Below are 47279 nucleotides of genomic sequence, written 5' to 3' on the forward strand. Positions count from 1 at the left end.
TTAGAGGTAAATCTCGCCAAGGGATACCTGTTCTAAGGCGGTAAAGAATACCTTCGAATGTTTGTCTATGTTCAGGTTTGTCATAAACACGGCCTGTGCTTTTCATTAAATGAAATAGCTTTTCCCAGCGTGCATCGGTTAGCATAAGTCTTGGCATGGCTTGAGGTTATGGTTACTTTTGGCGAAGCAAATTATAACGTCTTGCCATGCTGTCTAAAAATTACTCTCGAAAGATCAACAGACCCTAGTAATATAATCAAATGGGCTCATACTTTTTCGCTGCCGATCGCCATATTTTACTCCGCCAAGCTCAAAAAGCTCCGACCAAATCTGGTTAAACTCTTTCACTTGACCATGTTTGTTGTCAGCTCTTGACAATCTAAATGCTAACATATTCTTTATTGATGCTTCGTCCCACTCCAAGTCAATTTTATAGTCGAGCCACTTTGTTTTATCCGGATCTTGCATTACGTCATATATATCGTCACGAATAAAAACAACTGGATAGAACTTATGTTTTGGAAATTTCGCTCTAACATCTTGAGCAGCTTTAAACAAGCTAGTTAATAACTCTGTATATTGCTTGTGCTTCTCTAGCGACATTATATCCTTGTAATCCTCATCTAACTCATCAAACATGACCAGATATTTATCAGCCCCAATTTGCTGTGAAAGAAATTTTTCTAAAATATCTACACGTTGTGTCCAGTCAGGATTAACATATTCAATAGTTTCTTTGTTATTTCCGTAACCTATGCCACTACCAAGAATTTTTATATCAAATTTAACGCCTGTCCACCTTTCTATTGCACTAGGTAATGCATGCTCAATATCATCGTTAAATATTTTCTGAAGTTTTTGGCGTGTTTCTAAGTCAATGGACTGATTGTTCGCCATGAGCTTACACACAGTTGAATAAATCACATATTTCCACAGTGTGATGTATTGGTTTGGCTTGGTGAAACCTGTATCCTGAAGCTCATACAATTTGTTAAACGGGAAGTTTTTAAAAGTTAACTTTACTGATAGAAAATTAGGTTCTGAAAGGGTAACTAAATGCTCGCTTATTGCTGTTTTCCCTGTTCCTTTTCTGCCTACAATGTATAGTTTTTGCCCCTTTAATATGCGAGAAACCACTCTAGTGTGGTAAAAATATCTCTCACTATCTTCCAGCTTAGCTTCCAACTTCCATTCTTCGATTGCTTCCAATAATTCAATGCTCATAACTTTCCCAGTAATAGAAATTCAGAATAATGTGATTTTCCAAATACAACTAACGTCTTAGTATTTATGCGCTGCGCTGTTTGCAGGGCATAAATCGCGTGTTGGACTTGGCCGCTGCCACATCCGTGTAAATGGGTATGAATGATGCTATAGGAATTTGCTTTTTTGCGGTAGCGGTTTTTTATAAAGTTTGATGGGTAATCACTTGATATCGTTTTAGCTTTATCATTCTGTTTAGCTCACTTGTTGGAATCGCTTTTAGCTAAACGAACAGTGCAATGGGGAGTTAAGATTGGCATTGTTGCAACTGTGACCTTCTAAAATAAGGATATTTTAATCGAGCCCTCAGTGATGCTTCTTATTTAATAAAGGGGCGGCTTTTTACTGGGGTAGATAAATAGACTGCAAATAAATAAGCCGCTTAAAGTAATGGGCTAGACGTAAACTCGTTTAGTACATCTTCTGAGGTTGACTCATATTCAACCACCAGTTTATGGGGTGTAAGCCGATACACTCTCACCTCAATATTCCCTCGCACAGCATAAATTAAAGCGCCGCCATAGGTTGTTTCAGGCCCAAGATCTCCTGCTGGAACTTGCTCGGCGGCGCCAATATACAGGCACCCTGACAATACTGTTAAGTTTGCAGAGAGATAATTCGAATTGAGCCCAGCCTCACCTAGCTTACGGAAAATTTCAACCTCATAACAGCCATCGGCGCCAAGTCCTACGAATAGCACATGACCTTGATTGATTTCCAAAATTTCGTCACTCGGCACAGACCACCAATCAGCCGTATCTTCACAGCGATGAGTTAATGCCGCGGGATCAAATATCGCCATTGTGGCGGTATCTGTGTCAAACCGAGTTGTTGTATAGGGTTTACTCATCATCCTTGCCCACTAACAGAAATGATTCTGACTACCTGTTTTATCCTTGATAACTCCAAATCTAAAATAGAAAAATCGCCATAATTTTAGGCCGTTACTACCACTTACTTACAACAATCCTTTACATAAACGCTTTGGTGAATGCTTCTTTCGACTGACGAATGTAATTACGGGCGCTTTTGGCGTGCTGCTCCCACACGGCGCGATCGCTAGGATCGGTAAAGGGGTTTTGCTCGGCGGCAATTGAGCGCTCAAATTTGTCGTAGAAGGTCAGCATGGCCGAAGTGATCTGATTAAAACGTTCCTTGAACTCTTGAAATTCATCAATCTTCTCAGTGGTTTTAATCATGTACTGCACTAACTCTGCATTGCTGTTCGAAGCCAATAGCGCCTCAGCTTTAGCACTGATATTGGCACTCGCCTCAGCAATCACCAGCGCGCGTGCCTGCTCGTCTTTACTCATCACTCGGCTGTAATTTTCAGGTGTACGGGCAATACTGGCATGCTGTAAGTAACTGCGCAGATGCTTGTCGAGATCCTTACGGAAATTATCTAAGTTCTTCTGCATACTGACTAAATCATTGTCGAGTGCAGTGACTTGTTGCAGTTCTTTTTCGATTTCAGACATAAACCGTTCGGCCTGCTGATAAATTTTCAGGCCATTTTCTTCAGCAAACTTTTTATCACTACGGCTTAAGTCACTGTTGTCATAATTAGAGCGATCAAAAGTCGCAGCTAAGAATGACTTAAAGGGTTCGGCAAAGGCGGAATACGCACCGGCACTAACCACGTTTAAGGTGGCAGTAGCTAAGTCACCAAAGGGTTTCACCATAGAGCCTAAACGCGCCTGTTGGAGAGGCGATGCCACACGTTTAGCGTCAGTTAAAACCGACCTAAAGGTGTTATATCCCATAGGGTTAGACATTTTATTGCGCTCAGACGTCGCCAACACAAAGGTGATACTTGAATAAATAGCATTCGAGTACTCGAGGTATTGTCTTTGGCTCTCGAGCTGGGCGGCATAATTTTTACCTAAAGTACGAAATGACTCAGACTGCACTTCGTAATTCTTATCAGCTTTCAGCTTATCTAAAATCCCGCCGATAATTTTCTGCTCATTTTTTTGCAGGGCCATATCAAGGCGAATTTTACCTAAGCTCAAATCGTCCAAACTGATAGGGCCATTAATGGCCTCAATATCAAGACGGATATATTGGCGACTCGGATCATCAATAGACACTCGGTGTGCTAAATATTCGTTAGCCCCAGGGGTGATATCGATTAAAGCAACATGCTGCCACTGGGCATCGAGCTTTAATACCGGAGAGGTCAATACATTGATTCGATATTGGGTTTGAGTATTCTGGGTTTTGACCCAAAACTCTAATAGACCCGCTTCAGAAATAGGGTACTTACTGACGATACTGCTATTGCCTTCGACGCAAAGCAGCGCACTTTCACCTGTGTGAGGTTCAGCGCCTTCAAATTGACAACCCATGATCCACGACCAAGGTTGAGATAAACGATTGCCTTCGAAGTCGCTGGCAAACACTAACTCATTCTCTTTGGCACTGGCATTAACTGTCGTTAACACGCCAAGCAACAGCATAGAAATGACTGCAGTGGTGCGCATAAGGGCCTCATAAAACATAAATTACTAAAATCAACGAGCGAGTCATTCGGCTCAATACCCAGTCATATCAACAATCAATCGACCCAAAAGCCTAAGCGAACTCAGTCTGTTAATTGAGGGCTATAGCCTCGGCTCAACAGCACGCTTGGATAAGTCATTTTTGATTGCAGATTAAACCAGCGAAATGTACCAGAGGCCATCATCCCACGCTAGCCCTAAGTCATGTTTAACGACGAAAGATATGTGGGCAATTACAATCGGGGCCATTAATCGCCCCAATTGTAAAATTTACGTAAAACTAAACACTTATGCCACAGCTACAGGTTACTTGCCTCGCCCCTTGTCTTGTCAATATATCAGGCGAAACCAATACAGCCCAAAGCAAGGATTAATGCAAACGTGCCTCGACTCGCTTCATGGCGTAAAACATCCATATCGTCAAGATAGTGCTACAGGTCGCGAGCGACACCCACACACCAATCACGCCGAACGCCCATGCAAAGCAGTAGATGATCGCAGCGATAAGAATAAGCTTAGCGCCCGTCAGCATAGAAGCTTGTTTCGAACAGTTAATCGCTTGGAAGAAACTCGCACCGACTAAGATTAAGCCTTCCATAGGCAAGCCCCAAAAATACCAGCGCATACCTTCAATCGCCACTGGTGTTAAATTCGGATTATCACCGGCAAACAAATACACTAACCATTCAGGGCGAGAATAAATCAGCGCTAAACCTAAAGCTGCGGTGAGTAACGTCATACCAAAGGCAATATTGCGCGCTTGTTTAACCCTGTCAAAACGCCCAGCTCCCGCGTTGAAGCTATAAATAGGTTGAGTACCAAGCGCAATGCCCTCAAAAATCAGATAGAAAAACGCTTCTGTGTAACTCACCACACCATAGGCAGCCACATGTAATGGACCGCCAACCCACAAAAAAGCCGTATTATGCAGGGTTAACACTATCGACAAATACAGATTCATCAAAAAGCTGGGGAAACCAACGCGGGCTATATTAAGGCAATTATCGAGCTTGAGCTTCATCTGCTCAAAAGTGATTTTAAGCTGAGTGCGCGGACTGAAAAAATGCTGTAAACACAAAAGCCCCGTTATCGCCTGCGACAACATAGTCGCAATCGCTGCACCTGCTAAACCAAAGGGGAAAACCACAATAAACAGCCAGTCTAAGAAAGTGTTTAATACACCACCCAAAATCAGCACCCAAGTCACCATGGATGGCCTGCCATCATTACGCAGCAGTGTGGTGAAGGTCATTGAAATTATGGGGAAATGACACAGTGCAAAATACCAGAATAAGTATTCGTTAGCATTTTCGAGCATCTCCCCTTGCGCCCCAAGGGCAACCAAAATATCTCGCGAGAATATCCCACCAACAAGGGCAAAAAAGCATCCCGTTAATAAACATAACGTAAAGGCATTACCCAGTAGTTTACGGGCCTTGACTACATTACCTTGGCCAAGATTGATTGACACTAATGCCGCGCTACCCATACCTATCATGGCGCCAATAGCGTATAAAATCGCACCTACAGGGTAAGCTAGCATCATCCCCGCCAGCCCTGTTTCACCTAAATAGTGGCCAACAAAGATGCCATCAATTGTCACATATACGCCCGTCACCAACATAGAGGCTATGGTGGGTATGGTATAGCGCCAAAAAAGCTTCGCAATCGGCTCCTCGAGCAAGCTCATATCCGCAGGAGCATGATTAGATGTTGTTGCTGTCATTAGCGTTTCTCACAAAAAGGGGGGGCTAGAGTCGTATCTATCTAGAAAAATGATCGGGTGAACAAAAATGCGACAATGGATTGTACCTAAAAATAGCGAGAACTCAAAGCATGTTCATTGTGAATAATTAACAATAAAGATTAATTATCACAATGACTTAAGCAGAAACAGTCCAATTTCAGCCAAATGACAAACTCAGTACAGTTCAATAACAGATGTGGGTTAATTCATCATTTTCTGCTACTTTTTTGGTGTTTAAGGCCGAATTAGGTAAAGTATCCGTTCAAGCAAGCCCATTAACGTATTTAAGCAAGATGAAATCATTAACTTTATAAATTTAAGCTTTTGATAATTAATGGGTTAAACAGAAATAAATTCAATAACAATAATAAGGGAAGGACATGAGTCAGAATAGTCCAAATGCAGGCAACGATCTGCGAGAAGTCAAACAGCTCGGCATGTGGGCCTCCATTACTAGCTTAGGTTATGTGTTTTGGTTAGTTGGCGGTATGGAGTTAGTCGAGCGTATCGCCTACTACGGTGTTAAAGCCAGTGCTGGGCTGTACGCTAAAGCGCCAGAGTCTGCGGGCGGCCTTGGGATCAGCCTGAGTGACTACGGCATTATTATTTCCCTCTGGGCGATCATGCAAACCTTTGTGCCCGTGTTCACCGGTGGCATGTCTGACCGAGTGGGCTACAAAGAAACCATCTTCGGCTCCACCATCATTAAAATCTTTGGCTATCTCGTCATGGCATTCTTCCCCAGCTTTTGGGGCTTCCTTGTCGGTGCATTACTCCTTGCCATAGGCACAGGGATATTTAAACCGGGCATTCAAGGCACCTTAGTGCTGTCCACTAATCGCAACAACACTTCAATGGCTTGGGGCATTTTTTACCAAGTTGTAAACATTGGCGGTTTCCTCGGGCCCTTGGTTGCTGTGCATATGCGCCAATTGTCTTGGGACAATGTATTTTTCGCCTGCGCCGCAATTATCTCACTCAACTTCTTATTCTTACTCACCTATACCGAGCCTGGTAAAGCCGAGCGACTGGAACGCAATAAGCAAATAAAATCGGGTGAAGTCGAACAAGAATCCCTGTGGCGTGATGCTTGGCGCGAGCTGAAAAAGCCGATTGTGATCTACTATATGCTCGTTTTTTCAGGATTTTGGTTCTTGTTCAATGCCCTATTCGATGTGCTGCCTATCCATATTTCCGAATGGGTCGATACCAGCGTAATCGTCACCTCTCTCTTTGGCAGCGAAGGCACCAGTAACGGCATTCTACAATTTTGGCTTGGCCTCAATAACGAAGGCACTAAGGTGATGCCCGAGGGCATGCTAAACCTCAATGCGGGCCTGATCATGACCTGCTGCTTTATCGTTGCGGCGCTGACGGCTAAATACCGTATTACTACCGCTATGTTTATTGGTTGTTTGCTGAGTATTTTAGCTTTTGTGTTTATCGGTGCTTTCCATGCGGCATGGTTTATCGTATTCGCGATTGCCATGTTCTCCATTGGCGAAATGATGATTAGCCCGAAGAAAAACGAGTTTATGGGTAATATTGCTCCCGAAGGCAAAAAAGCCATGTACTTAGGATTTGTGATGCTGCCCCAAGGGATCGGCTGGGGATTAGAAGGCTACTTTGGCCCTAAACTCTACGAGATTTATGCATCAAAGGAATTGTTTTCACGGGATTTATTGCTAGAGCGCGGCATGAATAGCACTGAGGTCAGCGCCATTCCCCAAGGTGAAGCCTTTACCACTTTGGTGAGTTACACAGGTGAAAACGCACACGATCTCACCCAACTGCTATACCACAGCCATAACATTGGCATGGCGTGGTACATCATCGCCGCCATAGGGACTATCTCAGCGGTAGGGATTTACATCTATGGTAAGTGGTTACTCACACTACAAAGAGCCCAGCAAGCCGCCTAAGTGAAACTCGCTGACCTCATTCTGGGCAAGGACGACAAAGACAAGATAAGGGCTAGATGATGGCAAGGTGAGGAGCGATCCTCATCTTACCTCATCAGTATCAGAAAGATCTTGTCAGCAACTCAGGCGTAAATTGTTCGGGCGACAGCAATAAGCCTAGGCTTTCGATTTGTGCATTCAAACGATTGAGATCTTGAGTCAGCGCCGGCAAGGTTAGCGTATTGTCATCGAGCTCATACACTTGCCTTAAACTAGTGTAATAAAACAGCAATATAATCAAAGCATTCACATCATTTTGCGCCGCAGCGGCTTTAATCTTTATCAACTTGCGATAGATACGATTATGGAGTTGCTTTAATTGCCACACATAATAAATTTCGCTGAAGAAGGATTTATCCTTCAAGTTGTAAATCACTGCGCTACACAGACCCAGACTGAAAATCACCCCTAAGAGATTCAAATGGAAATTACCTGTAGGCTCACCTGGCACAGGCGTCGCCCCAAACAGCGCAATGAGTCCAGTACCAAAAATCAGCGATAACACGACTAAGCTAACAACTAGAATCACAATGAATAAATTCATATTTTTACGATACAAGGTTTTATCTATTTCCTGCAGCTTCATAACATCCCGCTCAAATAAACCGCCCAGCATTGGCGTATAAATCAATCAATGGCAGAGCATACCGCAATCCCCTTTATTCGGCCTTAACTGATTTAAACGCATAACTAAAATACATTTCTCATTCTCACTTACAAACGATACAAATTGAAACTTTTAGGCGTAACTAAGCAGGCTGAGGGATAGGATGATGTATCGATTGAAGATCAACGGCTTAATGCCCTTACGATTAATCTTCCATTTATTTCAAAACATTAAAATGTTAACGTGCAATCAAATCTGAGTAAAATTTGCTAACCTTAACCCTAGTGAATTGCATAACGATATCGCCGCTTTTACGAGAGACAGTGTTCTAACCTTCCGCATTCAAACCACACAAGGAATGCCATGATACTCAGCAAAGGCTTTGCACAAGTCGTCCTTTTGGTGCTCAGCAGCCTTTGCTTGACTGCACAGGCCAAAGATCTGCTCGCAGTGGGTTCGAGTTTCAGTCAAATTTTTGAACTACAAGCCAATGGCGAATATACCGGCTTAGGTGTCGATATTTTGAATCGCTTCGCCCAGCAGCAAAGTGTGAACATTCACTATCAAATTACCCCATGGCGCCGCGCTATCTCTATGGTTGAACGTGGCCAAGCGGATATTCTTATTGGTCCCTACGATACCCCAGAACGTAATGCCAACTTGGTTTTTGCGGCGAAGGCATTTTACCGCGATGATATGGTGTTTTATGCTCGGGCAGACAATGAAATAGTGTGGAATGGCGACTATGCCAGTATTAAAACGCAACGGATTGGAAAAATGCAGGGTTGGAGTTATGGCACACGGTTTACTGAACAAACTAAATCATTAAATATCAATGAATTTGTCGATATTAAAAGTGGCATAGAACGGCTTTCGCGGGGTGATTTAGATTTACTCGCCACCAATAGTCGCAATACCAATGCAGTGCTCGCCCAAATCAAAATCCCTAAAGCAATTACGCCAATCATGCCGATAATCGATGTGCGAGACGGCTTTATGGCTTTTCCGAAACAAGCTAAATTTGATCCGCTAAGAATTCGTTTTGACAGCTTCTTCGAGGAGATGATCCAAAATGGCACACTCACGACACTCGGCCAAAAATACCGCGTGACCTTGCCTTACTGAGCCGGCCTTACTATTCCCACCAAATCTGACCCCTCTTACCTATGCTCACACCTGTAATAAAGAGTGATGGGGAACTCTGTTAGCTAAGACAAGCAATCAACTGCAGCTCAATCTCGTTCCAATTGACGTCGTCCATGGTAATCATTTCTAGTCTGGAATCTAAGGTGTCATCGAGTTCAACCACAGTAAACTCATGGTCAATCCAGTTAAATCCCGCAATTCCATCAGTAGTGATCATCACGGCCTTTAATCTAAGCAACACTTGCCCAACGTTGGATGACTGAGCTTGCCGCTGAATAAAATCCATTAATTTATCAAAATCAAATTCTTGACTCGGTTCAAACACCCAGCCGCAGCTAAAACAACCTTCACCTTGATTCTGCTTTCGCACTATACCGCGATCATCAAAATCAAGTGCGGCTTCGATTGCACCTTCGGCAAAGAGGCTCAACTCACTCAAGCGAGAACCACCAGCACGAAACAAGCTTGGGGCCGTCGTCGGTAGGCTGCCCAGCTTTAGGCCAGCGCTAGCATGCCCATTTATATTGAGTGACACGCGCCTTAGTTGGTTAAGATAGTCCAGCAAAGCGCTAGGTAAAGGCTGTTGATTAGAGTGGCTCACTACAGGAATATCAGTACGTTCAATATGGCTTAAATAAGTCTGCAATTCATAGAGTAACTTAGTATTTTCAGCATCATACAAGTCAGACTTAGTTGCGATGATCACATCGGCCACTTGCAACTGTTGAATAAAATTTGCATGTTCGCGATAGCGAGGATCGTGGATCTTACGCGCGTCCACCAAACATAGGGTGCTACGCAGTGAAATCACATTCTGATAATGGGGCGCACTCAGTACTTTAATGATTTCATTAGGATGCCCAAGCCCAGTCGGTTCAATCAATAAGCGGTCAGGTTTCGCTTTCGCAATCAACTGATTGATGGCCACTTGTGTCGGTACGCCCGCGGCGCAGCACATACAGCCACCCGCAACCTCACGAATTTGTATGCCGTTATCGGAGGAATTAAGTAACCCCGCATCAATGCCGACCTCACCGAATTCATTGACCAGCACTGCCCAAATTTCATCCGCGGGTTTAGTCGCCAGCAATTGCTTAATCAGAGAGGTTTTACCTACACCTAAAAAACCTGTAATGATATTGGTGGGAATCGCTTTGATAATCATAAGGAAACTCGCTCGAATAGAAAGCTTAGCGCTCGAGTGTAGAAGTATTGGCTTTGAAGCTCAACAAAAAGCGCATCGGTGAGGATGCGCTTTTAGAATCGCGACAGACTATGTAGCAAAATATGCAACTGACTATTCAACAGTCTAATCAACAGTCAAATCAACAAACTAGGCAACCGTTAGACGGCTAAACTAATAAGCACTTTGCACTTATTTGCCTTGATTGTTGGGCTTAGCTTATTTTGACTTAGCTTATTTTGACTTAGCTTATTTTGACTTAGCTTATTTTGACTTAGCTTATTTTGACTTAGCCTATTTTGACTTATTTGCGCGAGAGCCAAAACCTGACTTATTGCTCACCAAATTCGACTTAGGTTTAGTTGCATTAAACGGCTTACCTGAGCCAGAAGCTGGCTTAGCACGGCTAGAGGATTTCTCTGCACCTGCTTTGCTGTCCAGCGCTTTACCTTTCGCGTACTTCCCTTGACGAGACTGACCAATAGTACGATCCTGCGGCGCCTTATGGCTCCACTTTCCAATAGGCTTAATCGGTGCCGCGGGCACATCACGGTAACGGGCAGGCAAAGGCGTGCCTTCTTCATAACCCGGTTGTACCGACACGGGCAGTTTCTGCTCAATCAAGGCTTCAATTTCAGCGAGCATTTCATCGTCAGAAGGTGAAACAAACGAAATCGCGCGACCCGTTAATCCTGCTCGGCCAGTACGACCAATACGATGGATATAGTCTTCGGCGAGGAAAGGTAATTCAAGGTTGATCACCATAGGCAAGGCATGAATGTCTAAACCACGAGCGGCCACATCGGTCGCCACCAGCACCCGCAATTTACCGGCTTTAAACTCTTCCAACACCCGATTACGGGCGCCTTGTGTTTTATCGCCGTGGAATACACCTGCGGCTATGCCATCCAGCTTTAATTCTTGTAACAAATGCTCGGCGCTTTCTTTCGTGCTGGCAAACACCAGCACTTGGCGCCAATTGTTGCGGCCAACGAGTTCTGACAACAGCTCGGCTTTACGACGTTTATCAACGCGATAGACTTCCTGCACAACTGTGGATGCGGTAGTCGTGTCAGCAACATTCACCCACTGAGGTTCATTCAGCATTTTCTCGGCGAGTTGTTTGACAGCATCGCTATATGTGGCTGAAAACAACATGGTTTGATGCTGCGGCGCAATTAAGCGTTTCACTTTTTCAATGTCGCGCACAAAACCCATGTCTAGCATACGGTCGGCTTCGTCGATCACTAATGTGGTAACGCTCGACAAATCTAACTGGAATTGGCCAATAATGTCGAATAAACGACCAGGAGTTGCCACCAAAATATCAACGCCCTGCTCTACCCCTTTACGCTGGGGATTCATGTTGGCGCCACCGTAAACAGCTAAGGTTTTCAGTGGTAGGAACTGGCTGTATTTTTGGATATTTTCGCAGACTTGAATCGCAAGTTCACGGGTTGGTGTCATCACCAACGCGCGTAAAATCGGTTTATCATTGCTGTCGCTTGTTAAAGACTCAGCCGCCAACTTTTCAAGTACAGGCAGAGCAAAAGAAGCAGTCTTACCTGTACCCGTTTGGGCGCAGGCCATAATGTCTTTGCCTTCAAAGGCAAGCGGGATCACTTTCTCTTGCACTTGAGTGAGTTGCTGATAGCCACACTCAGTTATCGCATTCAAAATAGGAGAAGATAAACCGAGTGTTTCAAATTTCATAGGGACTCTTTAGCTAAGTAGTAAAACTTTGATGCGAGGTGATACTCAATGCCCCAACGCGGGGCCGCGGAGTCTAGCAAAATCCGCGGCGTTTTTATAGGCAATTATCGCCACTAAGTTAATATCTCCTCAGACATGGGAGACTAAAAGCGGATCCTGTAAGTATTTTTGGCTAAATTCACCCGCAGGCACAGGTCTTGAGAACAAGTAACCTTGGCCGTAGTCACAGCCTGCAGCCAACAAGACTAGCCGCTGCGCATCGGTTTCGACACCTTCGGCAATCACCTTCATTCCCAACTTGTGGGCCATCACGATAATCGCCTCGCAGAGAATTTGATCGTTTGAATCGGTATCGATATGGCGGGTAAAAGATTGATCAATTTTAAGATAATCAATGTCAAACTTTTTCAAATAGGCAAGTGACGAATAGCCAGTACCAAAATCGTCCAGCGACACTTGCACACCCGCATCGCGGTAGGCCAGTAGTTTTTCGGTTACACCCATACTGGCATCCAATAACAAGCCTTCGGTAATTTCAACGCACACGCCCGCGCCTGTAATATTAAGATCTTGCAATAACTTCAACCAATCATTGAGCAGCGTGCCTTCATCACGAAATTGGATTGGGGATTTATTGACGCTGATTTGGATTTCAACCCCTAATTCATGACGCCACGCCGCACTCTGGCGAGCGGCTTGCTCGAACACCCAATTGCCGATTTCAACAATCAAGCCGGTGTCTTCTGCCACAGGAATAAACTCAGCAGGCGACACAGCACCACGCTCCGCATGATGCCAGCGGATCAAGGCTTCAGCCTTAGTCACTTCACCCGTTGCTAAGGCAACAATCGGCTGATAATGCAGTTCAAATTCTTTATTCACGACCGCTTGACGTAAGTCTTGAATCAAGCGCATGCGGTATTTGGCGTATTCCTGCATCGATGGGGTGAAATAGTTGAAGCGATTACGCCCTTGATCTTTCGCCGCATACATAGCCTGATCCGCATGCTTGAGAAGCCCTTCAATACTGGTAGAGTCATCGGGATATAAAGTAATCCCAATACTGACGCTGATATAAGCGGTTTCTTCCCCTAACACATAGGGTTCGGCAATTCGTCGCAAAATATTCTCGGCGACGCGCTCAATCCCCTTATGGTCTTCCATCGAACTTAACACCACAGTAAATTCATCGCCGCCAAGACGCGCCACGACGTCGGCATCACGCACACAGGATTTCAATCGACTCGCGGTTTCTATCAACAGTAAATCGCCCATGGCATGGCCTAAGGTGTCATTCACTTCTTTAAAGAAATCTAAGTCTAAGAACAATAAGGCAAAGTGATTACGATTGCGGTCGGCATTTTTCACTTCGCTGCTTAAATACTCCAACAACATGCGCCGATTAGGCAACCCCGTCAGCGTATCGTAGTTAGCCTGTTTCCAAATCAGATGTTCATTTTGCTTCTTATCGGTAATGTCTGAGAACAGGGCAACACGTCGATAGGGATGGCCTTCTTTGTCATTAATGGTATTGATGGTTAACCAGATGACATATTCTTCGCCGTTTTTACGCCGCTGCCACATTTCCCCCTGCCATTGGCCTTTCTCGCGAATATCATTATTCATTTTGGTGTAAAAATCGCGGCCATTGAGGTCACAATAAAGCAGCCGAATATGTTGGTCCCGCACTTCAAATTCGCGATAACCCGTCATCACACTAAAGGCAGCATTGACGGTAATAATCACGCCCTTTTCATCGAGGACACTCATGGCTTCAGAGCTGTTATCGTAAACCAGTGCCGACAACTTTAAGGATTCTTCGATAAGTTTTGCGTCGGTAATATCGGTATAGGTTCCACACATACGCAGAGCATTGTTGTTTGCATCTCTGCTCACGACTTTACCCGTATCAAGGATCCACCGCACCTTACGGTTTACGGTATTTAAGCGGTACTCCATCTTATGTTGCGCCGTTTCGCCACGAATATGGGCCTCAATCGAATGCAGCACTTTAGGCCTGTCTTCGGCGACTATCGCATCCATCCATTGGCGACTATTAGCGTTGAGCATATCAACATCGCAGCCTAGAATATCGGCGCTGCGGGCGTTACGTTCGATACGATCATTACGAATATCCCAATCCCACACCCCAAGATCGCTACTGCTTAACACCAGTTCGAGTTGTTCACGGCTAGCGAGCACCTCTTGGTCAGCAATGGCCTGTGAGGTGATATCTAAATATCCAGCAATAACAAGCAACACGGCATTATTACCACCACGCTTACAGGCGACAGTCATATGGGTGTAAACCACGCTACCGTCTTTAACGATAAAACGTTTATCCATCTCGTAATTATCGATATCCCCCCGCAGCATAAGCTCAAATTTCAGGGCATCCGCTTCTAAATCATCGGGATGAGTAATTTGTGCCCACGTCATCCGTAGCAATTCAGCTTCTGAATACTTGAGCATTTGACATAACCGTGGATTCACCTTTATCCACTTTTGATCTATCCCCGTTATTGCAATACCAATATTGCCCGCGTTGAATTGGCTCCGAAAAAGGAAATCATCCTGCAGACGAATTTGTTCATCACGCTCTAATTCAAAACGTCGCGATAACAAGCGGCTCAATAGCCAAGTCGCTATCGGGAAAATGGTCAATACTGGGAGGGTCACTTTGGCGAGCAATGGCATTGCTATGCCATCGGGTAAAAATAAGAACCACAACAACATCACGATATGAACTGTATAGGCAAAGAGAAAAATTTCTCCACCTGAAATATTGGCTAACAGAGACTTACGATATTGACGCCAGATCACCCCGATTAACCCGGATGACACTATCACGCCGACGCCAATCCATATACCAGCGCCACCGATACTGATGCGATACAGCGCCGTCATCACGACAGCAACTAAGGTCGGTAAACCACCGAAAAATAGACCAGAAATACAGAGAATAACCGAACGGGTATCAAAGAAAACGCCAGGCAAATATACCCAAGGCGTACTCATAATAGTGATACCAATACCACCGATGAGCATCCCAATAATGATGCGCCACAGTAAAAAATACTGCCGCTGGTGTTTTTTAGGGATCACATCGTACAAAAATACCAACGCCAGCAATAAAGCCGCATTTTGTACTAACGGAAAGAGAATACCTTTATCCATAACTCAGAGAGCGACTCCAAAAATGAGGGGGCTTGATACCATTTTAACATTCCCCCACAAGTGTAGCAGAATCACTTAGAAATCATGCGTTAATTCCTTTTGCCGCATCACACTTTGGACTTACCACATTACATTTTGCAATAGAGTTGTTGACGATATTGCTCTGCAATAGAATGCCAGTCAAAACGCTGTGCCATGGCCGCAGCACGCACATGTGGCCATGTTTTCCCCTCGAAACAAGCAATGGCTTGCACCAACCTTTGCAGAAACGCTTCGGCCTGCTCATTTAAGCTATTGCCGTTAAAAGCAAAACCATTAACGCCATCCTCAACGGTATCCTTTAAACCGCCTACACTATGCACTAAGCATGGCTGTCCCGCGCGCATGGCCAACATTTGACTGATGCCACAGGGCTCAAAGGAGCTTGGCATCAAAAATAGATCGCCATGCTGATACAGTGCTTCGGATAACGCCTCGTTGTATCCTTGCAAAAATAATAGGTTATCGTATTTAGCCCCTAACGCTTGGAAAGACTTAGCAATCGATGCATCGCCACTGCCGAGTAAAATCAGCAGTGCCGTCGGTTTTGTCTGCTTCAACGCGTTAAGTAAGGTTTCAAGCACAGATAAACCCGAGGGCAATTGATGGCGCAGCAGTAAGACTTTTTGATCGGTCAAGCGGCCCACCGAAGTCAATAACAGACTCGGTACTTGCTCCGCCATCGCTTGACGCCAATGGGCTTGAGTGCGGGCAAAAGCAATCATGTCCACGCCACTCACTTGCGTTTGATGCCCCTGCCATTGCACTAACGCAGTTTCAATCGCACTGAGCAATTGCTTGAACTCGGGTACTTGAATACGCGCAGGTGGCTTAGCGGGTAAATCCGATACTGACGAATATACACAGCCATTTAAAATCCCCACCACTTTGTCATCATTGGCCTTGGCCTGTAAGTCTTGCTCTAACCCTTCACCACCAAAAAATCCCGCTTCGGGTCTGGAGGGCTGCAACACTTCCTTGGCATAACTGGGTGAGACTAAATGCACTTTGTCGCTTAACACTATGCCCATGCGCATAGGGTTAACACAGTAGGGATAACGGGGATCAGTAATTAACTGTTTTTGCCCCAGCGTCAAAGTGGCAAACAGCTCGGGAAACCAAGCCGCAAAGGAGGATGAGTCTTGGCTTAAGGGACGTATCCCCTGTAGTGCAAGATTGTGGATAGAGAACACACACTCAATTTCTTTGAGAACACTGAACTCAGGCACGAATGCTCTTAACATGGCTAAGCACCCCGCATGCCAGTCATGTAAATGCAGCACAGCCGGCATAGGCACTCGGCTAGTAACTAATGCTGTCGCGACGCTCGCGCAAAGGAAAGCAAACTTAGTCGCATCGTCGGCGAAAGGACGCTCGACACTGCCTTGGCTATAAATCTGCCCAGGTACGGATTGCCATAATGCATGTTCGAGCAAATAAATAATCGCCTCTGGCACATGGGGATGGGGCATGGAAAACAAATGCACCCGCTCCAATCGACCACCAAAGGCCACAGTTAACTCACCCAGATCTTGGGGTTGATTCGCTACCGCAGTCAAAAAGCCATAGCTTGGCATGATCACATCGGCGCACAAATCAACACCCGCCAGAGCGGCGGGTAAATCACGGATGACATCCGCCATACCGCCAACCTTGGCGCCCGCAAGGGCACCGTTTTCAGCCGCGACCATCAAAATGCGTTGTTTCAATTAATTGGATACTCCCGCTACTTCAACTGTGCAGCTTTTATTAAGCTGCCTATACCTAAGCCATTTTTACTTTAATGATCAATTTACTTTAATGATCAAAGCACTATTCATAGCCTACAGGCAAACCTAGCATGTCACGGGTCACTAAAGTCACGCCTTTTTCGGACACCCTAAAGCCTTTGGCTCTGTCGTGATCATGGTTATAACCTATTACCATGCCTTCGGGAATAATGCAGCCACGGTCAAGTATCGCATTCTTGATTTTGCAATGGCGCAGCACGACTACATCGGGTAGCACTACTGAATCTTCAACCAACGAATAAGAACAAACGCGTACCTCGTTAAACAATACGCTACGGCGCACTGTCGCCCCCGAAATAATACAACCGCCCGAAACAATCGAGTCCAGCGCCATACCGCGTCGGTCATCGTCATCAAACACAAATTTAGCGGGTGGTAATTGTTCTTGGAAAGTCCAAATTGGCCATTTCGCATCGTACAAATTCAGTGCTGGCGTAGGCGATAACAGTTCCATATTCGCTTGCCAGAAAGAATCTAGCGTACCCACATCGCGCCAATAGGCTTGCTCATTTGGGAAAGCACTCTTAAAGGGATAGGCAAACACATTATGTTTTTCGATGATCGCAGGAATAATATCCTTACCAAAATCCCGATCTGAGCTTTCATTTAAGGCATCTTTCTTGAGCTGGTCAAACAAAAACTCTGTGTTAAACACATAGTTGCCCATAGATGCTAAACACATTTCAGGATTACCCGGAGAATGCTTAGGTTGCAGCGGCTTTTCTTCAAAGCCTAAAATGCGCATCTCTTCATCGACTTCCATCACCCCAAACGAACCCGCAGCTTCGGCAATCGGCACTTCAAGACAAGAGACTGTCATATCTGCACCCGACTCGGCATGGGCGGCTAATAACCCAGCATAATCCATGCGATACACGTGATCGCCAGACAACACCATCACGTATTTAGGCAGCTCGTGGCGAATGATATCGATATTTTGAAATACCGCATCGGCCGTGCCTTGGTACCAGTTTTCCGAATAGCGTTGTGAAGCGGGTAAAATCTCCACCGACTCGCCCAGCTCCTTCTTAAAATGGCCCCAACCGCGCATCACATGGCGGATCAAGGAATGCGACTTGTACTGTGTGACCACACCCACGCGACGAATACCCGAGTTGATACAATTTGAGAGCGGGAAATCGATAATACGAAACTTACCACCGAAATACAGTGCAGGTTTAGCACGCCAATCCGTGAGTTCATGCAAGCGAGACCCGCGCCCACCAGCTAAAATCAACGCATAGGTTTCACGAGTTAAATTACTGATATAACGAACATTAGACATAGGCTCTTACTCCGAAATCGGCAAACTGATTGCCCATAAATGGCTTATTGATACGGCAGACACTGCCGTACTCCCCTGAGTATTCCTCACTTGCATTCCCCATTCCTTCCATTGATTACTGCATTCCTTTCAAACACTTAACCTTCTATACTAGTCAGCTATAACAAGAGACTTATAACCCAGAGCCCAGCCCTTACAGTTTCCAAATTTCATCGCGATAACCCGCGATCGTCACATCACTCGAAAAACGTCCGCTGGCGGCGGTATTGCGAATACTCATCTGCGTCCACACCTGCGGATCTTTATAGGCCCGCGCCACGGCTTCTTGCACGACTCGATAACTGTCAAAGTCGGCGGCCGTCATCCATTGATCGTCGCTACTTTCGATGGCGGCAATAATGGGATCGAAAATCCCCGGCTCCAGCAGATTGAAGTGACCACTTTTGAGTAACTTCATCACCTCAGATAACGCCGGTGAATCGTCAATAATGCTACGCGGATGATAGTGGTTACGTACCTGCGAGACCTGCTCCGCATTGAGTCCAAACAGGAAGAAGTTCTCTGAACCCACTTCCTCTAACATCTCGATATTGGCGCCATCCATAGTGCCAATCGTCAGGGCGCCGTTCATCATGAACTTCATATTGCCCGTGCCCGATGCTTCTTTACCCGCGGTCGAAATTTGCTCGGACAAATCCGTTCCTGGGCAGATTTTTTCCATGGCGCTGACGTTGTAATTGGGTAAGAAAGCAAAACGTAGGTAAGGCGTCACCAAAGGATCGGAATTGACCATGTGGGCGACATTGCTGGCGAGCTTGATGATCAACTTAGCCATAAAGTAACCGGGCGCCGCTTTACCGCCGATCAATACACAACGTGGCACCATGTTTTCGGTGTGGCCTTGCTGGATCTGATGATAGAGATGAATCACATGCAATATGTTGAGTAACTGACGTTTATATTCGTGAATACGCTTCACTTGCACGTCAAACAGCATAGCCGGATCGAACTCAACCCCACATTCCTTAACAATCATCTTAGCCAGCAAAACCTTGTTGGCTTGCTTCACATCACGCCATTTTTGGATAAACGCATTGTCCTGTGTGAGGGCATTGAGCGCCGTTAACTGGCTTAAGTCTGTCACCCATTCTTGACCTAAATGGGCGGTCAGTAACTTAGCTAAGGCAGGGTTACAATGGGCAAGCCAACGCCTTGGCGTCACACCATTGGTACGGTTATTAAACTTATGCGGCCACAACTCATAGAAATCCTTAAACAACCCAGATTTGAGTAGTTGCGTGTGTAAACCCGCGACACCGTTGACCGAGAAACTCGCCACAATCGCCAAATACGCCATACGTACATGGGGATGTGGACCATCTTGAATAATTGACATACTCGCCAATTTCTCACTATTTCCAGGCCAATGGTGGGCGACTATATCTAAGTAACGGGCGTTGATTTCATAAATGATTTCTAAGATGCGTGGCAACATTTGCGCCATCATACGCACGGGCCAACGCTCTAGTGCTTCGGGCAACAGGGTATGGTTAGTGTAAGCCATGGTCTGACTGGTGATCGCCCACGCACTGTCCCATTCCAAACCGTATTCGTCGATCAATAACCGCATTAACTCAGGCACGGCAATGCTAGGGTGAGTGTCATTCAACTGCATGACATTTTTAGCGGCAAACTGCGTAAAATCATGACCATGACGACTCACCCAACGTTTTAGCAAATCTTGCAAACTGGCGGAGGATAAAAAGTATTGCTGACGTAATCGCAGCTCTTTGCCGTTCTCGCTCGCATCATTGGGATAGAGCACCATAGTGATCTGCTCGGCCAAGTTTTTACGGGCCACGGCTTCTGTGTAGTCGCCTTGGTTAAACTCAGCTAAATCAAAGTCATCGGTCGCTTCGGCCTTCCACAATCTCAGGGTATTTACCCGTCCATTACGATAACCGGGAACTGGCATATCATAGGCGACGGCGAGCACATCTTGGGTTTCAACCCAAATAATGTGCCTGCGACCCTGTTTATCGACATAGGATTCTGTGTGGCCAAAAAACGGCACAGTCACGTTGTGGGTCGGCACGCGCACTTCCCACGGATTGCCTTCGCGCAACCAACGGTCAGGGCGTTCAACTTGGTAACCGTCGACTATCTTCTGGGCGAACATGCCATATTCGTAACGTATGCCATAGCCTGTCACGGATAAGTCCATGCTGGCGCAGCTATCGAGGAAACACGCGGCTAATCGACCTAGGCCGCCGTTGCCTAAACCAGCATCATGTTCGGCCTCTTCTAACTCTTCTAACGATACCGCATAGTTGCTCAAGGCATCACGGCTATCTTGTTGCAAATCTAAACTCAGTAGTGCATTACCTAGCGCCCGGCCCATCAAAAATTCGAGGGATAAATACGCCACTTGCTTGCGCTTAAAATGGCTGTCATCCACTCGAGTCTGACGCCAATTATCTAGCATCTGTTCTTTCACGCTGTATGCTAACGCTTGAAATAATTCGCAGCTCACGCCTTCGCCACGGCTGAGTCCATAACGTAAATGGCGCTCAAAGGAAGCGGGCAAAGCATCGCAGGGTTCACAAGGCTCAGCGGCTTTAGACTTAGTCTGACGCTTAGCGGGCGCCTTCTTGCTCGCTGCTTTTGACTGAGCTAGTGTTACTGGTTTTTCGCTGGTATTGGGGCTCAGCTCGCTTTTGTCACTCATAGTTAATTCCTTCATTTCCTATAAAATCAGCATGAAAAAGCATGAGACTACGATCTTGCAGTAAGTATCGCGTCGCAGAGATCTGAACATCCAGCGGCTCAGTTTGGGTATGAATAAGGCATTGCCACGGACTCAAGTGCTCGAAAGTCGGCAGGGTAAAAGCGAGAGGATTGTCGTCGGCATTAACCATCAACAGCAAAGCTTGCTGCTTGCCTTGATCTTCTAAATCACCGGAAAGCACCACAGACAAACTGCGGCACATAGATTCGGTCCACAAGCTCTTGGTCATTTGTTCACCTTGGCGACTAAACCAATCTAATCGAGTACCAATATCGGCTAAGGATTCAGCCAATAACTGTTCGTGAATGAAGCGCTTAGCACATAACAGCGGGAAACGTTTCCGCAGGGCAATAAGCTGTTGAGTAAAGGCCAACAGCTCAGTGTCCATGCCCTTTGCCGACCAATCAAACCAGTTCAGTTCATTGTCTTGGCAATAGGCATTATTGTTGCCTTGCTGAGTGCGGCCCGTCTCATCACCGCTCAACAACATAGGCACACCTTGAGATAAAAATAGCGTAGTCAATAAGTTACGTTGTTGACGACTGCGAAGTGCCAGAATTGAGCTATCTTCGGTTTCCCCTTCAATCCCATAATGATGGCTAAAGTTTTCTTGGTGACCATCGCGGTTATCCTCCCCATTTGCCAAGTTATGGCGCTGGGTATAACTCACTAAGTCTTTAAGGGTAAAACCGTCGTGACTGGTTAAAAAATTAAGACTAGTCGCAGGTGGACGGCCACTGTGCTCAAAAAAATCCCCCGAGCCGTGAAAACGCCGAGCAAATTCGGGCAACATGCTGTGATCGCCGCGCCAAAAGCGGCGCATAGTGTCTCTATATCTGTCGTTCCATTCACTAAAAGCCACGGGGAAATTGCCCAATTGATAACCACCGGGGCCGATATCCCAAGGCTCAGCAATTAATTTCACTCGGCACAAAACAGGGTCTTGCAACAGCGCATCGAAGAAACCTGAGCCGGGATCAAAACCATAGGCCTCGCGACCTAAGCAAGCCGCCAAGTCGAAGCGAAACCCATCGACGCCCATGATTTCTACCCAATAACGCAGCGAATCCAGCACTAGCTGTAACATGCGTGGATGATTGATATTTAAAGTGTTTCCGCAACCCGTATCATTAATGTAAAAACGCTTATCGTTCGGATGCAGACGGTAATAACTGAGATTATCTATGCCACGAAAACTAAAGGTAGGCCCAAGGCGACTCCCCTCGGCGCTGTGGTTATAGACCACATCGAGGATCACTTCGATACCTGCGCCGTGAAGTGCATCCACCATGGCCCGAAACTCACCAATATCGTCGGATGACAGATAACTCGGCTCAGGGGCAAAAAAGCCGATACTGTTGTAACCCCAATAGTTAGTGAGCTTTTTCTCGAGCAAAAATGGCTCAGTGAAAAAGGCCTGTACGGGAAGTAACTCGACACACGTCACCCCAAGTTCGGCCAAATAATCGATAGCAGGCTGAGTCGCTAAGCCCGCAAAGGTGGCACGTTTATGGGGTTCAATCTCAGGATGCGCCGCCGTAAAGCCTTTAACGTGCATCTCATAAATGATGCTGCGCTCTAGGGGTTTGGGCTGAAACCTCGACGCAAGGGGCTGAATCGACTGCTTGGCAGCTATCTCGATTAATGGACGAATGTCCACGACCTTGCATTTTGGCACATAGGCAGCGTTATCTAACTTGCTGAAAGATAAGTCTTCATCCATGTGGTTCAGCTCGTAACCATAGTTAGACTCATGGTCGCGATATTCACCGACGAGCTGGCGCGCATAGGGGTCGAGCAATAATTTATTGGGGTTAAATCTGTGACCAAGCTGAGGCTCATAGGAGCCATAAACGCGATAACCGTAGAGTTGCCCCGCCTTAAGCCCTTGCACAAACACATGCCAGATTTGCTGGGTTTGTTCAGTTAACGCAATACGCGCGACTTCTTGCTCGCCATTGTCATCAAATAAACATAACTCGACCGCTGTGGCGTTAGCTGAAAATAACGCAAAGTTGACGCCATCGCCCTCAACATTAGCACCGAGCGGAAAAGGCTCACCTACTCCTAACGCCCATTTTTCGCTTTGAAATGGGTAGTTTTTAGCGTCAGGGTTGAGCTTAATATCATCAGCCGTGGGCTTTTGCATGCTAGTTCGCCTCAGCCAATCCAGTTGCAGGCCCTATCACTAGGCAGCCCAAGGGCGGCACAGTGATCAGCGCGCTCTGCGCCATCCCCTGCCACGGCAGCGGCTCAGCAACGACAGTGCCCGCATTACCTTGGTTACTGCCACCATATATCTGGCTATCGCTATTAAGATATTCGCGGTAATCCCCCGCCAAAGGCAAACCAATACGGAACCCAGTGTGCAATTGAGGCGTCATGTTGATGACAAACACTAACGGCGCATCACCTGCTAAACCGTAACGCACAAAGGTAAAAATGCTGTCGCGGCTATTCTCACAATCTAGCCAACTAAATCCTGCGCCCTCGTAATCTTGAACCGATAAGGCTGGCATTTTTTGATATAAGTGATTGAGATCTTTAAGCCAACGCTGGACGCCTTGGTGCGGCTCGTAAGCCAATAAGTGCCAATCTAAACTCTGGTTATGGTTCCACTCATTTCGCTGACCAAACTCGCAGCCCATAAAGAGTAATTTCTTACCTGGGTGTCCCCACATAAAACCGTAATAGGCACGCAGAGTTGCAAATTTCTGCCAATCATCACCAGGAATTTTATGCAGCAACGACCCCTTGCCATGGACCACTTCATCGTGACTCACGGACAACATAAATTGCTCGGTATAGGCGTACATTAAACTGAAGGTCAATTGATGATGGTGGAATTGGCGGTAAAGCGGGTCACGGCCTAAGTAGCTTAAGCTGTCGTTCATCCAGCCCATATTCCACTTAAAACCAAAGCCGAGACCTTGCTGATCCGTCGGCTTAGTCACCCCCGCAAAAGCGGTGGACTCTTCGGCAATCATGCAAATGCCGGGGAAAGCTTGGTACAAGCGTTGATTCAAAATTTGTAAGAAACTGATGGCCTCGAGATTCTCCCGTCCACCATAGGCATTAGGCAGCCATTGGCCCGGCTCGCGGCTGTAATCGAGATACAACATAGAAGACACGGCATCGAGACGCAGGCCATCAAAGTGGAACTCCCGCAGCCAGTAACAGGCATTACTCAACAAGAAGCTGCGCACTTCACCGCGATCATAGTTATAAATTAGGGTATCCCAATCGGGATGTGTACCCTTGCGAGGATCTTCATGCTCATACAGACATGTGCCATCGAAACGCACTAAGCCGTGGGGATCCTTAGGGAAATGCGCCGACACCCAATCGAGGATAATACCAATCCCCGCCTGATGGCAGGCATCCACAAAGGCCTTTAACCCATTGGCATCACCAAATCTGTGGGTAGGCGCATAGAGACCCACAGGCTGATATCCCCACGAACCATCAAAGGGAAACTCGCTGATCGGCATCAGTTCGATGTGGGTAAAGCCTTGCTCCTTCACATAGGGAATAAGCTGTTCAATCAAGTCTTGATAATCAAGATATTGCTCGCCTTGCTCTCCCTTACGACGCCACGAACCTAAGTGCACTTCGTAGGCCGACATGGGCGCTTTATGCCAAGCAGTCGCCGCTCGCTTACTCATCCAAGCGGTATCATTCCAGCTATGGTGGGCTTTTTTGGGCACGATAGAAGCATTGTGGGGCGCGCATTCCATTTGGGTTGCCATGGGATCGGATTTAGTATGGCGCTCACCATTTTGATAAACCAAATCAAACTTATAGTGTGCACCTTCAGCCACATTGGGTAAAAATAGCTCCCATAAACCATTGGCAATATGTTGGCGCATCACATGGCGAGTATCGTCCCAATGGTTAAAATCTCCCACCACAGAAACCCGCTTAGCATTGGGTGCCCACACACAAAAATGCACACCTTCAACGCCTTGGGTTTGACGCCAGTTGGCACCTAAAAATTCATAGGCTCGCTCGGCGCTGCCTTCACCAAACAGGTAAATATCGTCACTATTGAGCAGTGAATCAAACTGATAAGGGTCGACTATATCTAACTGACACAGGGGATATTCCACCCGTAGCAAGTAGAGAAACGGCTTGACGCGTCGTCCCAGAGTGCCGGCGAACAGTCCCTGCTCGTTGACTTTGTCCAGACTCGCCACTTTGCGGCCATCTTTAATGCTGATCACATCCACATTGAGGGCATTGCGAAAAAAACAACGAACAATTAATGCCTTACCCTCGTTGGCACTGTGCATACCTAAGAGCGAAAAAACATCAGTGTATTGACCATTAAGTAAGGCGACGTCGGCACCATCGTAGAAATAGGCATTGGCTTGAGTCATCATTTTTCTTCCGTTTATCAGTCAATTAAACTTGCAAATTGGCACTCTTTACCCACATAACACCCCCTAATAATCTAATCTTTAGGGATGGCATAATGTGGTGCGACTTAGGCAGCCTTTCGCTGGTGCTAGATTTAGCTCGGTAGCTGTCTCGCCACAGCGATATTTTGTAATCGCTGCAGTATCTCTGGCGAAGTCGACACTTGCGTTAAATTCAGCGGCAGGCGACGCTGCCAATTTGGATATTCGAGCCAAGTACCAGGAATGTTCACCGCATGGCGATCGGCTAATAAATCGCACAGTTGCACGCTGTATAGCGCACTATTACCGCGAGCTCCTAAGGTCATCCAAGCCGTGAGCAAGGTTTGAATATCGAGTTCGGCTATCGTCACATCGGCTAACAGACCTTGAGCGACTAACAGTGAAATCAGTTGCTGCTTTTCATGTTCACGCCCAGCAAGCGCCTCGCCTAGCTGCTCGTCAGTTTCAAACAGAGATAACTGCCGACGCAGGTGTAAATCGCTGCCACACCACCAAGCGACTAAAGTCGGCACATCGTGATTCGCCAGCATCATTAAGCTTTGAGACTTATATTGATCCGGTGATTTAAAGCCTTGATGGTCTTTGCAGAAATAGAACAACTCGTTGGAATAAATGCCAGAAGTGTAGAGACGATGAATAATGTCAGGTGGCACCAGTCCTAAATCTTCACCAATCACCACACAGCGAGCACGTTGGCTCTCAAGGCAAACGATGGCAAGCAAGGTTTCGACGGGATAATACACATAGGCACCGTGACCGAGTTGCTTATCCAGCGGCCACCACCAGAGTCGCAGTAAGCCCATCACATGATCGATACGCAAGGCGCCACAGCTTTCCATATTGGCGCGGATCAAGGCGATAAAATGGCTGAAATGATGTTGTTTTAACTTCACAGGATCGAGTGGCGTTAAGCCCCAATTTTGTCCTTGGGGTGCAAAGGGATCGGGCGGTGCACCTATGCTGGCATTCAAACAAAACTGCTCGGCATTAGCCTGTACTTCACTGCCCTGCAGCGCTGCACCGACGGCCAAATCACGGATCAATCCCAGCCCCATCCCAACCTCTTTAGCTTTTAGCTGACAGAGGTGTAACTGCTTTTCAGCCACAAATTGCAGGTAAAGATAGAAACCTTCCTCTTGCACAAACGCTTTAGGACTACGTAAATATTCCGCTTGAGCAAACTCTTGTAGCGCACTGCCCTGCTCACGCACAAACTCATGGAATCTTTGCGCTCTGGGCGTGTCGTTCGCCAGATGCGTGTCACAAAAAACGCGATATAACTGCTCAAAGGCACGGTATTTCAGCTCGCTCACTTTAGGATAATCGAGCCAATTATCACGATTCAGTAAGGCGATAGCCTCTACCCAAGTAGCGCTTGAAAATTCAGTGGCAAGAGCTTGGTATTCAGGAACGCTTTGTAATTGAATATAAAGAGGATTAAGTCTGCGGCGATCGCACGGACTATAAGGACTCGGATGCTCTGGCGCCGCGATATCGAGGGCATGCAAGGGATTGAGTTGAATAAAATCCGCGCCCTGCGCCGCCACCAGCCCGATCAGTTGTTCTAAATCACCAAAGTCGCCAATGCCCCATTGGCTCTCGCTGCGCAAACTGTAAAGTTGAACGCTGATCCCCCAAGGTTTATGGCGTTTACCTTGGGCGACAGCCGTGAGTACGCCTTGGTAGGCGGCCCGCGGCGCCACCATTAAGGTGCCAGAGAACAAAGTGCTGGTATCAGCTTCAGCCGTCACACTGCTCTCTAGCGCAGAGCTTGCCGCTTGTGCACTTGTCGATAGGGCATGTTTTAAGCTTAAGGCTATGCGATGAAAGCCCAAACCTAACACAGAGAAATCACTCGCATTTTTGTCGGCTGCATGCGCAAATGAGTCTTGGTTTTTGATTAAGGCAGGGTTGTTAGTAAACTCTTGGCTGCTCAGGAAATAGGACGCTAAATTCACCGCTTCAGTCTCGGCGGGCATTAAGTTGTCAGGGAAAGCTTGGGTCTTGGCCTCAGCTAAATCGAGGCGTGCGAATCCCAGTTGCGTAAGATCAAGGCGATAGTGTAGATAAAGCGTTTGTTCAATGCGGTAATCGCCAATGGACTTAAGCGCCGAGAAAGGCACATCGAATACAATAGACTCACCCTGTTCGCATTCAATCGCCACACTCAGATCTGAGGTGTAGGTTTCCGGTAAACAAAGGCTTATCCAAGGTTCATCCACAAAACACCAATGGAATTCAGGTAGCACCTGAGTCCAAGGACGGGCATCCAGTAAATCAATTTGCGACGCGATCAGTGCTTCGGTCAATACCGTATCGACACAGGTCAGCCCAGCATCACTCGATAACGCTTCTGTAGCAGGAGCATCAATGGCAGTCCCTGCCACGCTGTTTTTTTCCTGTAACATACAGGTCAAGATACCTTGCCTGTCTACCTCGGAAATATGGATATTTTGGCCAAAACAATCAGTAAATTCTGCTCCAACTCCCCGCAAATACAGCAACTTTTCCAGCCCCATATTTTGTCGCCCCCGCGACCGCTCATCCATAGCTTTAGATATACAGTAACCATGCCAACGAAAAGTAACAAGAAGATGACATAAATATTTCAGAGAAATAACAAAAAACTTTTTCAAAAAATCAGTAACTTACTAGAAGCACTCAGTTAAGTTGGCGCTCAGTAGCTATCAGGATATAAAGAGTGGAATGCACTAAATTGGGGCATGCGTTCAGCAAGAGGGCAAGCATGGCTCCTAAAGCATGCAATAAGTGAAGAGCAAATGGGTAGAAATAACATGACAAGCGTAAGTCATTTTTATGTCATTGCGTTCAGACTAATACTAACAAATACGTCAGGTGACATATTAACCACAGACATCAGTGCAACACTTTGTATCAATTGCGTTTTATAACTTGAACAGCCTATCTCTCCTCTGTCAACATCTCGTCTCGCTACAGCATAGAAACATAATAACAACATTAAATTCATGGAACCTGATATGCCCTCGCATATACGCCAGTGGCTCGCTCCCATGGAATGCTAAAGCAAAAACACCCCAATGATGATTGAGAATAAGGATATGAAATGAAGAAGTTATCAGGATTACTATTTGTCGGCTGCATTGCCTTGACGGGTTGTGAAGGAAGTACAGATGGTGATTTAACGCCGACGCCACCGACGCCCGATCCCACTCCGCCAGCCTTAGCTGCGGATGTGTGTTATTTAATGAAAACCACGAAAGGCGATATCACACTTGCCATTGACTTAACTAACATGCCAATCACAGGTAAAAACTTTAAGCAGTATGTTGATAAGTCATTCTATAACGGCACCTTATTCCATAGAACCGTTAATAACTTTATGATCCAAGGCGGCGGTTTTACCACTGGGCTCAAAAGCAAACCAGGCGATGCCCCCATCAAGAATGAAGCCGCTGTCGGTATTAGCAACAAACGTGGCACTATCTCCATGGCTCGCACGGATGATCCTAACTCTGCAACATCACAGTTCTTTATCAATGTGTTAGATAATCCACATTTGGATGCGTCTGCGAGTAATTATGGTTATGCCGTGTTTGGCAAAGTGGTCGACGGCATGGATGTGGCGGATCAAATCAGCATAGTACCGACAAAAAACAGCGGTGGTTTTGCTAATACGCCAGTGCAAGAAATCCTGATTAACTCTGTTGCTAAAACAAGCTGCCCTGCTGCTTAAGCATCTAAAAGACGCACAGCTAAACGACATCTAACTAAAAGCAAAAAAGCACTGAAGATTCAGTGCTTTTTCATTTTAAAATCTAATCGATTTTAACGTCTAATCAATTTAAAGCATGAGCTAAACGATTACTCATCCCCTTGGATCTTCCCCACCAAGAGCATAGGCGCCGCATCAATTTTATCGGCGTCCATCATAGTCGCGATACGCTCAACGGCTGAGAGCAATTGACTCTGCTCCCATTCTTCAAGATTCTGATAACGCTTAATAAAATGATCCTGTAACGGTTTAGGAGAGTCCTGTAACAGCGCTCGTCCCGCATCGCTAAGATATAAATGCACCTTACGTTTGTCAGTCTCACTGCGCAGACGGATCACTAAACCACGGCCCTCGAGTCGATCGATAATGGTCGTTACAGTCGCAGGGCTGAGCGTAATTTCTTCCGCCACGGTTTTAGCCAATGGCGCATCCAATTGGGCGATTTTCTGCATCACCATCAATTGCGGCCCAGTTAAACCTGAGTGTTTGTTCAGCTGGCGAGAATGAATGTCGATAGCGCGTATCACTCGGCGCAGCGAAATAAGCAGTTGTTCGTACTTTTCCATCGTTCTTTTCATTCTCCCCATTCTAAGCAACGAGTGCACCTTACCAGAAAGCGCGACTGAACTCACCCACGGGAGGCGCTTTTAAGGCAAAATCCCTGAGGTTACAACATGAATTGACGCGATACCGACAACACTAGACGCTCGTCACTGGTATCTAAGTTCATGCTAGTATCTTCGGCAGCAAGACTGAAATCAAAGCCACTCCAACTGGTCAGATAGGCGATACGGAAATGATTAAAAGATTTGCCACCATCCCATGACCATTTATCCTTATCAAGTGATGTCGAGCGATCGACACTAAAGCGAATATTATGCCCTTCAGCGACACTGACAGTATGGCCAAGCAACATAGTGTAATGCTCACCACCCAAACCAAAGTAATCCCATGTATAGGTCAACTTAGCCTCAGAGTGACCCAGTGAACTATCATACCCTAACTTGCTATACAGCTCAGGATAGTTGTACTCATCGGAAAACGACTCGCCGTGGTAAGTGTAATAAGCCAGTCCGACATCGAAACTCAGTTGCTCATTGAGCTGATAAAACTTACCCGCATAGGCATCGAGTTCCAACCAAGTGCTGTCGTTCCCCCCAAAGTCGACGTTCGAGGTAAAGCCACCCACATACCATCCCGAATCAAAACCATAATCCAAATTGCCTTGCAGCGCTGGGCCGCTGTCAGTTTGGCTGACACCGTTAAAAGTGTAATCCGACGTCGCCGTCACAGTGGCCGATAATCCGGCATTGGCCGCTGTTGACACCAATAACAACCCTCCAGCGACAAGATAAAAACATTTTGATTTCATTATTAATTTTTCCATTAGTTGGCTAGCTCAATTTTAGTAAAGTCGATTTTGTTCTCTTTTGGCGAGCGCTCAATGGCACGAACAGTTTGCAATTGCGTCATCATGATGTAACCAAAACAGCTAAAGATCAGGCCCAGTGCGATTGCACCAACCCATTGAATTTGAAGAAAGTCTAATTGAAAAAGTAATGTCAGACTGCAGAGCAAGACTAAGTTAAAACTGACATATTTAAGCTTGCCTAACCGCTCAATGGTCAAATTAAGATTATCGGTATACAGGCGCACCAGTGAGTCGAGTGAATTAATTACAAAGGTAATTCCCACAATCACCATCGCCAGATTATAGAAGCCCGAGGTATCTAAGCCATTGGCGCTGTAGTAATAAAGTACAGTGAACCAAATCGCGATGGGGATAGACGGAAACACCATCATGGCCAACAGCACTTGATAGGTTTTCATGCCGCCGACAAAGCGCGAGGTAAATTGACCGATCATAATGCTCCACGCAAACCACCAGAACAGATAAAACTCATGGTAGTCATTGATGGGTAACACAAAATATTGAATATTGCCGAAGTAGTCACCTAACATGGCGAAGGTCGTAAAGAACTCACCCACACTCGAGTCAGCCGATAAAAATGCACTGGCCCACATGATGGCAATCAGGCCTAAAAATAACCAGGTGCTCGCCAGACTCAAGATACGCACATAACGTATGCTAGTGCTGGAATACACCGCCGCGGCGATCACCATAAATACGATTAAATAGAAGCTACCGACTATGGTTTCGCCATCGCCTAATTCGGGTAAATACCAAGGTAAATTGCTCAATAGCAAATAGGCGGTAAAGGCGCAGGTGCCAATAATTACGATATTATTGATGAACTTAACCGAAGGAATATCAAAAAACTTCACCCTAGGTTCGATGACACAAAAATAGAAACAGGTTAAAAAGTAGAAGCTCCAAATCAAGAAGGCCCAGAAGCCAAACTCAATCGCCAGCGGATTACTAAAGCCGTATTCAGGACTCGCCGCCACATTGGCATAACCCGCAAACTCGGTCAGCGGAAACATGATCAAGCCAACATCAAGGCCTGAGGTAAACAGAATCGCGATAAAGGTAAAAGTACGCACAGGCGTCACGCCGATACAACGAATATTGCCCCAACGGTAAATCACAAACGCAATCGCGGTAAAAGTGAACAGTATCCCTGCGGATAATAACCAAGTCATAATGAGCACTCAGTCCCAGTCGATACTGGGTATAAGTCGGCATCTGGATATAAACCCATAAAATGTAACTCCATGTTTTTATTTAATAATAAAAACTGAACCATTTTTAAAGGCAACGTTTTGCCCTCAAGCCTTAAATATCGCTACTTAAAAACACTCCGCGATAGTTAAACCCTGATAGATGATCAGTCGTGAAAGCGGTCATTTGCACACTCACTGCGGGCTAACCGACCCTTTAGACAAAATGAATCATGACTCTTTTGAGTCATCAATTAATGAGTCATTTCAAAATTGAGCCGCCAGTCCATCGATAAGACGGACCGAGCAGGCACTTATGGCGTTAACTTGCGCCGTTAACTTGTCGTAGTACTTCTTTGTGTGGTTTGCCAAGCGTCGGCAACCACAACGGCACAGTCCGCTGGCGCTAACATCTCAGCCTCTAAAATCATATCCGCGGCGCGCTCGGCCAACATGATGGTCGGCGCGTTCAAATTGCCGTTCGGGATAGTAGGGAAAATAGAAGAATCCACCACCCGTAAATTCTGCAAGCCATGCACGCGGGTTTCGGGATCCACCACCGCCATCGCATCCGTGCCCATCTTGCACGAGCAAGAAGGATGATAAGCACTCTCAACCGATTGACGCACAAAGGCATCGATTTGCGCATCGGTTTGCACTTGTGTGCCGGGTTGAATTTCCTCACCACGATACTCATCGAATGGCGCTTGATTGATGATCTCACGAGTCAAACGCACGCAGGCCCTAAAGCCTTCAATATCATCGGGATGCTGTAAATAATTGAACTGAATTTTGGGCGGCGCTTTAGGATCTGCCGACACTAAGGTCACGGCACCACGACTCTTAGGCTTGTTATGGCCTACATGTACCTGAAACCCATGACCCGCAAAGGCTTCTTTGCCATCGTAACGCATAGCCGCAGGTAAAAAGTGGTACTGTAAATCTGGCCATTCCAGACCCGCTTTTGAGCGAATAAAACCACAGGACTCGAAGTGATTCGTGGCCCCTAAACCGGATCTATCTAAAATCCACCGAGCACCGATTAAGAACTTGCTGAAAGGATCTAACTTGCCATTGAGTGAAATCGGTTTAAGGCATTTGAATTGGAAATAAAACTCTAAATGATCCTGTAAATTCTGACCAACACCGGGCAACTCATGTTGTAACTCGACCCCTGCATCGGCCAATACTTGGGGATCGCCAATGCCTGATAATTGCAGTAAATGCGGCGAACCTATTGAGCCAGCAGCTAAAATCACGTCTTTGTTACAACGAATATCTTCAACTTTACCTTTGTGTTCAATGCGAACGCCAACAGCCGTTTGTCCTTCCAATAACACTTTATGCACTAAAGCGTGGGTCACAACCGTGAGGTTACGTCTGGCCATCGCTGGGCGTAAATAGGCATTGGCGGTTGACCAGCGTACGCCTTTTTTGACCGTCATGTGCATAGGGCCAAAACCTTCTTGCTGCGCCGCATTATAATCGGCGGTCGATAAATACCCCGCCGCAATGCCCGCATCCACAAAGGCTTGATATAAAGGATTCTGCATCTGATTACCGTTATTCACCCCTAACGGCCCTGACTCACCGCGATACTCATCACCACCAAAGGCCCAGGTTTCCGCCTTCTTAAAGTACGGTAAGCAGTGGCTGTAATCCCAATCGGTCGCCCCTTGCGCCTGCCACTCATCAAAGTCCCTAGCATGACCACGAACGTATACCATGCCATTGATCGACGATGAACCGCCAAGCACCTTGCCCCGAGGACAATGCATCTTGCGATTATCTAAATACGGCTCAGGCTGCGTCTCAAACTGCCAAGCATATTTAGGGCTGTTCATCGGAATTGATAACGCCGTCGGCATTTGAATAAAGATGCTCTTATCGCTGCCTCCGGTTTCTAATAACAGCACTTCGTTTTTAGGATCCTTTGACAAGCGATTGGCGAGCACACAACCCGCTGAGCCTGCACCAACTATGATGTAGTTATAATATTTTTGCTCTAATGACTGAGTCAAAATGCCTCCTTAAAATGGGCTTTCTAAGGGCTGCAGACCCACGTAAACGGCTTTAACTTGAGTGTAATGCTTGAGTGTCTCGCTACCGTTTTCACGGCCAATACCCGACAACTTATACCCACCTACTGGCATTTCGGCTGGCGAGGCGCCATAGGCATTAATCCAGCAAATACCCGCCTGTAACTGATGAATGACCCTATGAGCACGGCTGATATCTTGGGTAAACACCCCAGCGGCCAAGCCCATGGCGGTATTGTTTGCCCGAGCAATCACTTCCGCTTCATCTTTAAAGGTAAGCACGGACATTACAGGGCCAAAGATTTCCTCTTTACAGATGCGCATCTCGTCGGTGCAATGGGTGAAAATCGTTGGGGCGACAAAGTAACCATTGGGAGCATTTTCAGGTGTTAACGCTGTGCCACCGGTGAGCAGAGTTGCGCCATCGTCGATACCTTGCTGAATATAATCGAGTACTTTTTGCTGGTGATCTTTGGAGATCAAGGCGCCAAAGTTAGTCTCTGGCGCCATAGGATCGCCCACCACAATGTTGGCTTGGGTACGGGCGAGCAGTTTTTCGATAAAGCGTGAATAAACCGACTCATGAACAAACACTCGCGTCCCATTAGTACAGACTTCACCTTGGGTATAGAAGTTACCGAGCATGGCACCTGAAACGGCATTATCGATATCGGCATCGTCAAATACGATAAGCGGTGATTTACCACCGAGTTCCATAGTGACGTCTTTTAATGAACTTGCCGCCGCGGCCATGACTTTTTTACCGGTACCGACTTCGCCCGTGAAGGACACTTTGGCAATATCCGGATGTCCCGTTAACCAAGCGCCGACCTTGCCGTCACCCATGACGACATTAAATACGCCATCGGGCAGACCCGCCTCACTTAAGAGTTGCGCTAATTTCAGTGCGCCAAGCGGCGTTTCTTCCGAAGGTTTAAAAATCATCACATTGCCGCTAGCTAAGGCAGGTGCGGCCTTCCAACAGGCGATTTGTAATGGGTAATTCCACGCGCCAATGCCAGCACAAATGCCTAAAGGCTCACGGCGGGTGTAATAAAAATCCCCACCGACTTGCTGCTGCGCGCCTTCAAGCCCAGGGGCAATATGGGCGAAAAACTCGATAGCATCTGCGCCTGTGACCACATCAACCACTGAGGCTTCTTGCCAAGGTTTACCTGTGTCGCGCACTTCGATTGCCGCGAGTTCATCATTACGAGCACGCAATAATGCGACCGCCTTTAACAGAATGCGACTGCGTTCAGTGGCGCTCATGGCAGACCAAATCGCAAAGCCTTTTTTGGCGCTCTCGATGGCCGCTTGCTGAATTTTTTCATCGGCCACTTGCACTCGATACGCCAATTGCCCAGTAGCAGGATTGACGACGTCGAAGGTTTCGCCGCTGTCGTTAGCGAGCAGCTGACCCGCAATAAAGTTGTACTGTACTTCTACTGACATGTTTTGACTCCATGCTGCTTTATCACATTGTGGATAAAGGTTTTGCATAATTTTTCGGCCTGAACAAAATCCTGCTCAGGGGTTTCACTTAAGGCGCTGCGTAACCAAAATCCATCGATCATCGCCGCCGTTTGCTCAGCAGCCATCAGGGCAAACTCTTTGGGCAACACGTGCCGAAAGGAAAAATGTAAGTTGCTGTATAAGCGGCGACTATTGATATTCTGCAAACGGGCTAACTGAGGATCGTGGACGGCCTGTGCCCAAAAACTCAGCCAAGTGTGAGTGACATTTCGTGAGCGCTGTAACTCGGTAAAATTCGCTTCAACTATCATCATTAAGCGCTCTGTTGGCGCCAACACTTGTCCTTGGATTCGATTGAGCAATGCTTGCTTTAACTGCTCGAGCAAGTGGCGCAGCGTCGCTTGGATTAAGCCCTGCTTACCACTGAAATAATGACTGATGATCCCCGACGACATCCCCGCCAACTGACTAATGCTGTTGATGGTCGTGTGCTGCAATCCATGCAAGGCAACCGATGCTAATGTCGCATCGATAAGCTGCTGTCTGCGTATCAATTTCATTGCGGCTTTAGGCATAAATACTCAAGGAATAACCACTCTCTCAATACTCTGAACGACGTTAATTGAACGTTCAATTAACAATCATAATAATGATTAGTGATGTAACTATCAACCTAAAATGGCACAGTGACAAAGCTCACAAGTTAGTTATGTAAAAAAGAATTAATCCGTAAAAATAAGATAAATCTATAGATTTCTTTGACTTGCGGCCCTACCACAACCACAGCAGCACGCATGAATTAATATTAGATATCAAACTAATTAATTGGGGTTAATGCTACAAATGAGAGTGTTTATGAGGTTTAACCTCTGTTAGATTTAACAATTGAGCCGTCAAACTCTGGATAAAAAGTGGGATAAAAAGTAAACGAAAAATGCACAGAAATGATGCATCACAAGGGGCGCTAACAACGCTAAAAAAAAACATATCGTACGCCAACACTAATACCCGTCATAAAAGTCCGAAATTTAGTTACCCAGTTCCAACTTTAGTGGGAAATTGCCCCCAGATAAGCGCCGAACTCGATCGAGCTCACACTTTCACTACCTCCAAATTGGTAGCTTGATCACCAGAAAAGAACACAACTTAATCTTTACAAGCAAATAGGTGGATTTTATGGCTGCTAAATTTTTTATTCCTTCTGTCAACGTGTTAGGCCAAGGCGCTGTGGATGACGCTATCGGTGACATCAAAACCTTAGGCTTTAAGCACGCACTCATAGTGACAGACAAACCCTTAGTCAAAATTGGCTTAGTCGGTGAAGTGGCCGAAAAACTCGGTCAAAATGGTATTACCTCCACCATTTATGATGGCGTACAACCTAACCCAACCGTGACCAACGTCGAAGCGGGTTTAGCCCTATTAAAAGCCAATCAGTGTGACTTTGTGATTTCACTCGGCGGCGGCTCCCCCCATGATTGCGCCAAAGGTATCGCCCTTGTTGCCACCAATGGCGGCAGCATTAAGGACTACGAAGGGTTAGATCAATCTGCAAAACCACAGTTGCCATTAGTGGCCATTAATACGACGGCAGGTACTGCCAGTGAAATGACGCGCTTCTGTATCATTACCGACGAAGCCCGCCACATTAAAATGGCGATTGTCGATAAACACACTACGCCTTTGCTGTCGGTCAATGACCCTGAGCTCATGCTGAAAAAACCTGCGAGCCTCACGGCCGCAACCGGTATGGATGCACTCACTCACGCAGTTGAAGCCTATGTGTCTATTGCAGCTAATCCGATCACCGACGCCTGTGCGATCAAGGCCATAGAATTGATTCAGGCTAACTTAGTCAACGCGGTTGAAAACGGTCAAGACATCAACGCCCGTGAACAAATGGCCTACGCCCAGTTCTTAGCGGGTATGGCCTTTAACAATGCCAGCTTAGGTTATGTGCATGCGATGGCGCACCAATTAGGCGGTTTCTACGATCTGCCCCACGGTGTGTGTAACGCCCTGCTGCTGCCCCATGTACAGGAATACAACGCCCAGGTCGTCCCTGCTCGCTTAAAAGACATTGCCAAGGCTATGGGTGTGGATGTGTCTGGCATGACCGATGAGCAAGGTGCCAGTGCGGCGATAGCGGCAATCAAAAAGCTGTCTGTTGCGGTTAAGATCCCAGAAAATCTGACCTTGTTAGGCGTGAAAGCGGAAGATATTCCAACACTTGCGGATAACGCGTTAAAAGATGCCTGTGGATTCACCAATCCAAAACAAGCGACCCATGCGGAGATCTGTCAGATCTTCACCAATGCGCTGTAATTGTGCGCTGTAATCGCCATACTTTATCAATCGCAAGTTATCGCACAGCAATCGTGCGCTAACTTGCTGGATAACGACTGATTATCCTGCTAGTGCGTAAACACGACTTCATCCTCCAATGAATGCGTTTTGGGCTCCAATAGTGCACAGATTATCGCTGCACTATTGGGGCCTTTTTTATACCGGTATCGACAAGATGGTGAGGTAAGTTGCTATCTTAAAAATTGAGTAACAAAAACCAACATAAAACTCAGTGTCTATGCACCTTTGCACTGACAAAACACTCACAAATCTGCATATTCAAGAAGAAAGGATCTGAACCTCAAATATTCATAGCAAAATGATATAAAAAACGTGATCTCTGTGGGTTACAGACTGTTACAGATCCGATAAGATGGCCCCAGTTCGCTTTTTCCCTGCAAAAGATGAAGCCAGCTGAGAGGCCCGTTCTAACGAATGGGCCTCTGTCCATTCTGCCTTCTGCGTTTCCTCTGCGACAACTTATGCTGCCAGTTACCCGTATAGCTCCCATCAAAGTTTAATTAACCTATTTACTCCGCTGCTAACTCTTTTTATCAATAAGACTTACTGACGACCAAGTTGTTGCTTTATTAATCAGTAATTCAGCAAAAGCGAAACTTCACCCAAAACTGAGATCTAGCACAAAGTTATTGGCATAAAACTCATGCTAAATAGAGACATGACAGATTAAGTAAATGGTTAATTTTCATGCAGTAACTATCCTTCTCCGTCAAAAAACATCAAGGCTATATAGACTTAATTAATGATTGACCGAATTCAAAAACGATGCCTATGATGGCAACAATATCCTCGAACAGGTAGGTACGCTATGACTGCAATCACCCATGTATATAACTACACAGTTAGATGTCCACATTACAAAGATCCTGAACATCCCGTTACTTGGTTAAATCATATTGAAATGAACCAGTCCTGTGAGATCGCGTTAAATCGCATCACTAAATGGCACGAGCTTTCTGGGGAAAAAACCTTCGAAACGAATAAGTTTGTGGTTCGTAAAGCCGAAAATGAAGATGCTTACTTCTCAATGCAAAGTGACAGACTCAAAAATGACGGCCATGCCTTAGTCACCTTTAAAATCTTTTTAGACGATTGCTGTGACGATGCGGCGCCAGAAGAAATTATGCAGCACCTGATTGAAGACTATCAACAACGCTTAGCCAAACTCGAATAATCTTTGCAGTATTATTTAGCGACCTTAGACGCCAGTGCGCAAAACGCCACTGGCGTTTTTATTTGTCGAGTTAGATGACTCAATCCACGACGTCATTTAATGCTCTTAGTTTCACTCACTCGGTTGACACTCGCCCAGAAGCATTGCAACAGCGAGTCAGTAGATAATGTCGCCATAGCGTGATTCAGCTCAAGATCTGTTATATTGTCCCAAATGTCATTTAGCACAGAAAAAATGGCAAGGCCCAGTAAATTGAGTTACGAACTTAAATTGAGGATTGGCATCACAATGAATAAAGCGACGCTCATTATTATTCCTTTATTACTCGCTACATCCGCCTGTGCGGATTTAAAGGACGCAGGCCGTGCCATCGGCACAACGACTAAAGAAGTCACCACTGAGATAGGCCACGCGACTCGAGACACGACAAAAGCCATAGGTCATGCTTCACGGGATGCGGTCAAATCGGTAAAAGAAGATTTAACCAAAGACTAATGACAGTGACGCCTAGGCGTCACTGCTCATTTTAAGCATCTTATACATTTAAGCATCACGCATTTTAAGCGCCACGCACCTTAAGCCGCATTCGCCCGAATACCATGGGGCACAGGCAATCCTTGGGCATTCACATGCACAAACACCATCTTATCTATACTCACCACTGGCGCCTGCGTCATCTTATTGCGTACTTGACAGCTCACGGTAATAGAACTGTGGCCAAGACTCACCAGCTCCAGACCAAACTCAATCACATCCCCTTGATGCGCTGGCGTCATAAAGTTGATTTCAGAAATCAGCTTAGTCACATGGCTCGTGCTCTTCATCTGGCAAGCAGCAAAGATAGCGGCCTCCTCATCTATCCAACTGAGCAACTGACCGCCAAACAAGGTATTTGCTGGATTTAAATGTTCAGGTTTAACTAAACGGCGACTGTAATATTTCATGGCGGTGACCTCAATGTGAATGCCAATAATCAGCTTTAATACGCTATAACTTTCCACATTATTCAGAGCATTTTTCAGGCCACTATTGATAGCCATTAAATAACAATGAGATAGCAATAAGCTGCTGTAAAATAATCCGATTATTGCACCAAGTCGTATCAGAGTTGCACCATATTAATCAGCGCAATAGTGAACCAATAAGCAAAAAAATAGCGACTCATAGAGTCGCCAAGCTAAGGCAAGCAAAAACTTACAGGGTAGGAAGTTAAGTCACAAGGTTTGACTTAAAAACCCGCGCAGCACATGTAGGCGAACTGTACGGGGACAACAGCTGCAAAGCAGCTAAACACAGGTTTACAGGTAACACTCTTTCACACTCAACTCGAGATTTAAGCTGCAAGCTCAGTAACTCATCACAGTCCGATCTTGCCCTCTATTTCGAGTTTTTAACCACGCCTCACCAGATACATCAGCATAAGGCGTGCTAAGGAGTGATCCACAATCACAATGGATCATCCTAAGCGCTGCTTACTGCTTAAAACTGCTCTTCTTCGGTAGAACCTGTCAGTGCGGTCACTGATGAATGGCCACCTTGAATAACCGTAGTCACTTGGTCAAAATAGCCTGTGCCCACTTCCTGTTGATGCGCGACGAAGGTGTAACCTTTCTTCGCTGCAGCAAACTCAACTTCTTGAACTTTTTCAACATAATGCTTCATGCCTTCGCCACGCGCATAGTCGTAAGCGAGGTCGAACATGTTGTACCACATGTTGTGGATGCCGGCTAACGTGATGAACTGGTACTTGTAGCCCATGTCTGACAATGCTTGTTGGAAGCGCGCGATAGTGGCGTCGTCCAGATTTTTCTTCCAGTTGAACGAAGGCGAACAGTTATAAGCAAGCAGTTGATCTGGGTACTGAGCATGAATCGCTTCAGCAAAAATACGCGCTTCTTCAAGATCCGGTTTAGCGGTTTCACACCAAATCAAATCCGCATACGGAGCATAAGCAAGACCACGAGAAATCGCTTGGTCAAGACCCGCTTTAACACGGTAGAAACCTTCATTGGTGCGCTCGCCAGTCACGAAATCACGATCGTATGGGTCGCAATCTGAAGTTAACAAATCGGCCGCGTTAGCATCGGTACGGGCGATAACCAGTGTATCGACACCGCTCACATCCGCCGCTAAACGTGCAGCAACCAGCTTTTGTACCGCTTCTTGGGTTGGCACTAATACTTTGCCACCCATGTGGCCACATTTTTTCACTGAAGCTAACTGATCTTCAAAGTGAACACCGGCAGCGCCCGCGTCAATCATCGACTTCATCAGTTCGAAGGCATTTAATACGCCACCAAAACCCGCTTCTGCGTCAGCAATAATTGGCAGAAAGTAATCAACAAATTTTTCATCTTCTGGATTAACGCCATTGCCCCACTGAATTTGGTCAGCACGACGGAATGAGTTATTGATGCGTGACACCACAGCTGGCACTGAGTTGGCTGGGTATAAAGATTGATCTGGGTACATAGTGCCGGCTAAGTTAGCATCGGCTGCCACTTGCCAACCTGAAAGGTAAATCGCTTCGATACCCGCTTTCGCCTGTTGTACCGCTTGACCACCCGTTAACGCACCCAATGAATTCACATAGCCTTTTTTAGCGCCACCGTTAACCAATTCCCATAACTTAGCAGCACCGCGCTTAGCGATAGTATTCTCAGGCACGATTGAACCGCGAAGCGCAACCACTTCTTCTGCGGTATAAGGACGACGCACGTGTTTCCAACGTGGGTTTTCTGCCCAATCTCGCTTGATTGCATCAATCTGCTCTTGACGTGAAGTCTGAGTCGTTGCCTTAGTCATAGTGTCGCTCCTTTCTCTTTGATGTTGTAGCTATCATGAAACTGCCCCCCAGTTTCACTCTGCTAAATTGTTTGGTTGGCGGTAGCCCCGCCACAGCTAAATCTGGTTTACCTAAAACGGTTCAAGCAAATGAGTTCATCCTAGGCAGTCAGCATTTCGTAACCGGGTAAGGTTAAGAAATCGACCAGCTCGTCGGAGGTGGTAATGTCTTCGAGCAATACCGCCGCTTGGGTGAATTTGCCATGGGTGAATCTGTCGCTACCCACTTCTTTTTTCACGTTCGACAGCTCTTCAACCAACATGTCTTTAAAGAGTTGTTTGGTCACTAATTTACCGTTTGACAGCGACTTACCGTGTTGGATCCATTGCCAAATTGATGCTCTAGAGATCTCAGCCGTAGCCGCATCTTCCATTAAGCCGTAAATAGGTACACAACCGTTGCCGCTGATCCACGCCTCTAAATACTGCAGGGCGATACGAATGTTCAGACGCATCCCTTGTTCAGTGCGCTCACCGTCGCAGGTTTTAAGTAACTCGCTGGCAAGGATCGGCGCGTCTACATCACGGGTAATATGTAATTGATTACAGTGATCTTGGCCTATGTATTCGTTGAAAATCCCCATAGCGGTGTCGGCAAGGCCAGGGTGCGCGACCCAAGTGCCATCGTGACCGTTACGCGCCTCAAGCTCTTTATCTCGACGAACTCGCTGCAATACCGCTTCGTTCTGAGCAGGATCTTTAGCAGGAATAAAGGCTGCCATGCCGCCCATCGCTAAGGCACCGCGTTTGTGGCAGGTCTTAATCAAGAGTCTTGAATAAGCGCTTAAGAAAGGCGTATCCATAGTGACGGCTTGGCGATCCGGTAAGACTCGGTCGCTATGACGTTTTAATGTTTTGATATAGCTGAAGATGTAATCCCAACGACCACAGTTCAGTGCGACGATATTGGAACGTAGTTCATAGAGAATTTCGTCCATTTCGAACACGGCAGGCAAAGTCTCAATCAAGCAAGTACATTTAATCGTGCCCGCTTGCAGACAAAACCTTTCCTCAACAAAAGCAAACACTTTTGCCCACCAGCGCGCTTCAATATGACTTTCTAACTTAGGAATATAAAAATATGGACCACTGCCCTTGGCCAAAAGTTGGCGATAGTTGTGGTAGAAATACAGTGCGAAATCAAACAGTGAGCCAGGAATCGCTTTGCCATTAAACTGCACGTGTTTTTCTTTAAGGTGCAGACCACGAACGCGGCAGATAAGCACTGCCGGATTTGGTCCTAATTTATAGTGCTTACCCGTGTCCGGTGCTGTGTACTCAATGTCACCACGCACGGCATCACGTAGATTGATTTGACCTTCGACGACTTTTTCCCAGCTTGGTGCTAAAGAATCTTCGAAATCGGCCATAAACACTTTGGCATTGGCGTTGAGTGCGTTAATCACCATCTTACGTTCAACGGGACCTGTGATTTCTACGCGGCGGTCAAGCAAGTCATCGGGAATACCGCGAATCTGCCATGCACCATCACGGATAGCGCGGGTTTCAGGCAGAAAGTCAGGTAATGCTCCTTTATCAATACGTGCTTGTTTATCTTTACGTTTAGCGAGTAAGGCAGGTACTTCGTCGGCAAACTCACGACAAAGGGATTCGAGTAAGGCGACAGCCCCTTCGGTAAATATGACTTCTTGGCCTGGAATGTCACGCCCCACAATATTCAGCGTGGCGTTTGCTGTAGCTTTACCCAGTGTTGAATTCAATTGCTGTTCACTCAAAGTGTGTTCCGTCATCTTGATGCCCTCCCAAGAGGCTCCACTATCACAGGCTTAACGCTGACATATAAAGCAGTAGCATCCCCAATCACCACTGCTTATAAACTCACCAAAAAACCATCAAATGTTTGTTTCGAACTAAAACTTACCGACAAACGTTTGTATTTGCAACAGTCCAAGATTGACAAAAACATGCATTAACCTAAGTGAAAACCATGCTAAAATTGGTCTGACCAAACAATAAAATAAACAACAAATAACTGATAAACATACAATTAAACATTTTAACCACATATGACAATTGCAGTTAAATGAAACTTGTCAGACAACTTTACCAATCAATACGCAAAGTAATTAATTACGTAATTTAATAACTAATAGTAAATTTATTATTACATCATTTTTACTCTATTAGACCTAAGTAGAAAATGCTCAATGTTTTGAACTAACCTAGAGGTAAGTCAGATAAATTCATATAAATCATAATGATAAAGACTGTTGCCATTGCCATGAATTAAAACAACCGTTTCATTTTGACGTTTACGTAAACGAAATAAGTGTCATGTGCGATTCAAACTAAGTACCAGGTTGCGTTTCCCGATCAACAAGGTGGGATGTGATGGTTAACTCAAAAAATAAATCACTTTTTTATAAAAAAAATGAAACAAATTTGACATTACAGTGGGATGGAACTTAGACGCGACTTTTTATGAAGCTTTTCTCCTGCGAGAACCCATACCTTACTTCCTCAAATACATGCCTTTTCGTAACACTTATTCGCAGCACTGCACATTTCAACCACGACATCTGAAACATATGTTGCCAACTTAAATGCAAATCATTACTATTCGCGACCTATTTATTTGGGGGAACCATTAATGAAATCATTTCGTTTGTCACTAACTGCACTCGCCTGCCTTTCCGTTTTATCGCAAACTGCATCCGCCGAAGCTAACTCGGTATCAGCAAATACTGAAGCCAACGTTGAGCGCATCACGGTTTATGGCAGACAAAACTCAGTGGTGAAAAATTCAGGGCTAGCGACTAAATCCGACATGTCTCTCATGGAAACACCCGCTGCAGTTGTAATTGTTGACCAAGAACTGATCGAAACCCAAGGTACAGATAATCTGCAAGACTTGATCCGTAACATCAGTGGTGTGACTCAAGCGGGTAATAACTATGGCATCGGTGACAACATAGTCATCCGTGGTTTAGGCGCAAATTACACCTATGACGGTATGTATGGCGGTGCTGGCCTTGGTAACACTTTCAACCCCACGCGCTCTTTAACCAACGTTGAATCCGTAGAAGTATTAAAAGGCCCAGCGACTGGACTCTATGGCATGGGGAGTGCTGGTGGCGTCATCAATTTAATTGAGAAAAAACCGCAATTCGAGTCAAAAAACAAATTTACCGCCGAAGTTGGACAATGGGATACCTACTCCCTTGCTCTGGATAGCACGGGCGGTCTGAGCGATGATGTCGCCTACCGTTTAGTGGCAAAATCCGGCCGCAGTGATGGCTATCGCGATATAGGTACAGACAGAGACGAAATCTATGGCGCCTTAAAATGGGTATTAAGTGATAGCCAAGATGTAATGCTTTCAGGTGCTTACATTAAAGATGCTATCGCCGTTGACTCTATTGGCCACCCGATTCGAATTTACAATGCCGATTCAGTCGGCGGTAAGAGCGCGGGCGAGGTCACGTGGCAAGATCTGGTTAATGATCCCAACGGTAATGGTCTACAACTCACCGATGCACAGCGTCAGCAGTTAGCGGCCTCTTTATCTGGCGCAGACGGCTTAACCCCTTATTCGTTTGGTGATGCAGGGCTGATTTCGCCGATGGCGAAGGACAATGAGGGTGAAGAGTTAAGATTTAAACTGACCCATAATATCTATTTCAGCGACAATTTGTTCCTCAATCAACAATTGCAGTATCGCGACTACACGTCAGGTTTCGCCCGCCAAACTGGTGCCTATAACTATGTCTATTGGAAGCGTAACATCAAGATTAAAAACGTACCTACCGACGTGATTAACGAAGAGCCTAGATCGCCTTTAGTTGAAAACGGCGTACTTTATCCTTTTGCTGCAAGACGTCAGGAATACCGTAAAGTGGATGCCGACGAGACTTCGTGGCAGTACTTTGCCGATTTACGTTATGACTTCCAAATTGGCAATATAGACAATGAATTATTGGTCAATGCCAACTACGAAGACCGTAATATTCGCTTCCAGCAATATTCTATCTTCGATGCCGATCAAATCTATAAAAACAAAGATGGCAAAATCATTTACCAAGGATCTCTGCCTTATATATACGACATCCGCAATCCTAACTGGGGCACAGGTAAATTCGAGGACTATGACCCACTCAAAACCGCTAACTATGACAAAAAAGTCAGTGCTTGGGGCGTAGGTTTACAACATGTCAGTTATCTGCCATACGGCTTTACCACGCGTATTGGTGTTGCCTTTAATGAGATTAAACAAGCCTATGAGCACTTTGGTGTTGATCCACGCTATAGCACTAGCCAATCCCAAGCGACACCAGAAGCCGATACCACAGATAACGGTATGACCTATAACCTAGGGTTAACCTACATGCCGATTGAGGATTTATCATTTTTCATCAACCATTCTAAAGGGCGCACCGCTTACAGTGTACTTGATGCAGTAAAAGATAATGCTACCGACCGAGATGATTCAGAATCAATTAGCAATGATCTAGGTATGCGCTTTAAAGCATTTGAGGATCAATTGCTTGGCTCACTGGTATTCTTTAAAAGCTCGCGTACTAATGTCGCCTATAACAACCCTGATTATACCAATGGCATATTAACCCCTAATATTCCCGTGTATTTTTATGATGGTAGCGAAGATACTCAGGGGGTCGAACTCGATCTCAATGCCCACCTGAATGATCAATGGCGCGTTAACCTTAATGGCATGTACCAAGATGCAAGGGATAAGCAAAACCCGAATGACGTCGCAAATTACGACAGCCGTCAAAAAGGTGTACCTTATGTCACTGCCAGTGCTTGGGTGACCTATGGCGCCGATTGGTTTAGCTTATCAAGCCCAATCGAATTAAGCCTTGGTGCTAAATTTGTCGATGATCGCAGCACGCACTCTAGCTCATTTGGTATTCCAGACGGTTATGTGCCTAGCTATACCGTTGTCGACTCGGCGGTGAGCTACAACGCGGATTCTTGGAAAATCCAGCTGAACATCAATAACCTTTTCAATAAAGACTATTACAGTAAAGCCATGTTCCTCGGAGGTATGCCGGGTGAAGAACGCAACGTCAAACTGCAATACAGCTATAGCTTTTAACACCTAAACATCAGCGTTAAATTTGATGTTGTAAACCAATAAAAAAGAGAGCATTTATGCTTAATGCCGTTCACTTAAGAGTGAACGGCATTTTTCTTTGGTCTAACCGGGAACTTGTTTTTGCTCATTTTAAGAACTCGTGGATATGCCCTTTCCCGTTTACCATCCAGCTTAAATTGCCGTGCATTTCGTTCTATATCCAATACGTCTCTCGGGACATTCCCCGGTGTTTGTGATGACAGTTGTGTCAACTTGAAGATGATATAACTCGCCGCATCCCGAAAACTCAGTTGATTGGGATGGAC

Annotated in this window: 31 protein-coding genes and 1 pseudogene; 7 read left to right on the forward strand and 25 right to left on the reverse strand. The window is 46.0% G+C overall.

The features are described 5' to 3' along the window. From L5M11_RS20135 to L5M11_RS20155, 5 genes are all read right to left on the reverse strand, one after another. Positions 1-157 (reverse strand): transposase (locus L5M11_RS20135; RefSeq protein WP_263193085.1); only part of this gene is annotated, 157 nt, incomplete at its 3' end. Between the two features lie 77 nt (positions 158-234). Then, positions 235-1224 (reverse strand): P-loop ATPase, Sll1717 family, encoded by a 990-nt coding sequence (locus L5M11_RS20140; protein ID WP_263193068.1) that lies wholly within the window; start codon positions 1222-1224, stop codon positions 235-237. Positions 1225-1645: 421 nt separating this feature from the next. Beyond that, on the reverse strand, positions 1646-2113 hold the full coding sequence (locus L5M11_RS20145) for a DUF6386 family protein (protein WP_251071031.1): 468 nt from the start codon (positions 2111-2113) through the stop codon (positions 1646-1648). Between the two features lie 121 nt (positions 2114-2234). Continuing rightward, a complete protein-coding gene (locus L5M11_RS20150) occupies positions 2235-3746 on the reverse strand; it encodes a hypothetical protein (protein WP_113941018.1) in 1512 nt (503 codons plus the stop codon). A gap of 388 nt (positions 3747-4134) precedes the next feature. Beyond that, positions 4135-5490: an MATE family efflux transporter gene (locus L5M11_RS20155; RefSeq protein WP_263193069.1), complete on the reverse strand. Its 1356-nt coding sequence runs from the start codon at positions 5488-5490 to the stop codon at positions 4135-4137. Positions 5491-5891: 401 nt separating this feature from the next. Here L5M11_RS20155 and L5M11_RS20160 point away from each other — a divergent pair, with 401 nt between their 5' ends. Next, complete coding sequence (locus L5M11_RS20160; RefSeq protein WP_028760700.1) at positions 5892-7433, forward strand: MFS transporter; 1542 nt, start codon at positions 5892-5894, stop codon at positions 7431-7433. Between the two features lie 100 nt (positions 7434-7533). Here L5M11_RS20160 and L5M11_RS20165 read toward each other — a convergent pair whose 3' ends face one another. Next, positions 7534-8058, reverse strand: coding sequence for a DUF3087 domain-containing protein (locus L5M11_RS20165; protein ID WP_219250127.1), 525 nt, complete (start codon positions 8056-8058; stop codon positions 7534-7536). A gap of 384 nt (positions 8059-8442) precedes the next feature. Here L5M11_RS20165 and L5M11_RS20170 point away from each other — a divergent pair, with 384 nt between their 5' ends. Then, entirely contained in the window at positions 8443-9204 is a 762-nt protein-coding gene (locus L5M11_RS20170; protein WP_263140379.1) for a substrate-binding periplasmic protein, read from the forward strand. Positions 9205-9283: 79 nt separating this feature from the next. Here the strand turns inward: L5M11_RS20170 and L5M11_RS20175 are convergent, their stop codons facing one another. The 9 genes from L5M11_RS20175 to malQ all read right to left on the reverse strand — a co-directional run bounded on the left by L5M11_RS20175 (position 9284) and on the right by malQ (position 28140). Beyond that, complete coding sequence (locus L5M11_RS20175) at positions 9284-10390, reverse strand: CobW family GTP-binding protein (RefSeq protein ID WP_263140381.1); 1107 nt, start codon at positions 10388-10390, stop codon at positions 9284-9286. Between the two features lie 312 nt (positions 10391-10702). Then, a complete protein-coding gene (locus L5M11_RS20180) occupies positions 10703-12121 on the reverse strand; it encodes a DEAD/DEAH box helicase (RefSeq protein ID WP_263193070.1) in 1419 nt (472 codons plus the stop codon). Between the two features lie 129 nt (positions 12122-12250). Next, complete coding sequence (locus tag L5M11_RS20185) at positions 12251-15298, reverse strand: EAL domain-containing protein (protein ID WP_263145090.1); 3048 nt, start codon at positions 15296-15298, stop codon at positions 12251-12253. 128 nt (positions 15299-15426) lie between these two features. Then, entirely contained in the window at positions 15427-17046 is a 1620-nt protein-coding gene (locus L5M11_RS20190; RefSeq protein ID WP_263193071.1) for a glycogen synthase, read from the reverse strand. Between the two features lie 103 nt (positions 17047-17149). Further along, positions 17150-18412, reverse strand: coding sequence for a glucose-1-phosphate adenylyltransferase (glgC, locus tag L5M11_RS20195; protein ID WP_006085131.1), 1263 nt, complete (start codon positions 18410-18412; stop codon positions 17150-17152). A 193-nt stretch (positions 18413-18605) separates the two neighbouring features. Further along, positions 18606-21140: a glycogen/starch/alpha-glucan phosphorylase gene (locus L5M11_RS20200; RefSeq protein ID WP_263193072.1), complete on the reverse strand. Its 2535-nt coding sequence runs from the start codon at positions 21138-21140 to the stop codon at positions 18606-18608. Beyond that, positions 21133-23349 (reverse strand): glycogen debranching protein GlgX, encoded by a 2217-nt coding sequence (glgX, locus tag L5M11_RS20205; protein WP_263193073.1) that lies wholly within the window; start codon positions 23347-23349, stop codon positions 21133-21135. Before glgX ends, L5M11_RS20200 begins: the two co-directional genes overlap by 8 nt. A 1-nt stretch (position 23350) precedes the next feature. After that, a complete protein-coding gene (glgB, locus tag L5M11_RS20210; protein WP_263193074.1) occupies positions 23351-25582 on the reverse strand; it encodes a 1,4-alpha-glucan branching protein GlgB in 2232 nt (743 codons plus the stop codon). A gap of 131 nt (positions 25583-25713) precedes the next feature. Further along, positions 25714-28140 (reverse strand): 4-alpha-glucanotransferase, encoded by a 2427-nt coding sequence (gene malQ, locus L5M11_RS20215; RefSeq protein WP_263193076.1) that lies wholly within the window; start codon positions 28138-28140, stop codon positions 25714-25716. A 566-nt stretch (positions 28141-28706) separates the two neighbouring features. Between malQ and L5M11_RS20220 the strand changes: the two genes are divergently transcribed. Next, positions 28707-29336 (forward strand): peptidylprolyl isomerase, encoded by a 630-nt coding sequence (locus tag L5M11_RS20220; RefSeq protein ID WP_173497052.1) that lies wholly within the window; start codon positions 28707-28709, stop codon positions 29334-29336. A 128-nt stretch (positions 29337-29464) separates the two neighbouring features. Here L5M11_RS20220 and L5M11_RS20225 read toward each other — a convergent pair whose 3' ends face one another. The 6 genes from L5M11_RS20225 to betI form a co-directional block, all read right to left on the reverse strand. Then, entirely contained in the window at positions 29465-29941 is a 477-nt protein-coding gene (locus tag L5M11_RS20225) for a MarR family winged helix-turn-helix transcriptional regulator (RefSeq protein WP_006080852.1), read from the reverse strand. Between the two features lie 101 nt (positions 29942-30042). Next, positions 30043-30747 (reverse strand): TorF family putative porin, encoded by a 705-nt coding sequence (locus L5M11_RS20230; protein ID WP_263180888.1) that lies wholly within the window; start codon positions 30745-30747, stop codon positions 30043-30045. Between the two features lie 14 nt (positions 30748-30761). Next, the gene (locus L5M11_RS20235) at positions 30762-31979 is read right to left on the reverse strand and encodes a BCCT family transporter (RefSeq protein WP_263193078.1); all 1218 of its coding nucleotides are present in this window, start codon (positions 31977-31979) and stop codon (positions 30762-30764) included. A 353-nt stretch (positions 31980-32332) separates the two neighbouring features. After that, positions 32333-34018: a choline dehydrogenase gene (gene betA, locus L5M11_RS20240; protein WP_263193079.1), complete on the reverse strand. Its 1686-nt coding sequence runs from the start codon at positions 34016-34018 to the stop codon at positions 32333-32335. A 9-nt stretch (positions 34019-34027) separates the two neighbouring features. Next, positions 34028-35491, reverse strand: a complete 1464-nt coding sequence (gene betB, locus L5M11_RS20245; RefSeq protein ID WP_263193081.1) for a betaine-aldehyde dehydrogenase — start codon at positions 35489-35491, stop codon at positions 34028-34030. Further along, positions 35482-36087, reverse strand: coding sequence for a transcriptional regulator BetI (gene betI / locus L5M11_RS20250; protein ID WP_006080847.1), 606 nt, complete (start codon positions 36085-36087; stop codon positions 35482-35484). Before betI ends, betB begins: the two co-directional genes overlap by 10 nt. 601 nt (positions 36088-36688) lie before the next feature. On the opposite strand from betI, the gene yiaY reads away from it, so the two are divergent. From yiaY to L5M11_RS20265, 3 genes are all read left to right on the forward strand, one after another. Then, complete coding sequence (gene yiaY, locus L5M11_RS20255; RefSeq protein WP_263193083.1) at positions 36689-37837, forward strand: L-threonine dehydrogenase; 1149 nt, start codon at positions 36689-36691, stop codon at positions 37835-37837. A gap of 850 nt (positions 37838-38687) precedes the next feature. Continuing rightward, entirely contained in the window at positions 38688-39053 is a 366-nt protein-coding gene (locus L5M11_RS20260; protein WP_028760718.1) for a hypothetical protein, read from the forward strand. A gap of 288 nt (positions 39054-39341) precedes the next feature. After that, positions 39342-39548, forward strand: coding sequence for a hypothetical protein (locus L5M11_RS20265; RefSeq protein WP_028760719.1), 207 nt, complete (start codon positions 39342-39344; stop codon positions 39546-39548). Between the two features lie 80 nt (positions 39549-39628). On the opposite strand, the gene L5M11_RS20270 is transcribed toward L5M11_RS20265, so the two are convergent. The 3 genes from L5M11_RS20270 to aceB form a co-directional block, all read right to left on the reverse strand. Then, entirely contained in the window at positions 39629-39997 is a 369-nt protein-coding gene (locus L5M11_RS20270; RefSeq protein WP_006080843.1) for an acyl-CoA thioesterase, read from the reverse strand. A 535-nt stretch (positions 39998-40532) separates the two neighbouring features. Further along, complete coding sequence (aceA, locus tag L5M11_RS20275; RefSeq protein WP_198572101.1) at positions 40533-41858, reverse strand: isocitrate lyase; 1326 nt, start codon at positions 41856-41858, stop codon at positions 40533-40535. A 140-nt stretch (positions 41859-41998) separates the two neighbouring features. Beyond that, on the reverse strand, positions 41999-43648 hold the full coding sequence (gene aceB / locus L5M11_RS20280; RefSeq protein WP_259566271.1) for a malate synthase A: 1650 nt from the start codon (positions 43646-43648) through the stop codon (positions 41999-42001). Positions 43649-44508: 860 nt separating this feature from the next. Here aceB and L5M11_RS20285 point away from each other — a divergent pair. Beyond that, positions 44509-46974, forward strand: a complete 2466-nt coding sequence (locus tag L5M11_RS20285; protein WP_263184782.1) for a TonB-dependent receptor — start codon at positions 44509-44511, stop codon at positions 46972-46974. Positions 46975-47048: 74 nt separating this feature from the next. Here L5M11_RS20285 and L5M11_RS20290 read toward each other — a convergent pair. Beyond that, positions 47049-47279: pseudogene (locus tag L5M11_RS20290) on the reverse strand (IS4 family transposase); the annotation flags it as partial.

The sequence above is a fragment of the Shewanella sp. SM87 genome, assembly GCF_025653705.1.
Classification (GTDB): domain Bacteria; phylum Pseudomonadota; class Gammaproteobacteria; order Enterobacterales; family Shewanellaceae; genus Shewanella; species Shewanella oncorhynchi.

What these genes read in the sequence shown, in the direction of transcription:
- L5M11_RS20140 (WP_263193068.1), bottom strand. Translation starts at nt 1,224, where the DNA reads ATGAGCATTGAATTATTGGAAGCAATCGAAGAATGGAAGTTGGAAGCT.
- L5M11_RS20145 (WP_251071031.1), bottom strand. Translation starts at nt 2,113, where the DNA reads ATGAGTAAACCCTATACAACAACTCGGTTTGACACAGATACCGCCACA.
- L5M11_RS20150 (WP_113941018.1), bottom strand. Translation starts at nt 3,746, where the DNA reads ATGCGCACCACTGCAGTCATTTCTATGCTGTTGCTTGGCGTGTTAACG.
- L5M11_RS20155 (WP_263193069.1), bottom strand. Translation starts at nt 5,490, where the DNA reads ATGACAGCAACAACATCTAATCATGCTCCTGCGGATATGAGCTTGCTC.
- L5M11_RS20160 (WP_028760700.1), top strand. Translation starts at nt 5,892, where the DNA reads ATGAGTCAGAATAGTCCAAATGCAGGCAACGATCTGCGAGAAGTCAAA.
- L5M11_RS20165 (WP_219250127.1), bottom strand. Translation starts at nt 8,058, where the DNA reads ATGAAGCTGCAGGAAATAGATAAAACCTTGTATCGTAAAAATATGAAT.
- L5M11_RS20170 (WP_263140379.1), top strand. Translation starts at nt 8,443, where the DNA reads ATGATACTCAGCAAAGGCTTTGCACAAGTCGTCCTTTTGGTGCTCAGC.
- L5M11_RS20175 (WP_263140381.1), bottom strand. Translation starts at nt 10,390, where the DNA reads ATGATTATCAAAGCGATTCCCACCAATATCATTACAGGTTTTTTAGGT.
- L5M11_RS20180 (WP_263193070.1), bottom strand. Translation starts at nt 12,121, where the DNA reads ATGAAATTTGAAACACTCGGTTTATCTTCTCCTATTTTGAATGCGATA.
- L5M11_RS20185 (WP_263145090.1), bottom strand. Translation starts at nt 15,298, where the DNA reads ATGGATAAAGGTATTCTCTTTCCGTTAGTACAAAATGCGGCTTTATTG.
- glgC (WP_006085131.1), bottom strand. Translation starts at nt 18,412, where the DNA reads ATGTCTAATGTTCGTTATATCAGTAATTTAACTCGTGAAACCTATGCG.
- L5M11_RS20200 (WP_263193072.1), bottom strand. Translation starts at nt 21,140, where the DNA reads ATGAGTGACAAAAGCGAGCTGAGCCCCAATACCAGCGAAAAACCAGTA.
- glgX (WP_263193073.1), bottom strand. Translation starts at nt 23,349, where the DNA reads ATGCAAAAGCCCACGGCTGATGATATTAAGCTCAACCCTGACGCTAAA.
- glgB (WP_263193074.1), bottom strand. Translation starts at nt 25,582, where the DNA reads ATGATGACTCAAGCCAATGCCTATTTCTACGATGGTGCCGACGTCGCC.
- malQ (WP_263193076.1), bottom strand. Translation starts at nt 28,140, where the DNA reads ATGGGGCTGGAAAAGTTGCTGTATTTGCGGGGAGTTGGAGCAGAATTT.
- L5M11_RS20220 (WP_173497052.1), top strand. Translation starts at nt 28,707, where the DNA reads ATGAAGAAGTTATCAGGATTACTATTTGTCGGCTGCATTGCCTTGACG.
- L5M11_RS20225 (WP_006080852.1), bottom strand. Translation starts at nt 29,941, where the DNA reads ATGGAAAAGTACGAACAACTGCTTATTTCGCTGCGCCGAGTGATACGC.
- L5M11_RS20230 (WP_263180888.1), bottom strand. Translation starts at nt 30,747, where the DNA reads ATGAAATCAAAATGTTTTTATCTTGTCGCTGGAGGGTTGTTATTGGTG.
- L5M11_RS20235 (WP_263193078.1), bottom strand. Translation starts at nt 31,979, where the DNA reads ATGACTTGGTTATTATCCGCAGGGATACTGTTCACTTTTACCGCGATT.
- betB (WP_263193081.1), bottom strand. Translation starts at nt 35,491, where the DNA reads ATGTCAGTAGAAGTACAGTACAACTTTATTGCGGGTCAGCTGCTCGCT.
- betI (WP_006080847.1), bottom strand. Translation starts at nt 36,087, where the DNA reads ATGCCTAAAGCCGCAATGAAATTGATACGCAGACAGCAGCTTATCGAT.
- yiaY (WP_263193083.1), top strand. Translation starts at nt 36,689, where the DNA reads ATGGCTGCTAAATTTTTTATTCCTTCTGTCAACGTGTTAGGCCAAGGC.
- L5M11_RS20260 (WP_028760718.1), top strand. Translation starts at nt 38,688, where the DNA reads ATGACTGCAATCACCCATGTATATAACTACACAGTTAGATGTCCACAT.
- L5M11_RS20265 (WP_028760719.1), top strand. Translation starts at nt 39,342, where the DNA reads ATGAATAAAGCGACGCTCATTATTATTCCTTTATTACTCGCTACATCC.
- L5M11_RS20270 (WP_006080843.1), bottom strand. Translation starts at nt 39,997, where the DNA reads ATGAAATATTACAGTCGCCGTTTAGTTAAACCTGAACATTTAAATCCA.
- aceA (WP_198572101.1), bottom strand. Translation starts at nt 41,858, where the DNA reads ATGACTAAGGCAACGACTCAGACTTCACGTCAAGAGCAGATTGATGCA.
- aceB (WP_259566271.1), bottom strand. Translation starts at nt 43,648, where the DNA reads ATGACGGAACACACTTTGAGTGAACAGCAATTGAATTCAACACTGGGT.
- L5M11_RS20285 (WP_263184782.1), top strand. Translation starts at nt 44,509, where the DNA reads ATGAAATCATTTCGTTTGTCACTAACTGCACTCGCCTGCCTTTCCGTT.